Origin of the sequence: Candidatus Izemoplasma sp., assembly GCA_036172455.1 — a bacterium.
In the GTDB taxonomy this organism is placed as follows: domain Bacteria; phylum Bacillota_I; class Bacilli_A; order Izemoplasmatales; family Izemoplasmataceae; genus JAIPGF01.
On sequence record JAXKVY010000003.1, the window covers coordinates 57,672 to 114,706 of the forward strand.

Sequence of the window (57,035 nt, forward strand, 5' to 3'; positions counted from 1 at the left end):
TAATGTCATTCCTTTTTTAGCTGGCATTTTTAACAGAACTAAAAATAAAAAGGGTAGTAATATGGGTAATAAGGAAACAAATAAGTTCATAGTAACCTCCTTGAGTCATGTGCTCATAAAGATTTTACAATATGATGGATTTTATTTCTAACGAAATGTTAGTTTTTTTTATCTAGTAGGGTAGTTTTTAAGTTTGTTAGTTGTTGTTTTAAAGTGTCATCAATTGCTTCTTTATTATCTGTATCAGTAAACGCAAAGACATGTGTCTTTGCATCAAACAGTTTACCAAGAATCCTTGCTATATAATAAATTCCTTCATGCATATAAGGTTTATCACTTCCTTGTGATACCATAAATATAATATGATCAAGTGTTGTTAATTGGTTGTTGTTCATAAACTTTTGATTATAATAAACTTGTAATCGATTTATCACTTGCATAGTTTGATCTGTTAAGGTTCCAAAATATATCGGGCTAGAAATAATGAGCACATCACTATTGTCCAGTGTGTGATAAAAAGATGTGACATCATCTTTAAACTTGCATCTAGGCGTATGCGTACATAATTTACAATCATCACATGAGTTTACCTGCATATCGTATGCATCAAACTGTGATAGTGATGTATGTCCCTCTAATAAGATATTTGTCCCCATCATCGTTTTACCTTTTTTATGGGGTGACCCATTTAAAATAGTAATCATAATAAACCTCATTTCTTATTATCTACTTGTCATTATAGTATGGATAGCGATAAAAATCTAGCATTGTCTTATTATTATAATATGATAAAATATAGATAAACCATTAGCAACTAACAGGGAGAGAAAAATATGAACTTAAAGCGCTTTTTAATTTTATTTGGGGGATTAATCATTTTCATTACCATTGCATTAACAACGTCGTTTGCGACTGAGAAAATTGACGGCAAACGGCATTGGTATAGTTCAACATATCAATTTGTCGATGGGCATATGTTATATCGAGATGTTACCAATACAACTTGCCTTCAAGGTGATGAAACTGTGACCCATTCTCTTTTATATAGAGATGAAGATACCATCTATCTAACTGATGAATTGTACACAGAAGAACCATGTCTATCAACCTATTATATTAAAGATGGAGACAAGATGATTACCATTGCCTTAGCTCAAGAGCGCCAGGTGTTATCTACGAGCAGTTTAAATAATCATAACTTTAAAGTAGATGTAGAGATGGCGTATAACTTTACACCATTGAATCATCATGTCGATAGTTTCCGGCCTTTTACGGTTGAGGATATTGGAATAGAACTTGGAGAAAAATATGAACCAGGTGATCAGTATTTTGCTACTATTTCAACACACATTATGTATCGTCCGTTTTATAATGATACACCAGACACGTCAGAGTTCATTGAATCATTACGTGTATCATTTAGTAATGGAGAAACGCGAACATTCTTATTGTATGAAGATTATATTGAAGATGAAAAAACGGGCACTATTGCTTATTTTACTGAACGTTTTATGAAATAAATTTTAGCCCGTATATCACGGGCTTTTTAATACAAGAAGGTGACTGAGATGTTAAAAAGAAATGTTATCGAAACACTAACAATCATAGGATTTTTCAGCATAATCTCTATTTTTACAACAATGATTACTAACGATCTTATCCATGTCATAATGATATGGAATATTTGGCTTAGTGCACTTGTATATCTATTAGCTACTTATGCCAATAGTACGGTGATACAAAAGATTGCTATGCCAGTATTTATCATCTATGCATTAGCGTGGCTTTTTATGTTTCCAAACACCTTTTATGTCATCACAGATATATTACATCTCACACCCTATGATTTTTATGTATCTACTGGGTACTGGACTTATACATTTGTGACAGATATGTCCATGTATGTGGCATTAGGGCATCTATTTATGACATCTCTGATTGGCATCTATTTTGGATACCAGTCACTTGTTTTAATGCATCGAGCACTTGTACTAAGAGATTTCAAGGTATCGCGTATTATCTTTTTTGCTACAGTATCATTTTTATCGAGTATTGGGATTGTAATTGGTCGCTTCCTCAGATTTAATTCGTGGGATATTCTCTTACCGTGGCATATCATACAACGCGTGTGGTCCGAGTGGTCAGACTTCTATACACAGTTTGTTATACTGTTCTTTATGGTGCATTTATGTATTATTTTTAGTTTTGAGTACCTATCACATAAACGAAGTGATTTCTAATGCGCATCTTTTTTGCAATTACATTTGATGAACATATTAAAAATCAGATTAAGAACCGATTTGATCATATAAAAAAAGATATTGAACAGGCAAATATCACTACCCCTAGCAACTACCATATTACATTAAAATATATTGGTGAGAGCAATCAAGGTGAGATTGATAAAATGAGTGAGGTTATTCAAGCAAGCCTAAAAACAGTAAACTCTTTTGATTTAAAACTCACTCATTTTGATACCTTTAGACAAAGAACCAAAAACATTATCTATCTTGGCGTTCACTATAATAAGGCATTATATCAATTATATCAAACACTTGAAGAAAACTTGAACAGATTAGGATATCAAAAAGAAACTAGACCTTTTACACCACATGTAACCTTAGCAAAGAAAGCTAGGATTAAAAGAACACTACCATCTATTGCATCCTTAAGATTCAAAGTCACTTCTGTGTCATTAATGTTAAGTCACAGAGTAGATGGTGAATTAACCTATACTCCACTAAAACAATTTTCATTAAAAACCACCAAAGATTAGCGGATCTTTGGTGTTTTAAATAACTGGATATTATCAAACTGAACATTGCGATCTCCCTGTTCAATCTCTTTAACTAAATGGACGACTAAGTCATTCAGCGGTGTTGGAATATTATATTGTTTGCCATAATCAGTAATAATGCCATTGATATATAAAATCTCTGTTTCTCTACCGCGTTTTAAATCCCGTAACATACCTGAACGAATGTTTTTATGTTTACGCATTGCTATGGGTAATATCGATAAACTGAGTTGTTGTTTAAACCAGTTGGTATAATACATAAGTTTTGTAATGTCATGCCCTTGTAAGGGTTCAATCTTAATGTCAGCTTTCATGGCAACATCAATACATTCATTCATAATATCTAAAGCGACTTTACGAGATGTCCGGTTTTTGGCGATTGTACCGAATGTCTGACCTGTAATCACGCTTAGGCCACTAAACGCTGCATTAATAATGAGTTTAGCATATCTAGCACCAATAAAATTATCCTCGATTGTGACATCACCCATGGTACTAAGATAAGTGACAATGTGATCAAATAAGGCTTGATTCACATTACCATATTTACCAACACTAAATGTTAGGGCTTCTCTTGAAGGCTTCGACGTTAATTCACTAATCCCCTTACCATGGAAAGTAGCACCCCAACTCATCGTTGCGCCAGCTACACGATCTTTACCAATAATTTTTGCAATTTTGGGCTCAGGAATCCCATTTTGCATTGTGCATAAAATACCAGTTGGGGCAAGGTAATCGTTTAAAAACGTCACAATGTCGGCATTATATTTTTGTTTGGTCATGAGGAAAATAATATCATACGTTTTAGTCATTTGATCAGGTGTTAATGCGGTAACGGGCTGTGTAAACTCAGTCGTTCCGATAATCTTTGCTCCAGCATCATTGAGAGCTTTAACGTGCGCTTGATTACGGTTAATCAAGTCTATATCATAACCTGCTTTTGTCATATAGGCACCTAGGATAGTTCCCATTGCTCCAGCACCATAAATTGCTACATTCATCATATCACCTCTTGTCATAGTATATCATAGTTCTTAAGAGATAAACATTGAAAAAAAATTGTATCTCAAGGGTGAACACGGTATAATAAAAATAGGATGTGAGAACATGAGTCTGTTAACTTACACAGTTGGACCCGTTGATACGCTATGGCCAATGATCTTTATTTTATTAATAACAATTATCCTATTACAATTTAAAGCAGTGATTCGCCATTCCATATTGAAGACAATTATCCCCTATTTTCTATTAGCTATGATGATTGTTTTAGAGTTGCGAACCTTTGGTAATATGGTAATTGGTTTTTACTATAGCGAAATGTCTGGGTTAGCCTATTTACCCCTACATCTTTGTTCAACTAGTGCATTGTTAGTTATCATATATTTAAGTACACAGAAAGAACTCTTTTTAGATATTCTCATCATTCAAGGGATTGTTGGTGCTATTGTGACCTTTATTTTTCCATCAACCACAGCCCCACCGACATCATTTGAATATTGGCGCTTTTTCTTTTCCCATACATTATTATATATCACACCTGTTTACTATATCATTATTGAGAACAAACGGATTAATAAACGTACGCTAGTCATAGCCTTTATAAGTGTGCATCTGATTGCGGCTGTTGCGGTTAGTTTAAATCTAACGATTGGTACGAATTATATGTATTTATCTCCAGATAATAGCCACAATTTGTTTGCCTTTATTCCAATTCATCAAGTATTTCCTGCATTAGCTGATTGGCCTGGGGTCATTCTATTTGGTGAGATATTAACTTTTCCAGTGTATTTTAGTGTATATTATATCATTAAATGGGGACAAAAACATTTAGATGAAGGAGGAGAATATGTCAAAATTAGAGAACAATTTTAACGCGTTAAAGAAAATGGTAAGAAGACCTATCCAAATCACCTTAGTGTTTATTTTAGTGTGTACCTCTGGGATCATAATCTTCTTTCAAACTGGCGCAGAAATCTTTTTTGCTGTAATGATTGTGATACTTGCCATTAACCTAATCCCTAAAATGCGTGAGCACCGTAAAATATTACATATTGAACAAAGTTATTTACAACATCCAAAAGATGCCATCGGATCGATTAGTGATATGGTTAATAAACTCACTAAAGAATATAAATCCACTCAACATGGGTCTGAAGAAGGTGGCGTTGATCATTCTAAATTACGCCGATTAAAGAAAAAAATAACCTTACTTGAAGAAATTAAATCGCATATTAAACGTCAGTCTTAGAACTGGCGTTTTTTAATAGGGTTTTAAAAAAACGTATTTAGGTGTAAACTATAGATAGGGAGGCATCTTATGGAAGCATTACGTTATGAAACGTTACAAAATGGTGTTTTGCGATGTCAAGTGTGTCCTCATTATTGTGTTATTCCAAAGGGATCATCAGGCATATGCAAAATTCGGTATAATAATAATGGGAAACTTTTAGTAAGGAATTATGGCAGAGTAATCACAACGCACATTGATCCTATTGAAAAGAAACCAATATATCATTACCTAAAAGGAACGAAAACATATTCATTTGCCTGCATGGGCTGTAATATGCGGTGTCCATGGTGTCAAAATTATCAAATTTCTCAGATTACAGATGCGACTCAATTTGATAAAGGAATTGCGTATCAGCCGATGGACCATATCAAGATGGTGAAAAAGTATGCGTTGCCATCCATTGCATATACCTATACGGAACCTACAATGTATATTGAGTATGCGTTAGACGTTATGAGATTAGCTCATGAACACGACATTAAAAATATCTGGGTCAGTAATGGATTTATCTCTGAAGAATCTCGAGAGAAACTAATTCCATTCGTCGATGCGGCCAATATAGACTATAAAGGTGATGAGTCTGTCTATCGAGAGTTTTCCTTGGGGCATGAAGACCATATATTATCAACTATGAAGGCCTTTAAGGATGCTGGTATACATCTTGAAGTAACAACGCTTTTAATTCCTGGCATTAATACAAGTCATGAGATGATTAACCATATGATTGATCAGTTGATTAAATATACAGGAAAAGAGACAATTTGGCATATATCGCGTTTCTATCCAGCATATAAGGAACAAGACCGTGATATAACACCTTATGAGATTTTAGAGTACGCCAAAGAAACTGCTCTAGACAAAGGATTAAAGCATGTTTATTTAGGAAATATTTAGGAGGTTATAAGATGAGCATTTTAGCAGGATATGTAGTTCCCCATCCGCCCATCATTGTCGATGACGTTGGCTCGGAAGACACAAGCGCTGCGAAAAAGACCATTGAGGCTTATCATCAAGTTGCAAAAGATATTCAAAGATTAAAGCCAGACACCATAATTGTGTCATCACCACATGGTAAACTTTATAGAGACTATTTCCATGTCTCATCAGGGATTGGAACACGTGGTGATTTTGGTCAGTTTGGGGCTAAGGATGTATCTTTTGCGGTATCTTATGATACAAAATTAGTGAAGGAAATATCGGATCAAGCACACCATAACAATTTACCGGTTGGTACATTGGGCGGCCATGAAACAGGATTGGATCATGGTGTCATGGTGCCGCTATATTTTATAAATCAATATTATCAAGATTATCAACTGATTCGGATATCTCCTAGTGGTTTTGATTTATTGGAACATTATAAGATTGGTAAATTCATTCAAAGCATTGTCGCTAATGATAAAAAAGTTGTTTGGGTAGCAAGTGGCGATTTATCACACAAGTTAAAAGAGTCTGGTCCGTATGGTTTTATTGAAGAAGGACCAAAGCTTGATCATCACATTACAGACGTTTTAAAAACGGCGCAGTTCAATGCCTTTTTTGATATTCCAAAATCAATCAGAGAAAAGGGCGCAGAGTGTGGTTTGTCATCATTTGTGATGATGGCAGGCGCCCTTGATAGACGGGATATAGATCATACATTTTTATCATATGAAGGACCATTTGGTGTAGGCTACGCAGTGAGTATGTATCATGTCTTAGGGATTGATCAATCAAAACAATATGATAAGATATATCAAACTAAAGCTTCTAAAACAATCACAGAACAAAAAACAAAAGAAGACCCTTATATACAACTCGCAAGAGCGTCTTTAGAATATTTCACTAAGTATAAGAAACGCTTGATTCTACCAACACACTTACCAAAAGAATTGCTAGAGACAAAAGCCAGTGTTTTTGTGACAATCTTTAAACATGGTGAATTACGCGGTTGTGTAGGGAAAACATCTCCGACATACGAGTCTGTCGCAGAAGAAATTATCGATAGTGCGATTAGTGCTGGTCATCATGATCATCGATTTCCACATGTTAAAGAAGACGAACTGCCTTACCTAACCTATAAAGTAGATGTACTGAGTCCACCAGAAACAATTGATTCCATCGATCAGTTAGACGTTAAAACCTATGGCGTTATTGTTAAGCATGGTTACCGTTCAGGGTTATTATTACCCAATTTAGATGGTATTGATACCGCTGAAAAACAGGTTAGTATTGCTAAACAAAAGGCCGGTATTAATCCAAATGAACCCGTGGATTTAGAACGATTTAAAGTTGTTAGACACGAAGTATCTTAATCCTTATTTAGAAAAATCAGTATTTAAGATGAAGAAGCTCATTTCATTTAGTATTATAACGATAAGGTGATGATATGGGAAAAAAGAAAAAGAAAAAGAAAGTGCTCTGTCCGTGTTTTAAAATCACGAAACAGGATGTAAAAGAGCACATTAGAAACGGTGTTACAACGTATCAAGAATTACAAAAATTAACGATGATTGGAACGAAGTGTTCCTCTTGTAAAAAGAAAACCAAAAAGAAATTTAAAAAGTACAAAGAGAAATTAGGCGCAAATTAGCGTCTTTTTTGTTATAATAGAATAAAGGGTGGTGACACATATGAAAGAAATCGCAATTATTGATATTGGATCGAATACGGTACGGTTAGTGATTTATCAAATTTCTCAAGGCTTAAAATATGATGTATTAGTGAATCATAAAGAAGCTGTGAGACTAAGAAACTATGTCAAAGATAATAAATTAACTGAAGAAGGGATTGAAAAATTACGTCGTGTATTAAATGTCTTTACGGCAATTTTACACAAGGATAATATTTCTAAAGAACATACGACATTTTTCGCGACACAAACAATTCGTATGATTGATAACCAAGAGGATGTTGTCTCACAAATGGAACAAGAGTTTAATATCTCAATCGAAGTTTTTTCAGAAGAAAAAGAATCTTTACTTGGATACAAAGGAATGAACACATTCTTAGTTCATGAAGACGAAGGATTATATGTCGATCTTGGTGGTGGGAGTACCGAAATTGTACACTTTAAAGATGATGAAGCCCTTGATTATCATTGCTTTGACTTTGGAAGTGTTGTTCTCCGTAGTATTATTGAACATCCAATACCGACAGAAGATGAGATTAGTTACTTAAAGTCATATTTATACGCAAAGTTTGAACAAGTCCCATGGTTACGGGCAATCAAAACACCACTCGTTGTCGTTGGAGGGAGTTCACGTAACTTAGTGAGAATTGATCGGTTTATAACTAAACGCGATGAAGAAACCCATGGTTATCGCTTAGGATTACGTGAAATTAAGCGAATTCGTAAAATATTAATGTTACTAAACTTAGAAGAGATTCAAAATATAAAAGGATTCACAAAGTCACGATCTGATATCATTATTCCATCAATACTAGTCTTTGAAATGCTTTATGAATATATTAAGGCAGACTATTATGTCTGTAGTAGAACAGCCTTAAGAGAGGGTGTTCTAGTCGACATGATGGAGGAAATGTCATGGATAAAACAGTGAAATATACAGGACGCGAATTAAGTTGGCTACAATTTAATGAACGTGTCCTTGAAGAAAGTATTGCCCTCTCTAACCCGTTATTAGAACAGCTACGGTTTTTAAGTATCTTTTCATCGAATTTAGATGAGTACTTTATGATCCGGGTTTCAGGTATGAAAGGACAAGTTGATTTAGGACTTACAACCCCAGACAAAAAGACTGGCTTTTTAGCTAAGGAATATTTAAATAGGATGTTAAAAAAGTGCCATCAGTTGGTGATGGAACAATATCAAATCTATTCTAATAAGGTTGAAGAACTCAATACCCACATTCAATTTGTCGGGTATAAAGATCTAAAAAGTAAGCATAAAGATAAAATGGATCGCTATTTCAAGAATCTCGTCTTTCCGATTTTGACACCTATTCGATTTAGTTCTTACTTACCGTTCCCATTATTGCCTAATTTAAGTGTGTATTTGATTTCTCAACTCCAAGATGATAAAGGCAATATTCACTATAGTGTTGTTACTGTACCAAAGAATGTCGAACGGTTTATCCATGTAAAAAAACAGTATTATATTCTATTAGATGACTTAATAATGCATCATATCGAACAGTTATATGAAGGATTAAAGGTATTAGAGGTTACCCCATTTAGAATCACCCGCGACTTTGATATTGAGTTTGATGATCAAACAGATGACTTTGCCAAAAGTGTCATGACTGAACTAAAGAACCGCAAACGTGGCGCTGCGGTTCGATTAGAAATTGCTGATAATGCCAGTGAAGAGATTATTCAATTTTTAAAAATGCACTTAGATTTAAAAGGCAAACAAATCTTTCAATTACCAGGGCCAATTGATCTCACATTTTTAAATGAAGTTTATGATAAAATCTCTAAAAAAATTCCAGGACTCGTTTTTAAATCACGATCCGCAATAGAGCCGAGTGTATTTAAAAACTCAACGTCAATTTTGGATGTCATCAGAAAGCGAGATGTATTATTACTTCATCCCCATCATTCTTATGAGCCTGTTATTCAAATGTTAAAAGAAGCGAGTGAAGATGAGAATGTTGTGGCAATCAAGCAAACAATCTATCGGACAAATAAGGATTCACGCATTATGAGTTATTTGGTGAGAGCTGCTGAGAGTGGTAAACAAGTCACCGTCTTATTTGAGTTGAAAGCACGTTTTGATGAAGAGAATAACTTATATTGGGGGAATGTCTTAGAACGAGCTGGTGCACATGTTATTTACGGTGTACCGCATTTAAAAACCCATTCTAAAGTGTTTTTAGTTGTTAGACGCGATCAATCACGTGTTGAACAGTTCGTTCATTTTAGTACTGGGAACTACAACGAAGATAATGCAAAGATTTATACCGATGCCTCATATTTTACATCGAAAAAATGGATAGGTGAAGATGCGGCAAAGTTTTTTAACTATATTAGTAGTTACACCAAAAAACCAACCTATAAAAAAATGATTGCTTCACCTGATTCGATTCGTGATATGCTATTTAGTTCGATTGATCAAGAGATTGCGAATAAAAAAGCTAGTAAGAAAGCACATATTATTTTTAAAATCAATGCCATCACAGATGTTAAAATGATCAACAAACTGTATCAAGCTTCACAAGCTGGTGTTCAAATAGACATGATTGTACGCGGTATCTGTTGCCTAAATCCCCAAGTGCCAGGGCTAAGTGACAATATTCGGGTAATCTCGATTGTAGGACGCTATTTAGAACATATGCGAATATATTATTTTTATCATGAAGGTAAAGATAAATTATATTTAAGCTCTGCTGATTTAATGACGAGAAACATGGAAAACAGGATTGAACTCGCATTAGATATCACGGATAGAGTAAGTAAAAGACGTCTTTTAAAACTATTACACTTACAATTATCTGATAATGTTAAGGCCCGTGAAAATATTCAAGGAACTTATGAAAAGATTGAAACATCTAAGCCGAAAGTGAATGCCCAAATGGCTCTATATGATATGTTGAAATAAAAAAACAAGCTTTCGAGCTTGTTTTTTATAGAATTATATGAACTATTAGCGCGATTAACGTAAGCCCAATACATGCTTTATGGAGTGAAAGTAACGCATAGTTCTGTGTTTGTTTCATCGTACCACCAATACTTCCGGTAATTACCACAAGTAGTGCGACGATTAGGCCTGTTATACTGAGACTTGTTGAAACGATGTTTAAGATGATGTGAGATAAGGCAAGTAAAACGGCTAACCCACCAAAGGTGTAATGATACTTTGCCAGTTCGTGAACAAAAGCTAATCTCGTGTATTTTTTCAATCCATTCATTAAAGCCAATATTGCAAAAATGATAATTAAATAGCCAATTACACGAATTAATGTTGTCATTTTATGCCTCCTTTTAATAACTTTATTATATCACATGATAAATAAAAACACAGCCTATTAAAAAAGCCACAAATAGTGACTTTTTTAAGGAGGTTATTTCAGAAAATTAAGAATATTATTAGTTAACTCATCTGGTTTGTCCACTAATGGACTATGACCAGCGTCTTTAAGGACAACTTTTTTGGCATTTGGCAATGCCTCTACGGTTTCATCAATCATATATTCTAAAACAGTAATATCTTTATTAGACCAAATTGAGAGTACGGGACAGGTAACATCCCCGATGTTGCCCTCTCCTAAGGAGACACCATTTGAGAAATTTGACATATTAAATGTCGTTAATGCCCAATCTATATCTACTAGATTACGTTGTTTTAAGGTTTCTTCTAAATAGCGTTTATTATCCTCTTCAGAGGGTTGATTAACAGTATAAATAACTTGCTTCCAAATTGCATCCATTGCGGCAACATTTTTAGTATCAAAAATACCTACCATTGGTGCAACTTGAACAGGATCTTTTGCTAAGTCTTCTTTGGTCTCATAATACTTCCCTACCATTGGCGTTCCTGCTTCATCTTTTTGAAAGATTGGATACCCACGATGAGAAGCGGACTCTATCAAGATTAACTTATTAACGTGATCAGGAACTTTTGCTGCCATACTTAAGGCAATAGCACCTCCGGTGCTCCATCCACCTAAAAAGTAGGACTTGATGGATAATAGTCTCAACAAATCAATCACATCATCTGCTAGGTCATGAAGGCTCTCAAAAGGTTTTTTATATGAAGAATCACCAAAGCCTCTTAAATCAGGTGCAATTATACGATATGAATCCTTTAATCGTTCAATTAATGGTTCAAAATGAACACTACTTGACATATTTCCATGAAGTAAAACAAGTACTTCATTACCGTCACCAGTATCAATATAATAATATTGTTCACCATTACTTAATGTAATACCTTTTTTATTCATGGTATCCTCCTATAATATTTTTGGTATTTAAGTGTCATTCATAAACCAAACTATAAGTTTTCTAACGGGTTGTGCTTGTTTGTACATTAACGGATGAACAGAATTTAGGATAATAATATATTTAACATTTAATAATTTTTTCACGAGAAATATTTTTTTAAGACAAGTGTAGATAATCTTACTCTCCATTGATTATCAATGTGTTATTGATAATTCATGTGATGTATATTTTAAGACGACTAGTCGTTTCTGTGCTCAGAGTGTGTTGTACGAGATGTTCTAAAAATGAGAACAATCCCGAGTGCCGCAAGGGCATAGCCACTACCTGTCTCTAAACTATTAAAGAGTAAGGTAAATATTGATTTAAAATCCATTACCCCCACCTCACGATTGTTGAAGCCCATACGTACCCAATACCTGCGGCAATCATACATACATGATCGCCTTTTTGTATTTTACCTTCTTTAAGGCCTAAATACAGGGATAGTATTTGATCGATTTGACCGATATGACCATAGTTTTCTAAATATATCGTTTGGTCTTTTGATAATTTGAGTTCATTTAACATTGCCTCATGACCTGAACGTTTAATGTGCAAGATATCTAGATAATCAATATCTTTGCGTTCTAATCCTGACTTACGAAGTGATTCATCAATACAGGTGAACCAATTCTTAAATGATACGTCATTTAATCGGGCTTTCATTTGCTTAGGTTTCATCAATGTTAAAGATTGATAAGCTTGTTCAACATTATCTTTAGTGATTGGATTCGCAGACCCGCCAATTTTGACACCAGCAGTTCTTGCAAGGGTACCATCTGCGACGATGTGTGATCCTAAAAGAAGGTTTTTACCAACACCTTTTCGAAGGAGTAATGCACCGCCACCAGCTGATAAGTTATACATCATCGACATCGTTTTATCCTCATAATTGACAAAGTCACCATTACGATAACCACCAACAATCATAATCGTATTAATATCCTCATCTGCGATGAGCATATCTTTTGCCATTTTCAACGCTGAACAGGTTGTTGAACAGCGATTTTGGACATCGATTCCCCAGGCATTATCCGCGCCAATTTTACCTTGTACATATAATGCAGATGTTGTAAGTGGGTATTCCTTCCACTCTTCAGTCACACTAATAATCACATCAATTTCTAAAGGGTCAATCCCTGCATCATCAATACAATCTTTAGCGGCTAGATATGACATTTCCTGTGCGCCTTCATCAGGTCCTGCAATCAGTTTTTGTTTAATTCCTAGTTTATTAATAACGGCATCTTCTGTCCAAACACCTTTCGTGGCATCGGCGATTTCTTTGGCTGTCATTATCCCTTTTGGTAAGTATATCCCTATACCTATTATTCCTACACTGTTGTTGGACATTATAATCACCTCGTTTAAAGTCTCATACCACCATTGGCACTTAATGTATGTCCAGTGACATAACTTGCATCGTCACTTGCTAAGAAGAGGGCTACTTTAGCGATTTCTTCTGGTTGTCCTAAACGTTTTAACATCGTCATTTTAGCAAATTTATCTAATAAATCTTGTGGGACAGTTTTTAAGATATCTGTCATAATATAACCAGGCGCAATCGCATTAACTCTAACCGGAACACCTTTGCGTGCAAACTCTTTTGCCCACGTTTTAGTTAATCCAATTAATCCAGCTTTAGTTGCGCTATAGTTTGCTTGGCCAATATTACCATACTCTCCAACAACACTACTAATATTAATGATTGATCCCCCGTCATGTTGTGCCATATATGGTCCAATATGACGGACTAAGTTAAAGACACCTTTTAAGTTAACATCAATGACTAAATTCCATTGTTCATCCGTCATTTTCCGTGTCATTGCATCACGTGTAATGCCTGCGTTATTGACTAAAATATCAATTTTGCCATAATCTTTAAGAATGGTATCGAAAAATGTTTTGCATGCATCAGTATCCGTTACGTTCAGTTCATACCCTTTAACATTCTTATGCTCATAAGGTAGTGCTTTCATATCGACAGCAATGACCTGTGCTCCTTCATTGGCAAATAACTTTGCCATTTCCATACCTAATCCTTGTGCGCCACCAGTAACAATAGCAACTTTATCTTGTAATCTCATAATGACTCCTTTACTCTTTTTAAAATAACTGCAGTACCCATTCCGCCACCTATACATAATGATGCAAGGCCATAAGTACTTTTACGTTTTAACATTTCATGAATTAAAGTTGTTGTGATACGATTTCCACTTGCCCCAACAGGGTGACCTAATGCAATGGCACCACCATTTACATTTGTGCGATCCATAATATCATCAACACTCATGTTGTATATTTCAGATAACTCTTTGACAACACCAATACTTTGTGAAGCAAACGCTTCGTTTAATTCAAGTAATTCCATTTGCTCTAAGGTTAAGTCAGCATGTTCAAGTGCTTGTTTAACAGCAGGAACTGGTCCCATACCCATAATCTTAGGATCTACGCCACCTTGTCCAATACCAACCACTTCAACGAGTGGTGTTAAATTGTACTGTTTTACAGCTTCTTCACTAGCTACTAACATGAAACTTGCGCCATCATTAATGCCTGATGCGTTACCAGCAGTCACTGTACCATCTTTTTTAAATACAGCACGTAACGTACCAAGTTTTTCTAATGTTGTTCTACGGTTTGGATACTCATCTGTATCAAATACAAAACTATCACGACGGGTTTTAACTTCTAAAGGAACAATCTCATCTTTAAATTTCCCTTCATCAACTGCTTTAATTGCTTTTTGTTGTGAGTTAATAGAAAACGCATCTTGTTCTTCACGAGTTATATTGTATTTCTCTGCAATATTCTCAGCTGTAACACCCATATGAATATTATCAAACGCATCCATTAACGCATCATCAATCATATGATCTTTTACTTTGAAACCACCCATTTTAATACCAGTACGTGACTTTTCAGGTACAATATATGGTGCTCTACTCATTGACTCAGTACCACCAACAACAACCATATTATGAAGTCCTGCTTGTATACTTGTAAAAGCATTCATGATTGTTTTCATCCCACTACCACATACCATATTCAGTCCATAAGCCGGAACACTCTTCGGAATGCCTGCATTAATTGATACCTGACGTGCAACACCCTGACCTTGTCCAGCTGGTAAAATATTACCAACAATCACTTCGTCAATATCTCCAGCAGGCACTTTGGTTTCGTCTAAAATCGCTTTCACTACAGTGCTACCTAACTCTGCAGGATGTACTGTACTTAATGAACCAAGAAAACTACCAATTGCTGTTCTCTTAGCTGAAACAATAAAAACTTTACTCATCATAATCCTCCTAATAAATTCTCGTTTAGCCTTTTATTACTTGCTTTTTAACGAATCATTTTGTATAATTATAGTGTATAATTTCATAAACATGAATGACTATTCAGTTTATGAATTTATATTCAGTATTATAGCATAAAGCGTTTTCATTGTCAACGCATAACGCAGAAGGAGAGTCATTATGGAACATGAAGTCAAAATACCAAAGACACGAAACGGAAGAGCAACATTTCAATTAATAATAGATACGACAATTGATTTGTTTTATAAGAAAGGATACTTTCAAACGAAAATAACGGATATAACTAACGCAGCTGGCATTGCTGCCGGCACTTTTTATCTCTATTTTCCCAATAAATTTGTCCTATATAAATATATCTTGATGGAATTTCAACATGAAATCAGACGTCAAATCTCAATTCAAGTATCCAATGTAGAAGGTCGATTTGAAAAAGAAAAAGTCGGCATCAAAACATTTATTCAGTTTGCCTTGGATAACCCCCATGCATATAATATAATTTGGGAATCACTTTATGTCGACAAACAACTATTTATCAATTATTATGATGGATTTGCTAAAAGATATGAAAAAGGATTAAAAGACTCAATTAAAAAAGGCGAAATGTATGATGTTGATACTGAACTTGTTTCATATATATTAATGGGAGTAGCTAACTTTGTTGGACTGAAGGTTTTATTGAACCTAGGAGAGGACAAAGGATCTGTAGATGAGGTTGTTGACCAAGTTATGAATATTATTCAGACTGGTATTTTTAAACAGGGCGATAAGTCATGAAATATAATGTCATATTGTTTGATGCAGATGGGACATTATTTGACTTTCACAAGGCAGAAGAAATTGCCTTTCAAAAAGCAATAGAAAATATTAATACTGCTATATCATTTACAGATTTATTTAATACATATTTAGAAGAAAATCATAAAATTTGGCGTGAATTAGAAAGAGGGCAAATCACACAAGAAAAATTGAAAATCGAGCGTTTTGAGCGCTTTATCGATAAATCAGGTATCTCTGCAGATGCTCAAACACTAGCTAATACCTTTATGTCAACCCTATCAGAGACTTCTATTTTATATGAAGATGCGTTGAATATTGTCAAACAAATAAGTCATCAAAATACGGTCGCAATTATCACCAATGGACTGAAAGAAGTACAAGGCAAACGGGTCCGCAATTCCGTGCTTAAATCCTATGTCAAGACAACCGTTATTTCAGATGAGTTAGGGATCCAAAAACCAGATCCTAGAATCATTGACCATACACTTGATTTGCTCGGTCACAAGACGAAGAATGATGTTGTAATTATAGGAGATAGTTTGACCTCGGATATCCAAGGTGGAATTAATGCTGGCATCGACACAATCTGGTATAATCCAACTAATAAAGAGAATCATCAAAATATTTCACCTACATATACAATAAAAACCCTTTCACAACTACTTAGCACTTTAAAGTAGTTGACAAAGATTTGATCTTCCGTTATACTAGACTAAATTGTTGAGTAGAAGTGAGTAAAGTTATTTGAACTTCATAGAGAGTCAGTGGTTGGTGAAAACTGATAAGTAATGATAACTTGAATGGGTCTACAAGAGGGTATCAGAATCAAGTATGATATCACGGGAGCTCCCGTTATAGAGCTAGGATATGATAGTATCTGAACAAGGACTTTTTTGTAAAGTTAAATTTGAGGTGGCACCACGTTAGTTAATAACGTCCTCTACACGGTTATTTGTGTAGAGGACTTTTTTTATATTTAGGAGGTATTACAATGGGACCATGAAGAGATCGTCAAAACGAATTTAAAAAGGTATATTTATATAACTATTGGACAGAACTTAATATAAGGAGTAGAAATAATGAAAACACAATTTGGACGATTTGGAGGACAGTTTGTTCCTGAACCAGTCATTAATGCATTAAATCAAGTAGAGGCAGCTTTTTTAGAAGCGAAAGAGGATCCTAAATTTATTGAAGAATATAAATATTATTTAAAACAATATGTTGGACGTCCATCACCCATTTACTATGCAGAGAATTTAAGCATGAAGTATGGTGGTGCAAAGATTTATCTAAAACGTGAAGATTTAAATCATACCGGAGCACATAAAATTAACAATACGATTGGACAAATTTTATTAGCTAAGCGTATGGGTAAAACTAAAATTATAGCTGAAACAGGTGCTGGTCAACATGGCGTTGCCACAGCCACTGCCGCCGCAATGTTTGGCATGGAATGTGAGATATTCCAAGGCGAAATCGATACCCAACGACAGCGCTTAAATGTTTTTCGTATGGAGATGCTGGGTGCTAAAGTAACACCTGTAACAAGAGGAACAAAAACATTGGCGGATGCAGTAGATAAAGCGATAGAAACGTGGGTAGGACGTATTGATGATACGTTTTACTTATTAGGAAGTGCTGTTGGTCCACATCCTTACCCTGAGATGGTGAAATTCTTCCAGAAAGTTATTGGTGAAGAAGCTAAAAAACAATTGCTTGATGTCGAGAATACTTTACCTGATTACTGTATAGCATGTGTTGGTGGAGGCTCTAATGCGATTGGATTATTCACAGACTTTTTACAACATGATGAGGTCTCATTAATTGGTGTAGAAGCAGCTGGGAAAGGATTAGATACTAAAGAGCATGCTGCTACACTTACCCTAGGTAAAGAAACAGTGATTCACGGAATGAAGACTAAATCAGTCTTAGATGAAGAGGGTAATATTAGCCCTGTTTATTCAATTAGTGCAGGATTAGATTATCCTGGTGTTGGCCCAGAGCATGCTTATTTACAAGATATAAAACGCGCAACTTATGAATCAGTCACAGATGAAGAGGCAGTCAATGCATTTTTAGAATTGTCTCGTCTTGAAGGGATTATACCCGCTATTGAATCAAGTCATGCGGTTGCGTACGCAACGAAGTTTGCTAAAACATTATCGAAAGATCAGATTATACTTGTTAACTTAAGTGGTCGCGGTGATAAAGACGTTGAAGCAATTGAAGACTTTTTAAATAAAAGACAAGTAAACTAATATAAACCTAATAGCGTTTCTGTGAATGATTAATTTATATTAGTCTCTCTCCTATTCTTTTATATTTGCGAATCAAATAAAATCATTTACTGAAACATTTAGATTAAAAAGGACTTTCACTTTACATAGAAAGTCTTTTTTGATGTGAAAAATGCATTTTTAACGCATAGAATACTAATTTATTTTATACTATGAATAGGTGATAAAAATGAAAAATAACTTTGAGTTAGGTATTACAACATTTGCTGAAATTATGGAGAATCCTGAGACAGGTGAAACTATTTCATATGATGAACGTATTCGCCAGGTTGTAGATGAAATTGTATTTGCTGATGAGTTAGGATTATCTTACTTTGGTGTTGGTGAGCATCATCGTAAAGATTTTGCCTCAAGTGCACCGCATATTATCTTAGCTGCAGCAGCTAGTAAAACCCAAAATATCACATTAGGAAGTGCTGTAACAGTACTTAGTAGTGATGATCCTGTAAGAGTATTTCAAAATTTTGCTACTATCAATGCAATCAGTCATGGACGTGCTGAGATTCTAGCAGGTAGAGGCTCTTTCACAGAATCATTTCCATTATTTGGTTATGACTTAAATGATTATGATGACTTATATAAAGAAAAACTAAATCTTCTTATAAATATTCGTGATAATGAAATTGTTGATCACGATGGACAGTTGCGTCCTAGTATTGATCTATTAGGCGTATATCCAAGACCAAGTGAGCCACTAACTATCGCCCTTGCATCAGGTGGTTCTCGAGGTAGTGTTATTCGCGCGGCTAGATTGGGATTACCTTTGTTCCTTGCGATTATTGGTGGTGAACCACTACGGTTTAAACCACTTGTTGAATTATACGATAGAGTTTATGAAGCAGAAGGACATGACCCAGCTAAACGATTTGTATCCATTCATTCTCATGGGTATATCACAGATGATAAAGAAAAAGCATTTGAAGAGTATTATCCTTCTATTGAACCTATGATGTCTCGCATTGGTAAAGAAAGGGGCTGGGGACCATATAGTAGACGGGTATACAATCATGCCTTAAGTATGGAGGGTGCACTCTATGTTGGTGACCCACAGTATGTGGCAGAAAAAATCAACTATCTTAGAGACAATATGAATATTAATCGATTTGCCTTACATGTACCAGTAGGATATATGGATCACGAGAAGGTATTAAAAACAATTGAGTTATTAGCTAAAGAAGTAAAACCTAAATTACAATAACAAAAAGAATCAAGGACAGTGATGTTCTTGATTCTTTTTATTACAATTCTTTTACTTTATTATAGTTTACATTGTCAACTGATGAGGTTTCTTTAGCTACAACTTTAACAATGAATTTTTCAAACATATTCATATCATCAAATTTAAATGCGCCTCCGACATGCTCAAGCTGTAATGTTTTGGCAATGTCATCTGAAAAATTTTGATGAATCACTTCATCTAATCCATCAGGATTCATGCCCGATAAGAAGACAATAGATTGTTTGTTTTTAAGGTCATCTATATATCTCTCAATCCATTGTTTAATTTTCTTATTAATTCGACCGGCGTACACAGGCGAACCAATATAGATAACATCATAGTCGATTGGTTTCAAATTTTCACATTCTCTTATATGGTGCAAATCTCCTTTGCGATTGTTGTGAATTATTTGTGCACATTGTTTGGTTGTACCATGCTTACTAGCATAGATAATTAATGTCTTCATTTACTCCACCTCCAATGCATCTGAAATTGCGAGTTTGATTACATGTGAAGATGTCGTTGCGCCACTAATCGCATCAACATCAATTCTTTGTTCGGTGATTATGTCATCGATGATTTCTTCTGCATCTTGTCCTCTTGTTGTAATGTGTTCTAACAGATTGATGTCTATAATCAATCCATCTTTAATAGTAACTTCAACGTGGGCACCTAGTTGATCTTCTTGATAATAATACGATCCATCATAGGTACCATCTTCTAATGATGAAATTGTTTTATCAGTTATTGGAAGTGCTCGTATTTCTCGCATATTTAATGATAGAGTAATCGTTATGATAACACCAAATATAACAATCAATGATATGAATATAAGACTTCCTCTTAAGATGATTTTTTTCATAATTTACCGCCTGTTAAAAGCCGAATTTCTGATTCTATTTGGTTTAAATAATACATTGAATTTAGATGCGTGCGTTTATGAATGATAAAAAGCAGTTTACCGTGCATCGATGATGAGAGTAATTCGAACGTATCATCCAGATTTGTTTGAAATAGTGATTGGTCACATCGCGCGAGTAATTCGCGCATAAAGATGGCAGGTTTAGGAACTAAATCCTTAGCAACCTCTTTGGGGACATCACCTAACCGATTGATAAAAATAAGCTTAAATAAGTTAGGATGAGTGTTCATATAGTTGAAATATGCCTTGGCATAATCAATTAAAACCGCTAGATTATCTTGTTTTAAATTAACTGTCTTGATAATATCATCATGACAACTTTGAAGGTAATCTACCGCTGTATAGGTGAGTAAGGAATCAATGTCTTTAAAATAGTTGTAGATTGTTGCATAGCTGAATCCAGCAATATCTGCAACTTTCCTTGCACTGACACTCTCTATCCCTTCTTGCTCAATAATTGTTTTTGCTGCATCTATAAAATACTGTTTGTTTCGTTGTTTTCGTTGTGTTTTCATAACCCCTCCTTTAACAATGTTCATAAAATTAACACTGTTAATATATCATGTTTTATCAATGTTGTCAAGGCCATAAAAAAAAGAGCCTAAAAATTGGCTCTTTGAATGTCGCTTAAACATCATTTAAACTATTTGACAACTGTGAATATGCTACAGTATCAAATAGAGCTCTTATTACAATCATTAAAAGGATTAAAATAGCAACAACAATCCACATCCATACTGGATGATAATACACTAACATAATGGCTAATCCAATATCAATGGCTAGACCAAATATCATCTTTTTCTGAAAAGGATACCCTCGAACTAAAAAAGGATATGCCTTTACTAACCCAGCAACAACAACCACAAATAAGATTGGATAAAACGAAATATCAAACACGATCAAAAATATACTTGTCAAGATTCCTGGTACTAAGAAAGGTAAAATAGTAAGTTTACTGAAAATGGCTTGTTTTAAATAGTTTGTATCAATTGTCATCCATATCACCTGTACTTATTATACTCAAAGACGGTAAGAGAGTCACGCTTAATACGCTCAAATGTTGAAAAGATAGATGATAATGATATACTATTGGTAGAGGGTATTATGGATGATCAATACGAAAGTGATGTAGAAAAAGGTAAAATCCAGAAAGATAAGCAGGCGTTTAATAAAAGTCGAGAAAAAGGAAAACAACTACTGAATAACTATATACACGTCGATTTTGATGAGGACGTATATGAAGAATACTTAGATTAAATTCATCTAAAACAAACACACAAACACAATATAAAGAACATCGCAATCGGTTAAAAGTGATTAAAGACGATATTAATTAGAGGTGAGAAATATGACGAAAAAATATTTGCTTACAGGTAGAGTGCAAGGTGTTGGGATGCGCTTTTTCGTACGACAAACAGCCAGAAGACTAGGCGTGAAAGGAAGCGTGAAGAACCTTTCTAATGGAAAGGTTGAATGTATTGCCCAGGCTGATCAGAAAACACTCAATCAGTTTGAAGAAACACTTAGATCACAGTCTCCTGGAGAGATATATGATTTTGAAAGTGAAGACATAAAAGAGGAGACAACATACCGTAAATTTAAAGTACGATTTTAGACAGTAGATATACTGTCTTTTTTTATGAAAATAAATATAACTGACCATCTTAAAATTAAAATGTCTGCCCATTTAAAAGTGACAGATTACATGTTATAATGAACTCACATAAAAAGGAGTGATTATCATGAGTAAAGATCGTTATCAATTAAATAAAGAACTAGCGCAGATGCTAAAGGGTGGCGTCATCATGGATGTTACCAATAAGGAACAAGCGAAAATTGCTGAAGAAGCAGGGGCTTGTGCTGTCATGGCATTAGAGCGTATTCCGGCAGATATTAGAGCTGCAGGTGGGGTTTCAAGAATGAGCGACCCTAAATTGATTAAAGAAATTCAAGAAGCTGTTAGTATTCCAGTTATGGCAAAAGTACGTATCGGTCATTTTATGGAAGCACACATTCTAGAAGCATTAGAGATTGATTATATTGATGAATCGGAAGTATTATCACCAGCAGATCCTGTTTACCATATTGATAAAACTGAGTTTGAAGTACCATTTGTCTGCGGTGCGAAAAACCTAGGTGAAGCATTGCGTCGTATTGAAGAAGGTGCATCGATGATTCGTACAAAAGGTGAACCTGGAACTGGCGATGTTATTCAAGCAGTCACACATATGCGTTTAATTCAAAAGGAAATGCGCATTGTACAGTCACTACGTCAAGATGAATTGTATGAAAAAGCGAAAGAGTTACGCGTTGCATATCCAACATTACAGTATGTTTATGACCACGGTAAATTACCAGTTGTAAACTTTGCAGCAGGTGGTGTTGCTACACCAGCTGATGCAGCATTAATGATGCAACTTGGGGCTGAGGGAGTATTTGTCGGATCGGGTATCTTTAAATCAGGTGATCCTGAAAAACGTGCACGCGCAATTGTTAAAGCAGTAACAAACTATAATGATCCAAAAATGTTAGCAGAACTATCTGAGGATTTAGGTGAAGCAATGGTCGGCATTAATGAAGATGAAATCAACTTAATGATGGCCAAACGTGGAGAATAATTTATGCACATCGGTATTTTAGCCCTTCAAGGAGCATTCATTGAACACGCACAAAAACTGAAAGATTTGGGAGTAGACTCATTTGAAATTCGTAAATTAGATGGACTTAAACAACCAATGGATGGACTAATCATTCCAGGTGGTGAGAGTACAACAATGTATAAGTTGCTTGTTGAGTTAAATATGGTTGACACCATTAAGCAACTCATTCAAAATGGATTACCTGTTTTTGGAACATGTGCAGGATTAATTTTACTGGCAAATGATGTTGAAAATTATAAGCAATCTTTCTTACAAACAATGAACATTACAGCACGGAAAAATGCGTATGGTAGACAATTAGGTAGTTTCCGCAGCACAGGTCAATTTGATCAAGCGGATAATATCCCATTTGTATTCATACGGGCGCCATATATTACCCAAGTCGGACCAGAAGTTGAAGTGCTCAGTAACCTAGATGACCACATTATTGCGGCAAGACAAGGAAATCAATTAGTGACCGCATTTCATCCAGAACTTACCTCAGACCATATTATTCATCAGTATTTTGTGAATATGTGTGAAGATTACAAAAAAGGTATTAAAAAAGCGGAGTGATCCGCTTTTTTTATATAGATTTGTAGTAAGTGTTTAATACATTATAAGACTCATTTAGAGTATACTTCAATTCCGTTAATGAGGTCTTTGATATCTTTTTTTGCTCTGTTTTGATTTCATTTTTTAACGCTTTTATACAATCAACCAGCCGTTGAGTAAATAGTGGTTTAGCGGAACGTTTAATACGGGAAAGAAGTTTTTCAACACCTTTATGTGTAGGTGATTGTATTAGTAGCGCTAACTGATCCAAGTAATTGTCATAGTCATTTAAGAATTGTTCTAACATCGTCTGTTTCATGTGTTGGCTTGAATACGCATTATTAAATTTGGCCTGATTGAAAATTCGAGTAGATACTTTTTTATTTATTTCTTTCTCAGTGTTTTGTGTATTTAGAAGACGTTGTAGACTAGAAAAGTCTATCGGCTTATGAATAATATGGTCAAAATAATCACTAAGGGATGTATAGTCTATTTCTGTAGATGCCGTCATTAAAATATATTGAATATTATCTGGAAATACCTTTTGTAATAAATGATATGTCTCTAGACCGTTTAAATCTGGCATATGGTAATCTATAAGTACAACGTGTATATCCTGTAATTGTGTGATTTTTGAAGCCTCAATGCCAGATGCTAATGATAATACAGTATAGCCTATTTTTGTGAGTTCTCGTGTTATTGTTTTACGCGAAGCTTTATTATCATCAATAACTAAAACATCTCCACTAGACGGTTTTTCTTTAGGTCCACTTGTGTTCTTTAGAGAGTACGTATTGTATAAATATTGCGATGTAAATGGATAGGCAATGGTATTATAGAATGTAATCGCATTGTTTGAATGATAAATCCAATTATCTTCTGAATAAATTAGTGTAACAGGCACGTTTGATGATAACGAACTTGAAAAACGTGAGATATGGTTAGAAAACACACTTGGATCATTAACATAGATAAATATCTGGTTGTATTTATTTGAGTCTACTGTGCTTAAATCATCTTCAAAGGTCATACAATCGACGTGAGTGAACACGGTGGTGAATAGTTTGTGAAGGGATAGATCGACATTTGACGTTGTAAAAAGGCAAAGAACATGTTCATTAATCGGATCTAAATGAATGGGTTCCTTAATATATAACGTAAGGTTGTAGGAGTAAGCAATGTGATAAGGAGTAGATAATATATCTAAATGACCTTGGAACTTCTCAAGTAATTTCTTTGCGATAACAAAAGGTAAATGATCGCGATGATTATCTTCTGAATAAAACGCATCAAGTATGTCCTGAGGAGCATCAAACTGGATCCTTGGGCGTTCACTTTCTAACGTGAACTGTACTTCAATATAAGGTTCTTTAATTTCGATTATAGATGTTTTAAGCGAAATAGATTGTGAGTCACTGAATAATCCAATATGCTGAAGTAGGTGTGTCATCATTTGGTGGAGTTTTTGTGTATCAGACTGAAAAATGTACTGGATATCATAATCAAAGTCAAGATTGATCATCTTAGAAAGTTTAGCCTGTTGTTCGCGAATAACACTGACACAGAGTTGTTCTAAATTTAATGGGTGTTTTTCAAACGCACCACTTTGGATATTTATTTCAAATGACCCAACTGTATGATCAATGGTGTGTGCTATATCAGAGACTTTTTGTTGAATGTCGTGCGGAAACTTTTTATTTTTATAATTTGATTCATTGTCTAAAACCATTGATAAACTATTTAGTTTACTCTTAAGTTCTTGATGCGTATACTTTAAAAGATTAGTGTAAAATTGTTGAGTGTTTGATGCCAGTTCTTTTGCATCTTTTATTTCATGTAACATTTGATTACGACTAAATAAGTTGCCAAACAAATTAGGAAGAATGTCTAATATATTTGGGTAGTCTTCCCATGAACGTTGTTGAATCACTGAATCAAATCCGATAAATCCATAACATGATTCATCAATGAATATCGGCATCGTAAATAACGACTTGATATCTTGCTTTGAAAGGATGTCGTATAGTGCTGATTCATGGTCTAAACTCTCTACGTCACTGATGATGATATTTTTATGTTGAGTATGGTTAAGTACCCAGTCTTCTAAATAGTCTGTTATCGGTACATTTTGTAGTTGGTCTATTTCCGGTACTACACCAACATTACACCATTCATAGGTGTTAACCATTATATTTTGTTCAAACTCATATTTAAATATGTATACACGATCGGCTTGAATAACACTTCCAATCTGCTTTAATGCTTGATTAATAATTGTATCATAGTCATTATGAAGGACACTGATAAAGGAACTCGCAATATCTATAATTTTTGACTGGATATCATATGTGATGTTCAAGGTCTCCTTCATAGCCTTTTCATTAGTGACATCGCGATTAATAGAAATTACACCTTGGGGATTATCAAATTGGTCATAAACGGGAACGCGTGTACTATCAAACGTTTTTGTACCAAAGTCTGTCTCAACTTCAATCGTACGTTTAACAGCCGCATGTTTTTGATAGACTTCCTGATCAAGTTTCTCAATATCTTGTATACTTTGAGGGGAATATACATCTTTTACATTTTCACCGATAATTGAATCGAAGCGATCTTTATATAACTGATTAATATCATTTGTTACAAACTGAAACACACCATCGACTGTTTTATAAGCTACGTATTCAGGGATGGCATCAAATATTTTATTAAAAATAGTAATATGTTCTTCGATAACCCGAGCTTCTTTTAAAGCTGAGAAAAGATCAAACAAGGCAATATTTGTTTTGTCGTTAAACCGTCCTATAATACATACTTGGTAGGATTCGCTATATGTATACAGGTGAAGCGAGAATGAATGATGGTTGGTATATGTGAAAGTTTTGCCATTTTGAATGGCTTTTTTAATATAGGGAATATACTGTTTGGGTGATAGTGCCTCATAGGTATGGGTGGTCTCATTAAAAACATCAACAGTAATTAATCCATCTGTTACCTTGATTAAGGGTATGATGATATTTAAAGATTCTTTCATAGTACCACTACTCAACCAATGACTTCATTTGATTTCTAAGAATAGTTGTTAACAAAGTCAATGTTTTTTCATCTTCATCATCAAATACGTCGAATGCTTTTTGCATGGTTTCATTATGTACTTTTGTATAATGAGCCAACACATCGCTACCACGTTTTGTTAACTCAACATACACACAACGACGATCGTTCGGGTCTGTTGCCCTGAAAATCAATTGTTTCTTTTCGAGGGCTTTAAGTGCTATACTCACCGCTGAACGTGTTGTATCCATTCGCATAGCTATCTGACTTGACAGGTTATTGTTCTCTTGTTTTAAGTCATCAATGACATACAGAATCCGCGCTTCATTTAATGACACATTCTCTTTGGTTAATATGTGTAATGCATTTTCTTCATAGTGCTTTAAGTCATTTAGAATGTCTTCAATAAACTCAAAATAAAAATCATATTTTTCTTCCATAGTGCCCTCCATAAAATAGTTTAACTACTTAATAATTATACCTTATAGATAAATATAAGTCAAAAAAATAAGGACTGGCGTCCTTAATTTTTTTCGAGTTTATTTCGCATGTATTCAAGGCCGAAAATGAGTACTCCGCCAAAAATGAAATAGATAATACTGAAGTTGCTGATGCGGAGAGGGTCCATCAAAGGATCAATGGTCATTGGACCAACAACAACTGCGAAGAGTGATCCAATCATTAATCCGACAATTGTATGAATGGTTTGAGAACGGTAATGTATTAAAGCATAATTAACTAATCGTATCGTTATTAATATCCCTAATAACACCCCAATACCAAAGAAAATTAATATCGGTAAGACAGTAAAATTGAAGCGTAGAAATTGATCAATACTAGAGATAATTAACTGATATAATCCGAGGATTAACAATACAGTTGATCCTGAAATACCGGGTAGTATCATAGCACTTATCGCAATCATGCCAGCAAATAAGATGTATAGATATTGTATATTCGAAGTGAGTTCTAAGTTAACTGAAGACCCTGATTGTACAAAAGGATTAAAGTAACTAATCAACACAACGACTAAGATACCGATAAGTGAAAATATAACATGAACATAATTATTTTTGAGCACAACTTTTTCTTGTTTAATGATTAAAGGTATTGCCGCAAGAATTAAACCGAGGAATAGTGATGAAATTTGATAGATATGACTCTCGAAAATAGAAGCGATAAATAGCACACTTAATATTATGCCTACACCCCAACCAACTGCTAATTTACTAATAAACTTTATGGCTTTAAGACGTTCTTGTTTGTTGCCATGAATGAGATCATCAACGGATTGAATTAATTGATCATAGAATCCCATAATAAAAGCAATTGTTCCTCCAGAAACACCTGGAATACTATCGGCAAGTGCCATAAAAAATCCTCTTGTAAAATTAAGTAAAATCATCATATTCATCCTTTTTAGTCTTTTTCTTTAACATTGCTTGAAAACTTACTTCAGTAACCTCTTTTCGAATATCAGAAAACGGTATGATTAATCCTGTTAAACAGATGAATAAGTGGGTAAAACTCATACTACCATAAATTGTAAAAGGCATCATTACAGAACGATATTCAACTGAGCCTATAATAAAACTAGACGCTTCAACTGTTTCTGCCTTAAGATAACGAATACCAGCCTCAGTTGTATATATATGGATGAGGTCTTTTTCATAATCGATCAACTCTGGGAAGAAGCGTTTAGGCTCATATAAATCAACATAAGCAATATGCTTATTAGTTGAGTCAATGACACTCACGTGATCAAACTCCTCAACAGTTACAAAATAACCATATCCATTGGCGCTTAAAGGTATCCAATTTTGTTTGCCTTTAACGGTTTTTGTAAACCGGTCATTTCTTGTTTGAACTGTAAAAATTGTTTCGTTAGACACCTCTTTATAATTTGCGCTATACATCGTTTCAATTGATGGTGAATAAGAGACAACCTGAGTGGTTTTTTCAAATTGAAGTGTTGTATCATTATATAAAACATATTTTTCAGCTGTTTCATAGAACAATGTATTATTTATAGTAGTTAATCCTTCAAAGTTAAGACTATCTAAGTCTAGGCTCTCAAGAAAATTGAATGTGTTATTTCCGTACTGATAGATATCTACTGAGTTAGCGTCTGTCTCCATAAAATAGTGAAGATTATCGTCTTTGATAAATACATTTTGATCTAAGGTAGCACTGGTAATATTGCTGATATTTGTTATGGTATTACGCGTTTTATTGAATTGCCATATTCCAATATTTCCAAACATGATAATCTCGTCATCTACACTATAAAAAATTTGACTGTTAACAGTGTCATTATTCACAAATACAGAGGCTATACTATCGTCTTTATAATAAAAACTTTCTAGTTCACCTGTAGACTTATTCAAACTATAAAAATGATCCTTATTGGCAATCCTACCATCATAGAAAAGAATATACTCATCGGTCTCATAAAAATGGCTAATATTATCTAAAACAATATCCTCATAATCAAATACCCATTCCTTACTTACACTAAATTCTTGGTTATTAATTATAGTTGGACTATAATCTTCATATCGAAAATAAGGAACATTATCATTTAGGTTAATAGTATCTTTGAGCTGTGAGAACGGATAATTTAAAAAAACAAACTGCGCGATTATAATGCCACCAATAATCCAAATAACAGCAAAAGTACCATAAGAGGCAATAGAAAACTGTAGTTTTATCTTTTCAAAGAAGTTGGCTATATTATCTTGATAATAATAAGTCATATAATTAAGTAATAATACAATAGTTACACTTAGAATAATCTGTAATACAGCATGTTGAAAACGGAATACTGTAAGAAGTACAAAAAAAAGCCCTAAAGTTCTTAAGAATAAAATCACATTATTTCTTGTGGTTTCCAACAATTCGTCATATTTATGAAAAGCATTTTCATTAATGAAACGGATATAACCAACAGCCAGTAAAGCAAAGATAAGAGCCAAGACAACATATGTTTTAGCAATGTATCCTTGTAAAAACAAAGCGTATAATACAATGAAAGTTAACAGTCCATCTACAATGGAATCCGAAGGGAAATCATTAATATCAGCTTCTAAACGTCGTTGATAATTAAAATATATTGATGACGTAAATGAAAAGACGAGTATAACAACCGTAGCTAGATTTATCATAGTTTCACATCCTCCTAATATGATAATTGTACTATACTTGGGTATCATATGCAATCTTATGTAGGTATTTCGAATGCAAACTATACTGTTTTGTTGTATAATTTAAATATAACCTGAAAGGAGTAGTTCAATGAATAAAAAATGTCTAATTAAATTCGAACATGATGATTACAAAGATTTAATGCACTACGTGGTTTACGATGGAGATGTCGTTGTATTGTCAAGAGAAGGATCTGAGAAGGTACGCTATATTAAAAAACATGGATTTTTATTTATTTCCTTCAATATTGATTCAGAGAAGTTTGAAAAACTTGATGTAAAGGTAATTACAGACAAGGAATATGTTAAAAAGGTATATGATTACATGATTGAAACGAACAATGCTTATTTTAAAAGTGGCACAGATGGTTTGTGCGCAATTAAAATTCTTAAAAATCAAAAATAACATGCTTTGCCATGTTATTTTTTTAAATGGAATTGTTTATAAATACGACTTATGGTATAATAATTCTCGTTGGATTTAAACTTTGGAGGGGTTATAATGCCTAATTATCGAATCTTGTTAGATAGTACAACATATCTACCGAAAGATGTCTTAGAAGCACATAATATTAGAGTCGTATCATTAATGGTAACGAGTGATGATGGTCAATCATTTAAAGAAGTTGATATATCTCGTGAATATATAATTGATAAAAGAAAGCAAGGTGCTAGTTTCAAAACTAGTCAACCAGCACCAGGCGCTTTTTTGAAAGCGTATAATGATTTGTTAGAACAAGGTGTAGACACAATCTTTTTTATAGGAATCTCGAAAAATTTAAGTGGGACATATCAAGCAGCTTTACTTGCTCGAGACATGTTAGATGATCCTAATCGAGTTATTTGTTTTGATACACTTCAAGCAGCTTATGGAAATGAAATGCTAACGTATCATCTGATTGATTTAATTAAGCAAGATTTGACTGCTGTTGAAATAAAAGATAGGATGGAAGTTGCTATTGAGTCAGCAGAACTATTATTTACGGTTGAAAATCTATTTTCATTAGTAAAAGGTGGGCGCTTAACAGTAGCAAAAGCTTTAATTGGTAGTGTTTTAAGGGTAAAACCTATTATTAAGACAATTGAGGGTAGGTTAAAACTTTACCAAAGTAAAAGAACATATAAGAAAGTATATGACATCATGATAAATGATATCAAATCATCATATGACCCGAATAAAACATTGCATATTACAATAACGCACACATATTCTAAAACCCGTGCAGAAGCTTTAAAAGATGTTATTTCTAAAGAATTTCCTGAAGCAAAGATACGCATGACAGATTTGCTTGGCCCAGTACTAACGATACATGTTGGAAATAAAGGGTTTGGGATTTCATGGTTTTTAAGTTAGTAGTACATAATAAATAAATCACTATGCCTTGGCATAGTGATTTTTATATTCATCAACTTGCTTCCTAAGTGCTAGAAATGGCTTCATATTAAGTTTTGGTTGTTTAAGTATGTTGGTATCCTTTATGATCATTACCGCATCATACTCACCTATTAAGGAGTCAAGAAGTAAAAAATAAGCGTGAACATACCGGTTATCTTGATGATCATAACCTGCTATATAAATATCTAAATAAATGCCATTTTCATCCTGTTTAGATTGAAAAAAGATATCCTCATAACCTAATTTTAAACCACTGAGTTCTACATGATGTTGATTGGTGTGTTCTCGTTGTCTTAAAGCAACTATTTCCCATTTAGGAAGACCCTTAAATGCATCCTTAAGTTTAAATGCATCCTTAAATGCATCAGCCATTCCATCCGCAGAAATGATAAATTGCCGATAATGTTTATTAAGTATCTCACTAATTTCAAAGACGAGATCTGGATGTACCTTTTTCAATTCATCATCTATTAAAGGTACATAAGTTTCAGCTTTTTCTTCAATATTCTTATAAACATCTTCATGTATAGTCATAAACCATTGCCAAAAATCTTGGTACTTACTCATGTCATCACCTAATAATAGTATAGCACATTTAACATGACATTGAATGACAAAATAATATTGACATGTAATGGCATGTATGTTGATATTAGAGGTGGCACTGTTTTTTACTCGTTTAATCACGCAAACCAAAGCTTAAGCTTAACTTAACTAACGATTAAAATTGAACAAATTAAACTGTGGTTTGAGTCATCACAAATACTTGCACTGATTGATGCGGTATAATCAAAAAGAGACAAATCCACAGGGTTAATATATTATGTCACTCAGTAAGAGTGCTATAAACAAAAATAGGAAAGGAGACATAATTAAACCACAAATACGATCGTTTAATTATACGTGATCACATGAAACCATACTATACACTTAAAGACATTATGGAAATCACAAGATTATCAGAACGGACAATTAGAAGATACTTAAAACAAGGGAAACTAAATGGTGATAAAATAGGAAAAGAATGGCGTTTTCAAGAAGAAGACGTCAAACAACTTTTTGATAATATTGACTTTTCATCACAAATTAGCTCCTTAGCTAACAAAAGGTAAAACGATTTATTGAAGGAAATTATGAAAAGAAGGAGGCCCACCGTATGTTAAGCATGTTTGATATTGAAAACCTCTCAAAGTCACAAATTGAGAGTACCAAAATGATGTTGATGCGCATCAGCAACCAACATAATAATATTGATATGAAGTTTAATACAAAAAATGATAAAACACGAATCACATTAATAGGCAACATTGAATACATTGATGAATGCATCTCAGAATTAAAAAAATTATGGCTTAAAAGGTCTTATCTAAGGCCTTTTTTTATTTTTTTAAAAAACGATAAAAAAATTTTAACGAAACTATTGACAAATCGTAAAAACAGCATTAAAATATAATTGACGATAAAAAATATTTAACGTTAATAAAAGGAGGTGACATCATGTTAGTATATACATCTTATGACTTTGAAAGAGATACAAACGAGTACAAAACTAAAAGAGAAATTTCAAAAAATAAGTAAAGCCCTGTCATGTATGATATACTATATATGAGGTGGCATTATGGAAAACAAACTACGTATTATTAAAACAGATGAAGAACTAAAGATTTTTACAGATCCTTATCGCATGAAAATTATTGAAACATTCAGAGAAAGTGATTCCCCAATGACTGTTAAACAGGTGGCAGACAGTTTAGGAGAAGTCCCAGCTAAAGTACATTATCATGTAAAAAAGTTACTGAAAATTGAGTTAATAGAGCTTGATCACATTGAAATCATTAATGGTATCAATGCAAAGTACTATAGAATGCCTTATAATGAGTTTCGAGTTGAGTTACCTTCAGGGACACAATTGAATAAACGGAGGCAGTTGAACTACATCTCAAAAATGATTTCAGAGATTCTAGAAGAATTCAAAGATGATGTATATGCAAGACAAGATCACCTAATTAATAACGAAACTAACACAGAAGATGAGGGTACACTTCATCAAAATTCGCTCTATCTCAATGAGAAAGAATTAGTGAAATTCACTAAAGAGTATACTGAGTTGGTTGAGAAATATAGGGAAAATCAAGAGAAAAAGGAAGGCCTTAATCACTATAATACGATTATGGGGATCATTAAGAAAACTAAAAAATAGCGCTAAAATTAGCGCTATTTTTTTATATGGGTGAGATCTAGTATTGTTATAATCTAGAAATGAAACACCATTTGAAATGGATTCAGTAGTGATTGATACATGTCATGTGAATTTCAAATGGAATAAATCGATAAAATATTTCGTTATGTTAAAAATAATTTTATGTATGCACACATTGATTATGTTGGTCAATCTCTCTTATAAATAAATACCAAATGCTAAAGCAATTAGTCCCCATACAAGCACAAAGATTTGAACGTTTCTTTCACCTTTAAATAGTTTCTTTAAAACTTCAAATTTTTTCATGTGCCATATAATTGGGGGTTTAAAAATACCAATATAGAAACACAGTATCCCATAGATAATTAAAACATTTTTTAAAATTTCCATATGATCCTCCTATAAATTTGCTCGGTTAGTATATAATTTCATTAATAACCAAAGTAATCCTAAATTATACATAACACCAATTACGAATGTGATTAACGCGCTCCCCTCTTCTGACGGAACAAGTTCTAATTCGATGATACGTGCTGCCCAGTATCCAGGGGCAATACCCAGTAAGTTTTGTATCCAACCAGTTACAAAAAAAGCTATAACAGGTAATATGATTATTAAGCCTGACATTTTCATAATGACGAATCCTTCTACTTTATTCTCAGAAAAACTATTGTCAATAAGGGCAATGCCAGGAGCTTGAATGGCCCCAGTTATAGAGATTAACGTAATGATACCAAAGGAGCTTTTTGATAAAAATCCAGTCCCATATATAATGGCGTATGTGGCAATTAATCCAAAAACAAAACTGATGAGTAATTTGACAAATACATAGGCTTTCACATCGATTGGCGTTACTTTTAAGCTTGTTAATACTTGATCATCTTTATCATCGAGTAAGGTAAAAGCTGTTATGGCTCCAAAAATAAATCCAGTAAGAATGATAAAAATCATACTTGTGATGTTAGACCACGGACTATTGGGTGCGGAATCTTCTATATTGAACCAGATAATGACCAGCAATCCCTAAAATAATCGGATATATAGCAAAGAAAAGATACATTGGATCACGCTTTATATTTCTTAATTCTGCAAATAAAATCGTTTTAAACATAATTACACCCCACTTTGTCTTACGGCATAGTCTTGGAACTTCGGTAAGGTATGAAATTGATATAGTAAAATAGCTCCGAAAAACATATAAGCTAAGCTGAAGAAGTATTGATAGTTATACTCTGCCCCTTTAAATCCACCACTGATCAAAAACTCTGCGGCTTGGATAGGGTTAACTAATAATATATATTCCCATCCATCCCACGTCAAGACATTAAATAAATATAATAAAGTAGGCACCATTAATGTGAATGAGAGTGCCATAATTGTCATTAACATTGTTGTAAAATCTTTTTGATAATAGGATAAACTTAGTCCAGCTATGGTAAAGAAATTCGTAGTAAATAATATGCCCATAAATAATAATAGTAAGTTGATTTCAACATTTTTAATGAAATAGAAGACAATGATAATTAATGTAGATGAAAATAAGTTATGTATTGTGTTTGCGAATACTTTTGATAAGACTAATTCACTGTTAGTTATAGGGGTAACAAGTAATGTAGATATTGTAGATTCCGATTTTTCAAAATAGTTTACACTACCGATATACATAATACTCATCAACGAGGCATCGATTAACAATACAAAAGGTAATAAACTACCTAACAAAGACTCATCGATAAAGTATAAAACAGCCCCCCGATATAATAGCAACAAGGATACTTATAGAAAATACGTTATACCGATTCAACCGGGATAATTCTCCTTTGATTAAAATACATAATCTATTTAGCTTCATCTAAGGTCTCTCCTGTCAATTTGATAAAGATGTCTTCTAATGTTGTTTCACCGGTATGAATTGTCTCGATATTCTTCTCTTTTAATAGTTTTATAAATGTCTTATTCTTCCCGATATCTTCTAGTGGGAACCCTTTTGTGTGTGTCTTATTATTTTCGTTGTATTCAAGTGTGACTTCGCGTTTACCGTATTTAATTTTTAAATTTCTTGGCGAATCAATTTCTTTAATTTCGCCATGCACGATAAATGCAACACGATCACATAGTTGTTCAATATCAGACATGATGTGGCTTGTAATGAAAACTGTTCCACCATCATTCTTAAATTCTCTTATCATATCTTTTAAAATCATTGCGTTAGTTGGATCAAGACCATTTGTAGGTTCATCTAGAAATAACATCTTGGGATCATTCAGCATAGCACGTATAATATTTAATCGAATTTTCATTCCCTTAGAGTATTCCCCAACCATTTTATCGCGATCTTTCCATAATCCAACACGCTTCATTAACGCTTCGGTATCACTGTTATTTTTATACAATTTCTTGAAAAACTCAATATTCTCAAGTGCAGTCATTTTTGAAAAATGAATAGGCATTTCAAAACTTACCCCGATATCTTAATAAAAATCATTCTTGTATTCGGTGATTAACTTTCCGTTGTAAAAAATATCACCACGAAAATCATCTAAAACTTTAATCATAATCTTCTGAGTAGTACTCTTTCCAGCTCCACTTGGATCCAAAAAACCAAATATCTCTCCTTGTTTGATTGAGAAACTGATACCATTTATGACGTCTTCAGTTTGCTTAGGATAGTGGTAATAAAGATCTTTCACTTCGAACATTGTTTTCATTTTGTTTCGATTCCTTTCTTGAATATATTGATGAGTGTATTGATGTCTTCTTGAATAGTTTCAAACGTGTAATTGTCATCGTAAAATATCTGTGTTGTTGTTTGTGTAATAAGATTACTGAAAATCTTAGCTAATTGATAGGCATCAAAATCAGATCGAATCCGGCCTTGTGCCATATCCTTTTCTATATAGTTTTTATAATATGAAATACCAAGTTGTAAATTAGGTCCATTATTTCATCAAATAAGGCATCTCGCTTAGCGAATAAGAAGCGCGTAATTTTAAGGTATTTGGGATGTGCCGTAGCAAAAGCAATCCCCTGTTTATATAGTATAGCAACAAGTTCAATAAAAGGTAGATTGTCTTTGTTCATCATCTCATCGGCCATGAATGAGAGTTTATCTTTCGCAATAATTGTAAATAAAAACTTGTACAAATCTTTCTTTCCTTCAAAATATTGATAAAAACTGCCTCGGGGGATATGGGCATCTTTAATGATTTTAGATATCATTGCACTCTCGTAATCGCGCTGAGAGAATTCATTAATAGCCGCCTCAATGATACGGTTTTGTTTATCATTAGGCAGATTGTGAAATGTTTGATTTGGCATGTTGTCATCTCCAATGTGACAACCTTGTCATATTATATTTTTTAGTACCATCTTAATGTATTGTCAAGTCTATAAATAATTATTGCATCAAGGCATTGACAGTGATAGACTATTTAAGAAGTAGAATGGAGGCATATACATGTATATAGGAGAGTTGATTTCTATTGGAACCGCTCTATGTTGGACAATTACAGTTGTCTCTTTTGAGTTTGCCGGAAAGCGTGTCGGATCATTATCAGTAAATTTTATCAGGTTAATTATGGGTTTCGTTTTTTTAGGCTTTATCTTACTTGCCTTTGGAGATGGGTTTATCCCGCTAAGTATGAGCAACACAGCATGGTCTTGGTTGTTTCTTAGTGGTATCATTGGCTTATTTATTGGTGATATGTTTTTATTTCAAGCATTTGTTGATGTCGGTGGTAGAATATCATTATTAATAATGAGTATGGTACCTGTCATATCGACAATCTTGGGATATTTCTTTTTTGAAGAAGTTCTCAGTGTTCTAGAATTTATAGGTATGGCAATTACATTATCAGCAATTGCCATTGCGATTCTACTTAAAAAACCAAAACGAGAACGTTTTCATCCGCATATGGTGCGCGGAATTATGTTTGCCTTTATTGGAGCTATTGCTCAAGCAATTGGCTTAGTATTTAGTAAAATTGGCATGGGTGAGGGCAGTGCTTTTGCGGCTACACAAATACGTATTATAGCGGCAACCATCGGATTTTTACTGGTTTTATCTTGGCGCAAAACTTGGCCAGATGTTGGACGGGCAACAAGAAATACATCAGCAATGGTATTTTTAGCAATAGGAGCTTTGTTTGGACCAGTTTTAGGTGTTTCTTCGTCATTATGGGCATTGCAATACACAGAAATGGGAATTGCAACTACCATTGCTCAAACAAATGTGATCATGATTATTCCGTTTTCGATTATGTTTTTCAAAGAAGAGGTTTCATATAAGGAAGTTTTAGCAAGTGTGGTCGCCTTTATGGGTGTTGCCTTATTATTCATATAGTAACGATAATATAAAAAGAAAAGTATTACCAAAATTTTGGTAATACTTTTTTATCTTATGATGTGTAATCCGCTGGACTCCCCCAAATGAGTTCTACTAATTCTGGCATATCAATGAAAGGATTACGATTTCCTTGATATTGATAAATAACTTGATTACGCCACAACTCATCTTCACTAACAGGGTCTTCTATATGCCACCTTAGCAAATCATCAATATCTCCATACAGAGGTAGTTTAGAACTTTTTGCGGCATCTGGATCATTTACGACTTCTAAATCAACCATATCACCTTCTTCGCCTTCGTACCTAACAGCCATGTAGAAGATCATACGTGCGACGTCTCCTTTAACTTCGTCACGGGGTTCAAACTCCCAGTCGTTGCACGTATAGTTTCCATAACCAACTGCCTCAACGTTCGTATCGTCACCATCGTTACAATCTTCAAACATGCGATTGTTTTTAGTGGAGTTCATTGTTCTTTCAGCAGCAACCAAATGGTGCCCATCAGTATGTGCGCCCATATCTAAGACAGTGCTAGTGCCTTCTTTAATCTCAAAATCACCACGAGATTTGGACCAGATATGTTCTCGATTCCAATCGACAGTATCCTCTTCGCCTTCAATTGTTAGGATACATAATGCATCGGTTGCCATACCTTGTTGGCAATCTTTGTGGATTGAGAGACCGGTATAAAACAAGAGGACATGATCGGGATTATTAGGATCTTCATCTGCAGCTCTTAAAATATCCCACACATCTGTCTCGTCATCAGTATAAGGGTATTCTTGGTGGTTCGTTATAATATCGTTTAATGCTGATTTGAGGTCATCGCCAGATAATCCTTCTATGCCATCATAGTAACCTTCAGGAATATAGGTTGATGTATCTATGATTGGTGGAGTAGAATGATCTTCTGTATTGAAAAAATCAACTAAGTTAATATTTAAAAACTGATCAGATCCGAAGAATATAGCGATTAAAACAATAATAATAGATGTAAGTGTACGTGCTTTTTTCATATAGGCCTCCTATGTTCTTTTATATTATTGTATCATATTTTATTTTTGATTGAGGTAATATTGAAAAAAAGATTAATTCGCTTTTTACTTACCTAAATTGTTGGTATAATGATTATAAATAAAGATAGGAGGCATTTATAATGCGTTATACATATGAAACGAAGAAAGTTATTAAACGTAACCGTAGTGAAGTTCTTGATGCATTTTTGGATTATGATAATATGCATGAATGGCAACCTTCATGATGTCGTGTTGAGTTGAAAGAAGGAGCATATCGTAAAGCCGGGCATCTTGTGCAGTTAACATATCTAGCTGAAGATGAGTCAACGTTTACAATGAATGAGACTATCCTGGAAATGCACCTACCACATAAAATCATTACTCAGTATCAAATGGGGACGGTTGTCAATACACAAACAAATTACTTTGAGCATTACGGGGCAGACACCTTATGGATTGTAGAGACTATCTTTGATTTTAAAGAGGAACCGGAATATAATGAGATGGCTTTTCAGCGTAAAACGCGTAAAGGTATGACTCAATTTAAACGCTACGTCGAGGGATTATAATTACTGGAGGAGTACCCAAGGGGCTGAAGGGGCTAGCTTGGAAAGTTAGTAGGTCGGAAACGGCGCAAGGGTTCAAATCCCTTCTCCTCCGCCAATTAAAATAATCATAGGTAAAGAAAGGAAGATACAATGAAGACCATTATTAATCATTCAAAAGATCCGAGATTCAATTTAGCGTTAGAAGAATACGTCTTAAAGTATTTAGATACAGATGAAGATTTTGTCTTACTTTGGCAAAATGAAAATAGTGTTATTATAGGACGAAATCAAAATACGGTTGAAGAAATTCATGCTGACTACATCAAACAACACAATGTAAATGTTGTTCGGCGGATCACCGGGGGTGGGGCAGTATACCACGATCTAGGCAATTTAAACTTTTCATTTATTACCAAAAACTTAAAAGACAATTTGAATAACTATCGCAAGTTCACCGATCCTGTAATCAAAGCGTTAAATAGTCTAGGTGTTCCAGCAGCGTTTGCTGGCAGAAATGACATTGTTGTCGAAGGTATGAAAGTTAGTGGTAATGCACAGAGTTATTATAAAAATAAGATGCTACATCATGGGACAATCTTATTTGATGTGAATCTTAAGATGATAGCCGATGTTCTAAATGTGAAAAAAGCGAAAATTGAATCTAAAGGGATTAAATCAAATAGAGCACGAGTAACAAACATAAAACCGTACCTTAAAAAACAAGTGACTGTTGAAGAGTTCGAAGAGCAATTACTGAAATATCTATTAGATACAACAGACATTAGTAAATATGTTTATGAGTTATCTCAAGATGACCTAAAGAAAATATATACACTCATGGAAGAAAAATATGCAACATGGGAATGGAACTATGGAGCATCTCCAGAGTTTTCGATGGAAAAAGTCAGACGATACAAAGGTGGAGTACTTGAGTTTAAATTCAATGTTAAGGATGGAACGATTACAAACTTGAAAATATATGGTGACTTTCTAGGCTCAAAAGATTTAACTGAACTTGAAGATGCATTAATTGGAACTAACTATGAAGAAGAAAATGTTAGAAAAGTCTTAGCGCCTATGAATGTGTCTGAATATTTCTTTAATATAACATTAGATGATGTGGTAGACTGTTTATTTTATTGATTAAAGACCTTCGGGTCTTTTTTTATGGTTTAAAAACCACTTTAATATAAATAAAATTAATTAATAAATCAATAAAATTAACTATTACATTAAAAAAATTAAAATTTATTTCAAAATTTCCTTGATAAAAATAAATATACTTGATATTATTAAATTGTAATTAAGAAATATCAACATAGATATTAAAAATATTAACTATAAAATATAAAATAATAAAAGGTGTGAAACAGATGTTTAATCAATTAGAACAAATTTGTCAACACAATGAGTATCAAGAAAAAGTCCAACAAACAGAATCATATTTTAATAATACTCGAAAAGCTCAAAAATAAAACAATTATTTAAATCTTCATATTTTGTAACTGCGTAAAATAGATTACTAAGCGAGTGTAGGAATGGGTCTTATAGTAAAAAAAAGAGGAATCATAATGTATTATGAATTAGAATTAATACATCAACATGATGTTTACACAGAAAAAGTTGATCAAGCAGAACGATATATGAAGCAACGAGATAATCAATTACAACATTAAAAGTATATTACGAAGTATATGTAATGAATGTATAACATAAAAAAGAGGGAGGGTATCATGTATAAAATTGATTTATCATATATTGTATCAATGGAAGAACATAAAAAGTGGGTTAAAGAAACTACCACTTACAAAACTGACAGATCAAAATACAAGAAACAAAAAAGATAGCTTATAGTTTATTGTTGGCAATCTTTTTTAATGTAATAATGTTAAACGGTATTAATTCGTGTTATAATATTTAGTGAATATTTATGATTTTGGTTAATAACATTAAGGAGATTTTATGCAAGAATTTGAATGTATCGCAACAACCTCTTTTGGTTTGGAAGCTGTATGTAAACGAGAACTTATAGACTTAGGATATAAAATTAAAAAGACTGAAAATGGCAAGATCACATTTTTAACTGATAAAGCAGGCATCGCAAGAGCTAACATGTGGTTAAGAAGTGCGGATCGTGTGCTTTTGAAAATGGATGAATTTAAAGTTTTAACATTTGCCCAGTTATTTGATAAAATTAATCAAATTGATTGGCATAAGGTAATTGATAAAGATGGTAAATTTACTGTATTAGCAAAAAGTGTGAAGTCAAAATTGTTTAGTTTATCAGATGTTCAATCAATTACTAAAAAAGCAATAGTTGAAGAGATGAAAACACATTATAATACCCAGTGGTTCGATGAAAAAGGTGCTTTATTTACTGTATTAGTATCTATTCTAAAAGATAAGGCAACAGTGACTATTGATACAAGTGGAGATGGCTTACATAAGCGTGGATATCGTGTTCAATCGGTTAAAGCACCACTCAAAGAGACGCTCGCAGCCTCCTTGGTATTATTAAGTTTTTGGCAAAAAGATCGTGTACTTTATGATCCCTTTTGTGGTTCAGGAACAATTCCGATAGAAGCGGCAATGATTGGACTAAATATCGCGCCGGGACTAAATCGTGATTTCGCCTCTAAACATTGGAGTTGGATGGGCAAATCATTATGGAAAGAGATTTCGAGAGAAGCTTTTAAAGCAATTGACCAAGATACTAAACTAGAGATATATGCATCCGATCTAAATGAAGAAAGTTTGAAAGCTGCACAAGATAATGCATTTGAAGCTGGAGTTGATGAACATATAATTTTTAAACGCGGTGATGCAAGAAAGCAGGCCTATAATAAACCATATGGTATTATCATTACAAATCCACCTTATGGTGAGAGATTATTAAGTGAACAATCCATCAATAGCTTATATAAGGATATAGGTAAGCTCTACAAAAGTTTAGATACGTTTTCTATTTACCTCATTACCAGCAGTAAAGAATTTGAAACGCTTTACGGAAAGACATCAAATAAACGCCGTAAACTGTATAACGGAAATATCGAAACGTGGTTCTATCAATATTATGGGCCACGTCCACAAAACGGGTAGGTGAGTATATGCATCAAAATCAAAACAATATAGGACTAGCCTTTTTCCTTAATCTTAGCTTTACCATTGTTGAGGTAATTGGTGGACTCTATACGGGTAGTATTGCTATTTTGAGTGATGCAATACACGATTTAGGAGATTCGTTATCTTTAGGGATTGCTTATTTTCTAGAGAAAATTTCTCATAAGAAGCCAGATGACATCTATACGTATGGGTATGACCGTTTCTCGTTACTAGGTGCATTAATTACGAGTTTCGTACTAATTGGTGGTTCGATATTTATCATTAGTGAGACCATACCACGATTATTCAATCCAGTTCAAGTTGATGCACAAGGGATGCTACTATTTGCAGTGTTAGGAATTGTGTTTAATGGTATTGCGTTTTTCAAAACACACCAAGGGCACTCTCTAAATGAGAAAACTGTATCCCTTCATCTCTTAGAAGATATGCTTGGATGGGTTGCGATCCTTATTGGAAGTATAGTGCTACTTTTTGTTGATTTTTACGTGTTAGATGCTATTTTAAGTTTAGGTATAGTGGTTATAATTTTGGTATATGTTTATAATAGTACTAAGCAACTATTTAACATTTTCATGCAAAAAGTCCCAGATGAGATTGATTTTGATGACATCATGAAGCAAATTAATAAGATTGATCATATAATTAAAGCTCATCATGGTCATGTTTGGACACTAGATGGGATTAGACACATGATGAGTATTCATATTGTTTTAGATACGAAGTTGACGATTGATAAAATTATTTCAATCAAAAAAATGGTTAAAGAAAAAATACAAGAATTTAACATAGAACATGTCACAATAGAGTGTGAATTCATAGAAGGAGAAGGTGATGGATATGTCGAGTCAAAAACGTCTATATAAAAATGGGGAAGAAGCTGTTATAGCTGGGGTTTGCCAAGGCATTGCTGAGTACATCGATGTAGATGTGACAATCGTACGGTTATTAACAGTTTTCATTGCGATTTTTACATCAGGTGTTCCCGTTGTGTTAATCTATATTATTATGGCAATCGTGTTACCAGAGAAAAAAGAATTAGGGTATACTAACGCTAAACCTAAAAAACGCCAAGATGCGTTTAAGAAAGACAATGAGTTTGATTTAAATGAGGATGATTTCACGATTGATGAGAAGGATTACTACGAATAAAAGAGTGTTTTAGAAGAAAAATAGCGTTATCTAAGTTAAAATATTTACAAATTAAGAAAGGATGAAAAGAACTATGAAAAAACTACTACTACTTGTCACTACAATTACATTTATTACCTTGTTGAGTGCTTGTGGACGTGATGATGTTTTACGTGTAGGAATGGATTTGCAATATCCCCCATTCGAGACAGTTGATGTGAATAATGACCCAGAAGGAATTAGTGTCGATATTGCACGCGCATTTGGAGACTATTTGGGACGTGAAGTTGAGATTGTTAATACAGATTTTGGATCAATAATTCCTGCGTTGAACTCAGGAGAAATTGATATTGCAATTGCGTCTATGAGTATTACTGAAGAGCGTGAACAAAGTGTTGATTTTACTGATCCATACTTTTATTTTAAAATCATTAGTTTATTAAATGCTGATTTTGCTTCCGCTAATAATTTAACTTCTGATTCAACAGTTGAAGAAGTATTGGCTATTGAAGATGTGAAGTATGTTGGGCTAGCAACTCAGGTTTCTACAACTATTCCGGAATCTTACGGAAAAGATGTCACTGAGGCTGCTGATTTAGGAACTGCAATTGAGCAAGTTGCGCAAGGGACAGCGGATATTCTATTAATGAGTGCTAACCCAGTTGTTAATGGTTATAATGCTAATCCTAATGAGACAATGATTTTGTGGGATGCATTTGTATCAAGCCCAATTGGAATGGCTGTTGCTGAAGGTAATAGTGATTTATTAGAACAAGCAAATGCATTTATTGATACATTTAATGAACAAGGTGGTTTATATGACCAGCTAGAAGAAGATTGGAATCCTGACATTGAAGAATCACTAGGTCGTTACGGTTTAGAATTCTATATCAATGAGTAATTTTGCATCAACATTAAAAAACGTTAATAAAAAGATGATGAATAGTAACATTATGAAAATCATAATTAAGATTGCAAGGAGTAAGGTGTTTGCCTATTTCCTTGCAATCTTAACGGTTATTGCGTTTATGGTATTTGTTGTTGTTAGACAAACGAGCAAATTTTCATTTGCTTCTTTTGACATATATATTAATATGATCATCACAGGTGTGTGGAACACGGTTTTCTTATCACTCATCACCCTTGTTGGTAGTATGGTGTTAGGCTTTATTTTCTACTTACTAAGCATATCGAAAATAAAGTATTTTAATGCTTTAATCGATGTTTTGACTGAGATTATTTACGGTACACCATTATTGGTTTTTATGGTTGTTATGGCATTCTTAATAGGTCCGGCGTTTGCTGCTTATACGCGTTTCTTGATGGGGACACTGGCTTTAATTTTCTATATGACTCCGTACATGAAAAATGTCTATAAATCTGCCATTTCAAGTATTTCTGATGAGCAATATATGGCAATGGATCTATTTGGATTTACATCATACCAAAAATACCGATATATTATTATTCCACAAGTTGTTCGTATCTTAATGCCACCATTAATGAATAACTTTTCGATGATTATTAAAGGAAGTGCCTTAATCTATGTCTTGAGTTGGCCTGAAATATTTTACTCAATACGTGTTATACAATCCCGTACATTTGCGTTTGTGGAGGGTTATATACTTATGTGGGGTCTTTATTTAATCATCACCATACCACTCTCTCAACTTACTAAAGTTATCGAAAGGAAATGGTCGCTATGAAAATAGATATTCAACATGTTAGTCATACCTATGATGTTGAAGTATTAGAAGATGTTAATATTACCTTAGAAGACTATACATCAATAGGAATCATTGGTGTCAGTGGAAGTGGTAAATCAACATTGATTAGAATGATGGCAGGTCTTGAAGCACCAACGAGTGGAAACATTGAAATTGATGAAATAGATGTTAGAGATCCAGAATACCGGCAACATGTTGGATTTGTATTTCAAAATCATAATTTGTTTCCCCATTTAACGCTTAAACGAAATATTACATTAATTTTGGAAAAAACACGAAATATGTCGCCACAAGAGGCAAGTGATGCGGCAGATAAATATTTAGATATATTGCATTTGCATGATCAAAAAGAGAAAAAACCAGCAAAAGTGTCGGGAGGTCAAGCACAACGGGCATCAATTGCCCGAGCGTTAAGCATTGATCCAGAAATAATATTTTTAGATGAACCGACAAGTAGCTTAGATCCAATCTTAACTGATGAAGTTTTAAATGCCGTTGAAGAATTGCGCGGATTAGGGAAGCAGTTTATCTTTGTGACACATGTTATGAGCTTTGTTAAAGATTTTGCTGACTATGTGATTTTCATGGATAAAGGTAAAATAGTAGAACATGGAAAGCCAAATATTTTGGATGATCCTAACACAGAAGAATTTAAAAGTTTTATGAGTAAAGTTAGATAGGAATATCTAACTTTTTTAATGAAATGACTCCGAATTATGTTATAATACTATCGTGACTAATGTCACAAATCTATTAGGCAAACTACATTAAGAAGGAGTAAGGATGAAAACACAACTAGGCGTATACGCGCTTATTAAAACACGTGCTGATGATAAACGAATCAAAGTTTATCGCGACAGGGCATTATTTAACGTGTTTTACACGGCGCAAACTACTACACAGAACGATGAGTATTTTATTATTCAAAAAACCAAGCAAGACATTGGATATGTTCACTTGAAAGAAACAAAAGCATTACGTTTTATTGTTAATGAACTAATATTGCTGAGTAAAGATACAATAATTGAAAGTATCAGTGCAATCTTAGATTATTTATTTGCGGTGCGAAAGGCAGATGTCGTTTCAGTACAAATACGTGATGGTAATAAGGAACTAGATAATCTGCTTAGACGTTTAGGTTTTTATAATAGAGCTGTGCATATTCGTAAAACTAGAAACAGTGACAATAAAACATTGATTAAGGAAATGATTATAGAAAAAGAACACTTTAAAGTTTAGATATAGACCTAATCACTTGACATTTATAAAGATTATGATAGACTTATTGTGTTATTTATATTATGTCGAGACCAGTGAATGAATTTTATCGATTTTATTTATCGCTATCATTTCATTTTTATTTATGTTATAATATATAACAGTCTCAACAAAAGAAGAGAAACAGGAGTGAAAACATGAATATAAAAAAACGTGTTGAATCGGGTAAAAAGGTTCGAGCAAAAAAATCAGTGCCAGGAGTTATTTATGGTAGCGGAATTGATAGTGTCGCTATCCAAGCAGAATATCAAGATGTTATGAAAACATTTAATCAGTATGGACGAAATATGACATTCACAATCGACTTAGATGGTGATGATCATATTGTTTATATTAAAGATATTCAAACAGATTACATGAATACAAATCAAATTACTCATTTCGATTTACAAAAAGTATCAAGTACAGATACGATTACATCTTACGTACCACTTAACTTAATTGGTCGTGATGATAGAGCTAAAATCGGATTAGTACTAACAATCAACTTAGATGAAGTTGAAGTTGAGTACAACGTTGGTAAAGGTGTTTCAAGTATTGATGTAGACTTATCAGGTTTACAAGAAAACGAAAGTGTTCACGTATCTGACATCGAAGTTCCAGAAGGAATTACAATGTTATCGGATCCTGATGAAGTTGTTGCTAGTTTAACTTATGTAACAATGGAAGAAATTGAAGAACCTACTGCTGAAGAAGACGAAGTTCTTGAAGTAGAAGCAATTAAACAAGGACCAGCAGAAGACGAAGATTCATTCGAAGAGGAAGAATAATCATTAAAAAGCCTTGCAAAAATGCAAGACTTTTTTTGTTAGGGAGTGTTCATTAACTCCCTATAAATAAATAATAGGAGCGGGGGGGCTCCTATTATTTAGGTGTGTTATAAGGGTTGTGGTCTTTACAAAAATGTAAAGTAAAAAGGGGGTTAAGTGTTACTGTTAAAACTTTAGCATATTTATAGGTCATAAGTCAATACATCATAACCAAATATAAGTTAAAAAGACTAATAGTTAATAAACTTAATTAAAATATATACAGTTTAATTTTTAGATTTCTTATGATATTATGGTATAAAGATAGTAGGAGAGGATTTAATGAAATTTGTTTCATGGAATGTTAATGGTCTAAGAGCCGCGATGAAAAAAGGATTTATGGATTTCTTTAAGGATATAGATGCAGATTTTTTTGCCATTCAAGAAACCAAAATGCAAGAAAACCAAAAATCATGGGAAATTGACGGATATCATGAGTATTGGAATGATGCTGATCGGAAAGGATATAGTGGTACTTTAATTTATGCTAAACACAAACCAATCAGCGTGCAATATGGTTTAGATAATGGTGCATATAATGACGAAGGACGTATAATTACACTTGAGTATGATAACTTTTATCTTGTGAACACTTATGTTCCTAATGCTAAACGTAAATTAGAACGTTTAGATTACAGACAAGACTATGAAGATGCTGTTAGAGCATATTACCAAAAACTAGATCAAGAAAAACCTGTTATCTTATGTGGTGATCTAAATGTGGCACATAAAGAAATTGATTTAAAGAATCATAAGACAAATAAAAAGAATGCTGGTTTTACGATTGAAGAAAGAACGAAGTTTGGTGAGTTATTAGATGCAGGATTTGTTGATACATTTCGCTATTTGCATCCAGAAACTGTGAAATACTCATGGTGGTCGTATATGTTCAATGCACGACAAAATAACGCAGGGTGGCGTATCGATTACTTTGTCGTGTCTGAACGGTTAATAAGTGCAATTGAAAAAGCTGAAATATTAAATGAAATCTATGGGAGTGATCATTGTCCTGTAACATTGGAATTATCTATTTAGGTATGGCATAAAAACTGAGGGTGGTAAAATGAGAACGCGTGTTTATTTACGTGAAAAAGATCAGTTCAAGACTGCAAAGATTCATGACATTTTAGATGTACCTGAAGAAGATATCACTGAAAAGTGGCAGAAAACGCTCGATTTATTGGTGAAAATCGCTAAGGTAAAAGCAGGCTTAATAATGAAAATCACACCAGAGAATATGAAAGTTTTTTTGAAGAGTCAGAATAAAGAAAATCCATATCATGAAGATGGTAAAGATCATTTAGGGCAAGGCCTTTATTGTGAAACTGTCATAGGAGACAATCGTCAATTACATATTGACAATGCATTAAAGGATAAGAATTGGAAAGACAATCCAGATGTAAAACTTGATATGATATCCTATTATGGTCTTCCAATTAGATACCCTGATGGATCATATTTTGGCACAATTTGTATTTTGGATAATACAAAGATTACTATGGACGATTATGTGGCTGAATGGATTCTATTGTCACGGGATATCATTGAAAAAGATTTGGTGATTATGACACAATATCAAACTTTGAAACATCAAGTGAATCATGACTTTTTAACAGAATTATCGAATCGCAAGAGACTATATGAGTTTTTAAATATTGTTGAAAGGGATTGTAAAAGAGACTTGTATCATTATGGTATCGCAATGATTGATATTAGACACTTTAAGCAAATTAATGATCAATACGGTCATGATACCGGCGATAAAGTTTTAAAAAGAGTCGCTCAAGTGATGCAAAAAAGAGTAAGACAGAATGATTTATTGGCACGTTTTGGGGGAGATGAGTTCGTTCTTGTGGCTAAAGACATAATCGAGACGAACTTTTCTAAGTTATTGGATAGTTTAGAGAAAACGATTCAAAAAGATAGTGTATTAATGGACTATAACATATCAATATCGATTGGATATGCTATGAGTTATGATCTCGATTGTGATTATGCAAATCTTTTGGCAAAAGCCGATGAACGGATGTATAAAAATAGAGAGTGAATTTTTACAGGTGTCTTTAAAAAGGCACCTTTTTGTATTGAAAAAAAAGGGTAAGTGTATTAGACTAGAGAGTGAGTTTGAAAAAGGAGTCGAATCATGGTAAAAACATTTAGAGCAAGCATTTATTTTAAATTATACATCGTCTTTTTACGTATCGGATTGTTTACTATTGGTGGTGGCTATGCAATGTTACCGATGTTAAGGAAAGAAGTCGTTAATAAATACGGTTGGGCAACGGATGAAGAAATGCTCGACTATTTCGCGATTGGTCAAAGCACACCAGGTATTATTGCCATCAATACAGCAACATTTATTGGTTATAAGAAAGCCGGTATCTTTGGTGCCTTTGCCGCAACACTAGGCATGGTCACCCCGTCATGGGTAATCATTATTTCAATCGCTAAGTTTTTTGAAGCTTTTAGCAGTAACCCATTTGTTGAATCAGCATTTGCTGGGGTCAGAGTGGTTGTTGTAGTTCTTATCTTAAACGCCGTGATCAAAATGGGTAAAAAATCTATCACAAATTGGATTACAGCATTAATAGGTATTTTGGCATTCTCATTGGTTATGTTTTTGAGTATTTCACCAGTATACATCGTTATAGGATCAGGTATTATTGGTGTATTACTATATACATTTAAAATTGGAGGTGTCGAATAATGGCCCTCTTAAGATTGTTTTTAATATTTTTTAAAGTCGGATTATTTACAGTTGGTGGCGGTCTAGCAGCTATTCCTTTATTACAAGCGGAAGTGTTAGAACGTGGATGGCTTACACAAACACAGTTTACTGATATGATTGCTGTTAGTGAATCTACCCCAGGTCCTATTGGCGTAAATATTAGTACTTATGTTGGTTACTCACAATTTGGTATTATCGGTAGTATTATTGCAACATTTGGTATTGTTTTGCCAAGTATGATGATTATTATGCTAATTGCAAAATATGTGTTGCATTATCGTGATAGTCATTTAGTTAGTGGCATTTTTACAGGATTAAGACCGGCTGTTACCGGATTAATTTTAGCCGCAGCAGGGAGTATCGCGATGGTGACACTGATTGATATTGATGCATTTAAAGCATCACGTAATATTTTAGATTTGATATCAATAAAAGCTTGGATTTTATTTTTTATCTTCTTATTTGCCACAAATAAATGGAAACACCACCCAATATTTTACATTATTATCGCAGGTGTTATTGGAATCTTTATTTTCTAATTGTAAAAAATGTGTTAAACTATAAATAAGAATGTTTGAGGAGGAAAAATATGTATTGGAAATTCCCATTAGGAAAATGGTTCGCCCCACGTAAAGATGGGCTTTACATTGTGAAAATGCAAGGAAGAGTCAAATACATCGGTATAGCCTTTAAGAATCAAACAGGACGAAATATTAAACAAGACGTGAAGTATCATTTTAATCATGAAAACACGGATGCAGACTTTATGTATACCTTCCGTCAGTTATGTAGTGTTAAAACGATTCCGATGGACAGTTACGAAGCTGCAGAAGTTGAACAACAACGTTTAAAAGAGACGTATCAGAAACATTTAGTTAAATAAGAAAGAAACACAGCTGCATATTTGCAACTGTGTTTTTAAGAGGTGAGCGACATGTTGCTGAGTTTAGCCCTTATTTTTACACTCGGTTTAATTTTAGCAGAAGGTTTTAAAAAACTGCATTTACCACATTTTATTGGTATGATCGTTACAGGTGCAATCTTAGGGCCCTATGCATTTGACCTGATTGATGACAGTATTTTAAATATTTCAAGTGAACTGAGACAAATCGCTTTAATCGTTATATTAGTGCGGGCAGGACTGAATCTTGATCTTCAAGATTTAAAGAAAATTGGCAGGCCTGCTATTTTACTATCTTTTATACCTGCTACACTCGAAATTATTGCCATTATGATATGGGGTCCATTATTATTTGGACTTACCTATCTTGAGGCGGCCTTTTTAGCAACGATTCTTGCTGCGGTATCACCTGCCGTAATCGTTCCTAAAATGATTCACTTAATGGAGATGGGCTATGGAAAAGCAAAACGGATTCCTCATATGATCATGGCTAGTGCTAGTGTTGATGATATCTATGTTATTGTTTTATTTAGTATCGTTGTTAAGATGTATCAAACAGGACATGTCGGATTAACGAATATCTTTCAAATACCACTTGCCATCCTCTTCGGTATTCTCATCGGAGTAGTTTCGGGTGTCATGCTATCAAAACTTTTTGCGATATTACGAGTCCGTGATACGATTAAGGTGTTACTTGTATTGGCCTGTGCGTTTTTCATTATTACACTTGAAAATGTCTTGCAAGGTACCATCTCAATGAGTGGGCTTTTAGCTGTAATGGTTCTTGGGATAACCTTTTTAAATCAATCTAAAGAACGGGCTCTTCGATTGCAAATTAAATTATCAAAAGTATGGGTCTTCGCAGAACTTGTTCTATTTGTGCTTGTTGGTGCAGCGGTTAATTTATCTTTAGCGTTTTCTGCAGGATTGCTTGCCATTGTGTTACTTGTGTTTAGTTTGATGTCACGACTTCTTGGTGTTGGAATTGCCCTAACCCACACCGACTTGAATTATGAAGAACGATTATTTAGTGGTATTGCCTTTTTGCCAAAAGCGACAGTTCAGGCTGCCATCGGCGCAATTCCTTTATCTTTAGGCGTTCCCAATGGTGATCTTATTTTAGCGATTGCGGTATTGAGTATAATCATCACAGCGCCTCTTGGTGCGTTGGGTATTGATATAACGAAAGATAGTCTCTTACAAAAAAAGAACATCTAAACGATTACCGTTTAGATGTTTTTAATGTTACGCTATAATAAACCGTTTGTTCGTTAATTCTTCACTCTTAAGCCAAAGTTTTTTAGCGTCAACTTCATTATAAGCTTTTTTTCGAGGCTTCACTTTGACAGGGTCGCCTTTGATTTCTAATAAACCAGAAGGCCCGTAATAGTCTCCACTTTCAGCGTTAGGATCTAATAATGCTCGTAAAGTAGGGAGTGCGCCACGATCCGCAGATTGACTAAATAGGTTGAACAGTTTTGAGAAGAAACCATGAACATCTCGGGTTAGTTTTGTTTTGGCACCACCTGGATGTGCGGCTAATACTTTAATATCTATTCCCTGGTTACGTAATCGCCGGTCTAACTCAAATGTAAAGAGTAGATTTGATAATTTTGATCGTCCATAACTTTTGTATTTATTATAAGAACCTTCTTTTTCAAATAAGTAGTTATCAAAATTCATCTTGCCAAATTTATGTGCCATAGAACTCACGTTAACAATACGACTATTATCAGTATCGTTAAGCGCATCAAATAATAGGTTGGTTAATAAAAAGTGACCTAAATGATTGATGCCATTTTGATACTCAAATCCATCATCCGTTTTTCGATAAGGTGTAAACATTACACCAGCGTTATTAACAAGTCCATTTAATGCGTTGTATTTGTCCTTGTATAGTTTCGCAAAATTATGGATAGAATCCATATTTGCTAAGTCTAATAAAATAATATTAATTGATCCGTCAGGATAGTCCTCTAAAATACTTTTTTTTGCGTCTTCTGCACGTTCTTTATTACGGGAAGCCATGATTACTGTCGCATCTAATGATACTAAAGCTTTGACCGTTTCATAGCCAATACCTGAGTTTCCTCCAGTAACAATATAGATTTGTCCTTTAAGTGAATCAATTGTTGATAATGTCCATTTCTTTGCCATATGTATACACCTCTTTTAATAATTATAACAAAAAATTGAAATATATTTACTTATTTACTTAAAAATATAATATTTAGTATAATGAAAGTGGTGATACTATGACAAATATAAGCAATAAACAGAATTCAACAATAAGATGTCGGTTATTCAATATGGATGATTTTAACGCCTTACAAGCGATTTACAGTAATGAAGATGTTTGTAAGTACTTACCTGTAAAAGGGGTTGTACTGGATGATAAAATTTATACGATTCTCACGCGATATGCAGATACGTTGTTGTATCCAAATGAGGGAATTGTATATGCCGTTACATTGCATGGGATCATCATTGGTTATACCGGCCTGAAATATGTAAAAGCGTATGAGCAGTATGAAATATATTATGGATTACATCCAGATTACTGGGGTAAAGGATATGCGACACAAGCGGCCTTACTGATGAAAAAAGAGGCCATAAAAAAAGGATACACCGAAGTGGTTGCTTTTGCACATATTGAAAATAAGGCGAGCCAACGGATATTAGAAAAGATTGGTTATCATAAAGTTGAGCAAATTTCCTTGTGGAAGCTACCATTATATCGCTATTATATGGCTTTGTAAAATAATTTTGCAAAAAATATTTTTGAAAACGGTTTCTATATGATATTATGGTAATGTAGAGTTTTTTTAGGAGTGAGAAAAAAATGGCAAAAAAATTAAAAGGGAATCTACTGTATGGCCAATCAGGAGGACCTACAAGCGTTATTAATGCATCAGCTTATGGGGTTATCACTGAGGCGATGAAACATGAAGATATTATTGAAGATGTCTATGTCATGAAACATGGTATCAAGGGGGCTTTAACTGAAGATTTTTTTCATATGGGATCACAAGACACAGATCACATTGAACTGTTAAAACATACCCCAGGATCGGCCTTTGGATCTGTTAGATACAAAATGAAGGCATTTAGAGAAGATGAAACAGACTATATTCGCTTATTGTATATCTTTAAAAAGTATAACATTCGGTATTTCTTATTTAATGGTGGCAATGACTCAATGGACACCTGTTATAAGATTGCTGACTACATGAAACATGTTGACTATGATGTTAGAGTCATTGGTATACCAAAAACGATTGATAATGATTTACCATTTACAGATCATACCCCTGGCTTCGGTAGTGCTGCTAAATATGTTGCAAATACGATTCAAGAGGTTAGTTATGATATGTTAGCTTATCCGAAAGGAAAAGTAACCATCGTTGAAATTATGGGTCGTCACGCTGGGTGGTTAACCGCATCAGCAAGCCTTGCATCACTTAGTGGATTTGGCCCTGATTTAATTTATTTACCAGAGGTACCATTCTCGATTGAGAAATTCAAACAAGATGTACGACGTGTCTATGGTGAAAAACAACAATGTCTCATCGCAGTGAGTGAAGGGCTATCAAATGAAGAGGGTATTTTAATTGGTAGTAGTAGCGGTTTGAAAGATGCCTTCGGTCACTTTCAACTAGGTGGCGTATCCTCAAAGCTATCCAATATCTTAAATAGTGAATTAAGAATTAAATCACGTACCATAGAACTCGGGACTACACAACGAGCTGGGTCACATATTCAAAGTCTTACTGATGTTGAAGAAGCTATTGGTGTTGGTAAGAAAGCTGTAGAATATGCTCTTAAAGGGAAACATGGCATCATGGTTACAATAGAGCGTGTCAATAGTGATCCCTATGAAATCAAATACAGTGAACATCAACTCAGTGATATTGCCAATATTGAACGAACCATTCCACCAACAATGATTAATGAAGATGGCAACGGCATTACTGAGGAGTATATCAAATATGCCTTACCTCTAATTTCTGGTGAAAATCCACCAAAATATAAGGATGGGCTACAACAATTTGCTAAAATGAGAATTGAGACTGACTAAAAAAAGTCCGCTTGCAGACCTGCAAGTGGACTTATTCTTTTTTAAGTAAATCTTCATACTTAGGATTATCAATCATCTTTCGAGCGGCATATGAACATAGTGGCACAATGGTTAAATCTTTTTCGCGTGCCATATCAATAACCTTGTTTAATAGTTTACCCGCGATACCTTGTCCTCTTAGTTCAGGTGACACAAATGTGTGATTAATGATGATAACACTTGGTTCGGAATATTTAAATGTAATCTCTGCGATAGCTTCTTGTTCATTATCGCCAATGTAGAATCTGTTACCTCCTGTTTTAATGTCCATAGAATTACCTCCTACTTATAGTATACTAAAAAAACCCATTTTCACAAACACTTTGTTTATGATATAATTGAAAAAGAATATGTCGAAGGAGTATTAATATGAGTGGAGTCTTAGTAAACGTCTTTGCTATTATATTTGGTGGTAGTATTGGACTAATCCTTAATCGGGGATTAAATGAACGTGTTAAAAAAGTTATTATGCAAGGAGTAGGGTTAAGTGTTATCATTATTGGTATTGCTGGTGCGTTAACTATTAAAAGTCCTATTTTAATGGTGGTGAGCCTTGTTGTAGGAGGACTGATTGGTTCATTGATTCAAATTGAGAGTCGATTGGATCGATTAGGTAAACGGATTGAACGCACATTTAAAAATGACAATAATGGATTTGCAAAAGGGTTTGTGTGGGCAACGCTCATTTATTGTGTCGGTGCTATGGCCATTGTTGGTAGTTTAGAAGCTGGGTTAAATGGTGATAATACAACCCTTTATATTAAAGCTATTCTTGATGGTGTGACAGCAATTATCTTTGCGGCGACACTAGGCTTTGGGGTTATTTTTTCAAGTATATCAGTCTTCATTTATCAAGGGGCTATTGTATTATTAGGGTATCAAATAGAACCCTATTTAACGGAACACTTAATTAATGAAGTAAGTGCTATTGGAAGTGTTTTAATTATGGCTATTGGTATTAATATTTTAGAGATTAAACATATCCATGTGGGAGATCTATTACCGGCGATTATAATCCCCGCCATCTATTTTTTGGCTCTCAATGTCTATGCGTTTGTGATAGGAGTGTTATAGGTCATCATGAAAGAGAAGAAACTATCTAGCAAAAAGGTTTATGACTGTTTTTTTATGACAGTATATGAAGATGAAGTGTTGCTCGAAAATGGCAAACAAACAAAGCGTATCTACATTACCCATGAAGGCGCTGCGGCCGTACTCCCAATTACGAAAGATGGACAGTTAGTCTTGATAAAACAATATCGCTATCCGATACATCAAGAAATAATTGAAGTACCCGCAGGTAAAAAAGATGACCCAGATGAGTCGGGACAAACATGTGTCAAACGGGAACTAGAAGAAGAAACAGGCTATCAATCCACCTCACTTGAATATATTGGCACCACACATAACTGTGTCGGATATTCCAATGAGGCGATTGAACTCTTTATTGCACGAGATTGTTATCCTGTTGAGAATCCTTTAAAGGGTGATGACGATGAACAAATAGAAGTGATGGTCGTATCACCACAGAAAGCTAAGATGTTATTAGAAAAGGGCACAATCACAGATGCCAAAACACTCGTTCTTTTACAACATTATTTTCACAAGGAAAGGATAGAATGAAAGATTATATAAGCTATATAAGAGAGTTGGTTGGGAACCATAAAATCATTATGAATGCGGCTGCTTGTATTATTACAAATGAGGA

General features: G+C 33.9%; 71 protein-coding genes, 1 tRNA gene, 1 pseudogene and 1 other annotated feature (2 of these 74 cut by a window edge). Of the genes and pseudogenes, 45 read left to right on the forward strand and 28 right to left on the reverse strand.

The window, feature by feature from the left end; all coding sequences use genetic code 11:
* Both UMR38_05580 and UMR38_05585 read right to left on the reverse strand, forming a co-directional pair.
* Positions 1-90, reverse strand: partial view of an L-lactate permease gene (locus UMR38_05580; protein MEC9485327.1) — the 5' portion only. It extends 1,479 nt beyond the left edge of the window; the window shows 90 of its 1,569 coding nt (coding positions 1-90); it begins with the start codon at positions 88-90; its stop codon lies beyond the left edge, outside the window.
* Positions 91-158: 68 nt separating this feature from the next.
* A complete protein-coding gene (locus UMR38_05585) occupies positions 159-704 on the reverse strand; it encodes a flavodoxin family protein (protein ID MEC9485328.1) in 546 nt (181 codons plus the stop codon).
* 129 nt (positions 705-833) lie between these two features.
* On the opposite strand from UMR38_05585, the gene UMR38_05590 reads away from it, so the two are divergent.
* From UMR38_05590 to thpR, 3 genes are read left to right on the forward strand one after another with little or no spacing between them, the layout of a single operon-like run.
* Positions 834-1,520, forward strand: a complete 687-nt coding sequence (locus UMR38_05590) for a hypothetical protein (GenBank protein ID MEC9485329.1) — start codon at positions 834-836, stop codon at positions 1,518-1,520.
* 48 nt (positions 1,521-1,568) lie between these two features.
* A complete protein-coding gene (locus UMR38_05595) occupies positions 1,569-2,240 on the forward strand; it encodes a DUF1361 domain-containing protein (protein ID MEC9485330.1) in 672 nt (223 codons plus the stop codon).
* Entirely contained in the window at positions 2,240-2,776 is a 537-nt protein-coding gene (gene thpR, locus UMR38_05600) for an RNA 2',3'-cyclic phosphodiesterase (protein ID MEC9485331.1), read from the forward strand. The genes UMR38_05595 and thpR overlap by 1 nt, the downstream gene beginning before the upstream one ends.
* Here the strand turns inward: thpR and UMR38_05605 are convergent.
* Positions 2,773-3,798: a ketopantoate reductase family protein gene (locus tag UMR38_05605; GenBank protein ID MEC9485332.1), complete on the reverse strand. Its 1,026-nt coding sequence runs from the start codon at positions 3,796-3,798 to the stop codon at positions 2,773-2,775. The two genes, thpR and UMR38_05605, sit on opposite strands and share 4 nt — an antisense overlap.
* Before the next feature lie 106 nt (positions 3,799-3,904).
* Here UMR38_05605 and UMR38_05610 point away from each other — a divergent pair, with 106 nt between their 5' ends.
* From UMR38_05610 to ppk1, 7 genes are all read left to right on the forward strand, one after another.
* Positions 3,905-4,669 carry a TIGR02206 family membrane protein gene (locus UMR38_05610; GenBank protein ID MEC9485333.1) on the forward strand — a complete coding sequence of 255 codons (765 nt, stop codon included), beginning with the start codon at positions 3,905-3,907 and terminating at the stop codon, positions 4,667-4,669.
* Positions 4,644-5,045, forward strand: a complete 402-nt coding sequence (locus tag UMR38_05615; GenBank protein ID MEC9485334.1) for a hypothetical protein — start codon at positions 4,644-4,646, stop codon at positions 5,043-5,045. The genes UMR38_05610 and UMR38_05615 overlap by 26 nt, the downstream gene beginning before the upstream one ends.
* 69 nt (positions 5,046-5,114) lie before the next feature.
* Positions 5,115-5,981: an AmmeMemoRadiSam system radical SAM enzyme gene (amrS, locus tag UMR38_05620; GenBank protein ID MEC9485335.1), complete on the forward strand. Its 867-nt coding sequence runs from the start codon at positions 5,115-5,117 to the stop codon at positions 5,979-5,981.
* Between the two features lie 11 nt (positions 5,982-5,992).
* A complete protein-coding gene (gene amrA / locus UMR38_05625; protein ID MEC9485336.1) occupies positions 5,993-7,381 on the forward strand; it encodes an AmmeMemoRadiSam system protein A in 1,389 nt (462 codons plus the stop codon).
* Between the two features lie 74 nt (positions 7,382-7,455).
* Entirely contained in the window at positions 7,456-7,659 is a 204-nt protein-coding gene (locus UMR38_05630) for a (2Fe-2S)-binding protein (GenBank protein MEC9485337.1), read from the forward strand.
* A gap of 40 nt (positions 7,660-7,699) precedes the next feature.
* Complete coding sequence (locus UMR38_05635; protein ID MEC9485338.1) at positions 7,700-8,629, forward strand: hypothetical protein; 930 nt, start codon at positions 7,700-7,702, stop codon at positions 8,627-8,629.
* Positions 8,614-10,629, forward strand: a complete 2,016-nt coding sequence (gene ppk1, locus UMR38_05640; protein MEC9485339.1) for a polyphosphate kinase 1 — start codon at positions 8,614-8,616, stop codon at positions 10,627-10,629. The genes UMR38_05635 and ppk1 overlap by 16 nt, the downstream gene beginning before the upstream one ends.
* A 25-nt stretch (positions 10,630-10,654) precedes the next feature.
* On the opposite strand, the gene UMR38_05645 is transcribed toward ppk1, so the two are convergent.
* The 6 genes from UMR38_05645 to UMR38_05670 form a co-directional block, all read right to left on the reverse strand.
* A complete protein-coding gene (locus tag UMR38_05645) occupies positions 10,655-10,999 on the reverse strand; it encodes a hypothetical protein (protein MEC9485340.1) in 345 nt (114 codons plus the stop codon).
* Positions 11,000-11,092: 93 nt separating this feature from the next.
* The gene (locus UMR38_05650) at positions 11,093-11,974 is read right to left on the reverse strand and encodes an alpha/beta hydrolase (GenBank protein MEC9485341.1); all 882 of its coding nucleotides are present in this window, start codon (positions 11,972-11,974) and stop codon (positions 11,093-11,095) included.
* 239 nt (positions 11,975-12,213) lie between these two features.
* Complete coding sequence (locus UMR38_05655; protein ID MEC9485342.1) at positions 12,214-12,348, reverse strand: hypothetical protein; 135 nt, start codon at positions 12,346-12,348, stop codon at positions 12,214-12,216.
* A complete protein-coding gene (locus UMR38_05660; protein ID MEC9485343.1) occupies positions 12,348-13,367 on the reverse strand; it encodes a 3-oxoacyl-ACP synthase in 1,020 nt (339 codons plus the stop codon). The genes UMR38_05655 and UMR38_05660 overlap by 1 nt, the downstream gene beginning before the upstream one ends.
* Before the next feature lie 14 nt (positions 13,368-13,381).
* Positions 13,382-14,101, reverse strand: coding sequence for a beta-ketoacyl-ACP reductase (locus UMR38_05665; GenBank protein MEC9485344.1), 720 nt, complete (start codon positions 14,099-14,101; stop codon positions 13,382-13,384).
* On the reverse strand, positions 14,098-15,315 hold the full coding sequence (locus UMR38_05670) for an acetyl-CoA C-acetyltransferase (GenBank protein ID MEC9485345.1): 1,218 nt from the start codon (positions 15,313-15,315) through the stop codon (positions 14,098-14,100). The genes UMR38_05665 and UMR38_05670 overlap by 4 nt, the downstream gene beginning before the upstream one ends.
* 181 nt (positions 15,316-15,496) lie before the next feature.
* On the opposite strand from UMR38_05670, the gene UMR38_05675 reads away from it, so the two are divergent.
* The 4 genes from UMR38_05675 (at position 15,497) to UMR38_05690 (ending at position 19,612) form a co-directional block, all read left to right on the forward strand.
* The gene (locus UMR38_05675; GenBank protein MEC9485346.1) at positions 15,497-16,111 is read left to right on the forward strand and encodes a TetR/AcrR family transcriptional regulator; all 615 of its coding nucleotides are present in this window, start codon (positions 15,497-15,499) and stop codon (positions 16,109-16,111) included.
* The gene (locus UMR38_05680) at positions 16,108-16,794 is read left to right on the forward strand and encodes a YjjG family noncanonical pyrimidine nucleotidase (protein MEC9485347.1); all 687 of its coding nucleotides are present in this window, start codon (positions 16,108-16,110) and stop codon (positions 16,792-16,794) included. The genes UMR38_05675 and UMR38_05680 overlap by 4 nt, the downstream gene beginning before the upstream one ends.
* Before the next feature lie 31 nt (positions 16,795-16,825).
* Positions 16,826-17,058: a binding site (T-box leader), on the forward strand.
* Positions 17,059-17,193: 135 nt separating this feature from the next.
* Positions 17,194-18,375, forward strand: coding sequence for a tryptophan synthase subunit beta (gene trpB, locus UMR38_05685; GenBank protein ID MEC9485348.1), 1,182 nt, complete (start codon positions 17,194-17,196; stop codon positions 18,373-18,375).
* Positions 18,376-18,583: 208 nt separating this feature from the next.
* Positions 18,584-19,612 (forward strand): Atu2307/SP_0267 family LLM class monooxygenase, encoded by a 1,029-nt coding sequence (locus UMR38_05690; GenBank protein MEC9485349.1) that lies wholly within the window; start codon positions 18,584-18,586, stop codon positions 19,610-19,612.
* Positions 19,613-19,652: 40 nt separating this feature from the next.
* On the opposite strand, the gene UMR38_05695 is transcribed toward UMR38_05690, so the two are convergent.
* The 4 genes from UMR38_05695 to UMR38_05710 form a co-directional block, all read right to left on the reverse strand.
* Positions 19,653-20,099, reverse strand: a complete 447-nt coding sequence (locus UMR38_05695) for a flavodoxin domain-containing protein (GenBank protein MEC9485350.1) — start codon at positions 20,097-20,099, stop codon at positions 19,653-19,655.
* A complete protein-coding gene (locus UMR38_05700; GenBank protein MEC9485351.1) occupies positions 20,100-20,495 on the reverse strand; it encodes an FMN-binding protein in 396 nt (131 codons plus the stop codon).
* Positions 20,492-21,070, reverse strand: coding sequence for a TetR/AcrR family transcriptional regulator (locus UMR38_05705; protein ID MEC9485352.1), 579 nt, complete (start codon positions 21,068-21,070; stop codon positions 20,492-20,494). The genes UMR38_05700 and UMR38_05705 overlap by 4 nt, the downstream gene beginning before the upstream one ends.
* A 112-nt stretch (positions 21,071-21,182) precedes the next feature.
* Positions 21,183-21,554, reverse strand: coding sequence for a hypothetical protein (locus UMR38_05710; GenBank protein ID MEC9485353.1), 372 nt, complete (start codon positions 21,552-21,554; stop codon positions 21,183-21,185).
* Between the two features lie 108 nt (positions 21,555-21,662).
* On the opposite strand from UMR38_05710, the gene UMR38_05715 reads away from it, so the two are divergent.
* From UMR38_05715 to pdxT, 4 genes are all read left to right on the forward strand, one after another.
* A complete protein-coding gene (locus UMR38_05715; protein MEC9485354.1) occupies positions 21,663-21,815 on the forward strand; it encodes a hypothetical protein in 153 nt (50 codons plus the stop codon).
* Positions 21,816-21,906: 91 nt separating this feature from the next.
* Complete coding sequence (locus tag UMR38_05720; GenBank protein ID MEC9485355.1) at positions 21,907-22,173, forward strand: acylphosphatase; 267 nt, start codon at positions 21,907-21,909, stop codon at positions 22,171-22,173.
* A gap of 127 nt (positions 22,174-22,300) precedes the next feature.
* The gene (gene pdxS / locus UMR38_05725) at positions 22,301-23,176 is read left to right on the forward strand and encodes a pyridoxal 5'-phosphate synthase lyase subunit PdxS (GenBank protein ID MEC9485356.1); all 876 of its coding nucleotides are present in this window, start codon (positions 22,301-22,303) and stop codon (positions 23,174-23,176) included.
* Positions 23,177-23,179: 3 nt separating this feature from the next.
* Positions 23,180-23,773: a pyridoxal 5'-phosphate synthase glutaminase subunit PdxT gene (gene pdxT / locus UMR38_05730; GenBank protein MEC9485357.1), complete on the forward strand. Its 594-nt coding sequence runs from the start codon at positions 23,180-23,182 to the stop codon at positions 23,771-23,773.
* 10 nt (positions 23,774-23,783) lie between these two features.
* Here the strand turns inward: pdxT and UMR38_05735 are convergent, their stop codons facing one another.
* The 4 genes from UMR38_05735 to UMR38_05750 all read right to left on the reverse strand — a co-directional run bounded on the left by UMR38_05735 (position 23,784) and on the right by UMR38_05750 (position 29,970).
* Complete coding sequence (locus UMR38_05735; GenBank protein MEC9485358.1) at positions 23,784-26,786, reverse strand: response regulator; 3,003 nt, start codon at positions 26,784-26,786, stop codon at positions 23,784-23,786.
* A gap of 7 nt (positions 26,787-26,793) precedes the next feature.
* On the reverse strand, positions 26,794-27,246 hold the full coding sequence (locus UMR38_05740; GenBank protein MEC9485359.1) for a MarR family transcriptional regulator: 453 nt from the start codon (positions 27,244-27,246) through the stop codon (positions 26,794-26,796).
* Between the two features lie 83 nt (positions 27,247-27,329).
* The gene (locus tag UMR38_05745) at positions 27,330-28,178 is read right to left on the reverse strand and encodes a DUF368 domain-containing protein (GenBank protein ID MEC9485360.1); all 849 of its coding nucleotides are present in this window, start codon (positions 28,176-28,178) and stop codon (positions 27,330-27,332) included.
* A gap of 19 nt (positions 28,179-28,197) precedes the next feature.
* A complete protein-coding gene (locus tag UMR38_05750) occupies positions 28,198-29,970 on the reverse strand; it encodes a hypothetical protein (GenBank protein ID MEC9485361.1) in 1,773 nt (590 codons plus the stop codon).
* Positions 29,971-30,100: 130 nt separating this feature from the next.
* Here UMR38_05750 and UMR38_05755 point away from each other — a divergent pair, with 130 nt between their 5' ends.
* Together UMR38_05755 and UMR38_05760 are read left to right on the forward strand one after the other, a co-directional pair.
* Positions 30,101-30,415, forward strand: coding sequence for a hypothetical protein (locus UMR38_05755; GenBank protein ID MEC9485362.1), 315 nt, complete (start codon positions 30,101-30,103; stop codon positions 30,413-30,415).
* A 96-nt stretch (positions 30,416-30,511) separates the two neighbouring features.
* On the forward strand, positions 30,512-31,363 hold the full coding sequence (locus tag UMR38_05760; GenBank protein ID MEC9485363.1) for a DegV family protein: 852 nt from the start codon (positions 30,512-30,514) through the stop codon (positions 31,361-31,363).
* Between the two features lie 21 nt (positions 31,364-31,384).
* Here the strand turns inward: UMR38_05760 and UMR38_05765 are convergent, their stop codons facing one another.
* Entirely contained in the window at positions 31,385-31,972 is a 588-nt protein-coding gene (locus UMR38_05765) for a hypothetical protein (GenBank protein MEC9485364.1), read from the reverse strand.
* A gap of 344 nt (positions 31,973-32,316) precedes the next feature.
* Between UMR38_05765 and UMR38_05770 the strand changes: the two genes are divergently transcribed.
* Entirely contained in the window at positions 32,317-32,517 is a 201-nt protein-coding gene (locus UMR38_05770) for a helix-turn-helix domain-containing protein (GenBank protein MEC9485365.1), read from the forward strand.
* Positions 32,518-33,023: 506 nt separating this feature from the next.
* Positions 33,024-33,605, forward strand: coding sequence for a helix-turn-helix domain-containing protein (locus tag UMR38_05775; GenBank protein MEC9485366.1), 582 nt, complete (start codon positions 33,024-33,026; stop codon positions 33,603-33,605).
* A 198-nt stretch (positions 33,606-33,803) separates the two neighbouring features.
* On the opposite strand, the gene UMR38_05780 is transcribed toward UMR38_05775, so the two are convergent.
* From UMR38_05780 to UMR38_05810, 7 genes and pseudogenes are all read right to left on the reverse strand, one after another.
* The gene (locus tag UMR38_05780) at positions 33,804-33,995 is read right to left on the reverse strand and encodes a hypothetical protein (protein MEC9485367.1); all 192 of its coding nucleotides are present in this window, start codon (positions 33,993-33,995) and stop codon (positions 33,804-33,806) included.
* A 9-nt stretch (positions 33,996-34,004) separates the two neighbouring features.
* On the reverse strand, positions 34,005-34,556 hold the full coding sequence (locus UMR38_05785) for a hypothetical protein (GenBank protein ID MEC9485368.1): 552 nt from the start codon (positions 34,554-34,556) through the stop codon (positions 34,005-34,007).
* A gap of 22 nt (positions 34,557-34,578) precedes the next feature.
* A complete protein-coding gene (locus UMR38_05790; GenBank protein ID MEC9485369.1) occupies positions 34,579-34,716 on the reverse strand; it encodes a hypothetical protein in 138 nt (45 codons plus the stop codon).
* A 2-nt stretch (positions 34,717-34,718) separates the two neighbouring features.
* Positions 34,719-35,327, reverse strand: coding sequence for a hypothetical protein (locus UMR38_05795; protein MEC9485370.1), 609 nt, complete (start codon positions 35,325-35,327; stop codon positions 34,719-34,721).
* A gap of 116 nt (positions 35,328-35,443) precedes the next feature.
* A pseudogene (locus tag UMR38_05800) lies at positions 35,444-36,313 on the reverse strand (ABC transporter ATP-binding protein).
* On the reverse strand, positions 36,310-36,489 hold the full coding sequence (locus tag UMR38_05805) for a hypothetical protein (protein ID MEC9485371.1): 180 nt from the start codon (positions 36,487-36,489) through the stop codon (positions 36,310-36,312). Before UMR38_05805 ends, UMR38_05800 begins: the two are co-directional and overlap by 4 nt.
* Before the next feature lie 8 nt (positions 36,490-36,497).
* A complete protein-coding gene (locus UMR38_05810) occupies positions 36,498-36,923 on the reverse strand; it encodes a TetR/AcrR family transcriptional regulator (GenBank protein ID MEC9485372.1) in 426 nt (141 codons plus the stop codon).
* 139 nt (positions 36,924-37,062) lie between these two features.
* On the opposite strand from UMR38_05810, the gene UMR38_05815 reads away from it, so the two are divergent.
* Positions 37,063-37,947, forward strand: a complete 885-nt coding sequence (locus UMR38_05815; protein MEC9485373.1) for a DMT family transporter — start codon at positions 37,063-37,065, stop codon at positions 37,945-37,947.
* A 55-nt stretch (positions 37,948-38,002) separates the two neighbouring features.
* On the opposite strand, the gene UMR38_05820 is transcribed toward UMR38_05815, so the two are convergent.
* Entirely contained in the window at positions 38,003-38,968 is a 966-nt protein-coding gene (locus tag UMR38_05820) for an endonuclease (protein ID MEC9485374.1), read from the reverse strand.
* Positions 38,969-39,225: 257 nt separating this feature from the next.
* Here UMR38_05820 and UMR38_05825 point away from each other — a divergent pair, with 257 nt between their 5' ends.
* From UMR38_05825 to UMR38_05905, 17 genes are all read left to right on the forward strand, one after another.
* Entirely contained in the window at positions 39,226-39,537 is a 312-nt protein-coding gene (locus tag UMR38_05825) for a hypothetical protein (protein ID MEC9485375.1), read from the forward strand.
* Positions 39,538-39,542: 5 nt separating this feature from the next.
* A tRNA-Ser gene (locus UMR38_05830) sits at positions 39,543-39,631 on the forward strand.
* A gap of 35 nt (positions 39,632-39,666) precedes the next feature.
* Positions 39,667-40,659 (forward strand): lipoate--protein ligase, encoded by a 993-nt coding sequence (locus UMR38_05835; GenBank protein MEC9485376.1) that lies wholly within the window; start codon positions 39,667-39,669, stop codon positions 40,657-40,659.
* A gap of 819 nt (positions 40,660-41,478) precedes the next feature.
* Positions 41,479-42,615, forward strand: a complete 1,137-nt coding sequence (locus UMR38_05840; protein ID MEC9485377.1) for a class I SAM-dependent RNA methyltransferase — start codon at positions 41,479-41,481, stop codon at positions 42,613-42,615.
* A gap of 8 nt (positions 42,616-42,623) precedes the next feature.
* Complete coding sequence (locus UMR38_05845; GenBank protein ID MEC9485378.1) at positions 42,624-43,502, forward strand: cation diffusion facilitator family transporter; 879 nt, start codon at positions 42,624-42,626, stop codon at positions 43,500-43,502.
* Positions 43,477-43,788 (forward strand): PspC domain-containing protein, encoded by a 312-nt coding sequence (locus UMR38_05850; GenBank protein ID MEC9485379.1) that lies wholly within the window; start codon positions 43,477-43,479, stop codon positions 43,786-43,788. The genes UMR38_05845 and UMR38_05850 overlap by 26 nt, the downstream gene beginning before the upstream one ends.
* Positions 43,789-43,861: 73 nt before the next feature.
* Complete coding sequence (locus UMR38_05855; GenBank protein ID MEC9485380.1) at positions 43,862-44,668, forward strand: transporter substrate-binding domain-containing protein; 807 nt, start codon at positions 43,862-43,864, stop codon at positions 44,666-44,668.
* Entirely contained in the window at positions 44,661-45,473 is an 813-nt protein-coding gene (locus UMR38_05860; protein ID MEC9485381.1) for an ABC transporter permease subunit, read from the forward strand. The genes UMR38_05855 and UMR38_05860 overlap by 8 nt, the downstream gene beginning before the upstream one ends.
* The gene (locus UMR38_05865; protein MEC9485382.1) at positions 45,470-46,174 is read left to right on the forward strand and encodes an ATP-binding cassette domain-containing protein; all 705 of its coding nucleotides are present in this window, start codon (positions 45,470-45,472) and stop codon (positions 46,172-46,174) included. Before UMR38_05860 ends, UMR38_05865 begins: the two co-directional genes overlap by 4 nt.
* 103 nt (positions 46,175-46,277) lie before the next feature.
* A complete protein-coding gene (locus UMR38_05870) occupies positions 46,278-46,733 on the forward strand; it encodes a hypothetical protein (protein MEC9485383.1) in 456 nt (151 codons plus the stop codon).
* Positions 46,734-46,909: 176 nt separating this feature from the next.
* Complete coding sequence (locus UMR38_05875) at positions 46,910-47,542, forward strand: 50S ribosomal protein L25 (GenBank protein MEC9485384.1); 633 nt, start codon at positions 46,910-46,912, stop codon at positions 47,540-47,542.
* Positions 47,543-47,863: 321 nt separating this feature from the next.
* Positions 47,864-48,616, forward strand: a complete 753-nt coding sequence (locus tag UMR38_05880; GenBank protein ID MEC9485385.1) for an exodeoxyribonuclease III — start codon at positions 47,864-47,866, stop codon at positions 48,614-48,616.
* A gap of 28 nt (positions 48,617-48,644) precedes the next feature.
* Positions 48,645-49,628, forward strand: coding sequence for a GGDEF domain-containing protein (locus UMR38_05885; protein MEC9485386.1), 984 nt, complete (start codon positions 48,645-48,647; stop codon positions 49,626-49,628).
* Positions 49,629-49,724: 96 nt separating this feature from the next.
* Positions 49,725-50,288 carry a chromate transporter gene (locus tag UMR38_05890; GenBank protein MEC9485387.1) on the forward strand — a complete coding sequence of 188 codons (564 nt, stop codon included), beginning with the start codon at positions 49,725-49,727 and terminating at the stop codon, positions 50,286-50,288.
* Positions 50,288-50,848: a chromate transporter gene (locus UMR38_05895; GenBank protein MEC9485388.1), complete on the forward strand. Its 561-nt coding sequence runs from the start codon at positions 50,288-50,290 to the stop codon at positions 50,846-50,848. Before UMR38_05890 ends, UMR38_05895 begins: the two co-directional genes overlap by 1 nt.
* 50 nt (positions 50,849-50,898) lie before the next feature.
* The gene (locus tag UMR38_05900) at positions 50,899-51,192 is read left to right on the forward strand and encodes a hypothetical protein (protein ID MEC9485389.1); all 294 of its coding nucleotides are present in this window, start codon (positions 50,899-50,901) and stop codon (positions 51,190-51,192) included.
* A gap of 51 nt (positions 51,193-51,243) precedes the next feature.
* Entirely contained in the window at positions 51,244-52,428 is a 1,185-nt protein-coding gene (locus UMR38_05905) for a cation:proton antiporter (GenBank protein ID MEC9485390.1), read from the forward strand.
* 27 nt (positions 52,429-52,455) lie between these two features.
* Here UMR38_05905 and UMR38_05910 read toward each other — a convergent pair whose 3' ends face one another.
* On the reverse strand, positions 52,456-53,367 hold the full coding sequence (locus UMR38_05910; GenBank protein MEC9485391.1) for an oxidoreductase: 912 nt from the start codon (positions 53,365-53,367) through the stop codon (positions 52,456-52,458).
* 98 nt (positions 53,368-53,465) lie between these two features.
* On the opposite strand from UMR38_05910, the gene UMR38_05915 reads away from it, so the two are divergent.
* Together UMR38_05915 and UMR38_05920 are read left to right on the forward strand one after the other, a co-directional pair.
* Positions 53,466-53,969 (forward strand): GNAT family N-acetyltransferase, encoded by a 504-nt coding sequence (locus UMR38_05915; protein MEC9485392.1) that lies wholly within the window; start codon positions 53,466-53,468, stop codon positions 53,967-53,969.
* Positions 53,970-54,052: 83 nt separating this feature from the next.
* Positions 54,053-55,288 carry a 6-phosphofructokinase gene (locus UMR38_05920; GenBank protein MEC9485393.1) on the forward strand — a complete coding sequence of 412 codons (1,236 nt, stop codon included), beginning with the start codon at positions 54,053-54,055 and terminating at the stop codon, positions 55,286-55,288.
* A gap of 31 nt (positions 55,289-55,319) precedes the next feature.
* Here the strand turns inward: UMR38_05920 and UMR38_05925 are convergent, their stop codons facing one another.
* On the reverse strand, positions 55,320-55,598 hold the full coding sequence (locus tag UMR38_05925; GenBank protein MEC9485394.1) for a GNAT family N-acetyltransferase: 279 nt from the start codon (positions 55,596-55,598) through the stop codon (positions 55,320-55,322).
* Between the two features lie 98 nt (positions 55,599-55,696).
* Between UMR38_05925 and UMR38_05930 the strand changes: the two genes are divergently transcribed.
* The 3 genes in view from UMR38_05930 to UMR38_05940 are tightly spaced (at most 6 nt apart) and all read left to right on the forward strand, a layout consistent with a single transcriptional unit that may run on beyond the window.
* Entirely contained in the window at positions 55,697-56,401 is a 705-nt protein-coding gene (locus tag UMR38_05930) for a DUF554 domain-containing protein (GenBank protein ID MEC9485395.1), read from the forward strand.
* 6 nt (positions 56,402-56,407) lie between these two features.
* A complete protein-coding gene (locus UMR38_05935) occupies positions 56,408-56,950 on the forward strand; it encodes an NUDIX hydrolase (GenBank protein ID MEC9485396.1) in 543 nt (180 codons plus the stop codon).
* Positions 56,947-57,035, forward strand: partial view of an NUDIX domain-containing protein gene (locus UMR38_05940; GenBank protein ID MEC9485397.1) — the 5' portion only. It continues 367 nt past the right edge of the window; the window shows 89 of its 456 coding nt (coding positions 1-89); it begins with the start codon at positions 56,947-56,949; its stop codon lies beyond the right edge, outside the window. Before UMR38_05935 ends, UMR38_05940 begins: the two co-directional genes overlap by 4 nt.

Coding starts and splice junctions, on each gene's coding strand:
- UMR38_05635 (MEC9485338.1), top strand. CDS start 7,700: ATGAAAGAAATCGCAATTATTGATATTGGATCGAATACGGTACGGTTA.
- UMR38_05860 (MEC9485381.1), top strand. CDS start 44,661: ATGAGTAATTTTGCATCAACATTAAAAAACGTTAATAAAAAGATGATG.
- UMR38_05885 (MEC9485386.1), top strand. CDS start 48,645: ATGAGAACGCGTGTTTATTTACGTGAAAAAGATCAGTTCAAGACTGCA.
- UMR38_05670 (MEC9485345.1), bottom strand. CDS start 15,315: ATGAGTAAAGTTTTTATTGTTTCAGCTAAGAGAACAGCAATTGGTAGT.
- UMR38_05680 (MEC9485347.1), top strand. CDS start 16,108: ATGAAATATAATGTCATATTGTTTGATGCAGATGGGACATTATTTGAC.
- UMR38_05865 (MEC9485382.1), top strand. CDS start 45,470: ATGAAAATAGATATTCAACATGTTAGTCATACCTATGATGTTGAAGTA.
- UMR38_05645 (MEC9485340.1), bottom strand. CDS start 10,999: ATGACAACATTAATTCGTGTAATTGGCTATTTAATTATCATTTTTGCA.
- UMR38_05840 (MEC9485377.1), top strand. CDS start 41,479: ATGCAAGAATTTGAATGTATCGCAACAACCTCTTTTGGTTTGGAAGCT.
- UMR38_05820 (MEC9485374.1), bottom strand. CDS start 38,968: ATGAAAAAAGCACGTACACTTACATCTATTATTATTGTTTTAATCGCT.
- UMR38_05925 (MEC9485394.1), bottom strand. CDS start 55,598: ATGGACATTAAAACAGGAGGTAACAGATTCTACATTGGCGATAATGAA.
- UMR38_05835 (MEC9485376.1), top strand. CDS start 39,667: ATGAAGACCATTATTAATCATTCAAAAGATCCGAGATTCAATTTAGCG.
- UMR38_05905 (MEC9485390.1), top strand. CDS start 51,244: ATGTTGCTGAGTTTAGCCCTTATTTTTACACTCGGTTTAATTTTAGCA.
- UMR38_05875 (MEC9485384.1), top strand. CDS start 46,910: ATGAATATAAAAAAACGTGTTGAATCGGGTAAAAAGGTTCGAGCAAAA.
- UMR38_05700 (MEC9485351.1), bottom strand. CDS start 20,495: ATGAAAAAAATCATCTTAAGAGGAAGTCTTATATTCATATCATTGATT.
- UMR38_05735 (MEC9485358.1), bottom strand. CDS start 26,786: ATGAAAGAATCTTTAAATATCATCATACCCTTAATCAAGGTAACAGAT.
- UMR38_05660 (MEC9485343.1), bottom strand. CDS start 13,367: ATGTCCAACAACAGTGTAGGAATAATAGGTATAGGGATATACTTACCA.
- amrA (MEC9485336.1), top strand. CDS start 5,993: ATGAGCATTTTAGCAGGATATGTAGTTCCCCATCCGCCCATCATTGTC.
- UMR38_05605 (MEC9485332.1), bottom strand. CDS start 3,798: ATGAATGTAGCAATTTATGGTGCTGGAGCAATGGGAACTATCCTAGGT.
- UMR38_05585 (MEC9485328.1), bottom strand. CDS start 704: ATGATTACTATTTTAAATGGGTCACCCCATAAAAAAGGTAAAACGATG.
- UMR38_05595 (MEC9485330.1), top strand. CDS start 1,569: ATGTTAAAAAGAAATGTTATCGAAACACTAACAATCATAGGATTTTTC.
- UMR38_05755 (MEC9485362.1), top strand. CDS start 30,101: ATGAATAAAAAATGTCTAATTAAATTCGAACATGATGATTACAAAGAT.
- ppk1 (MEC9485339.1), top strand. CDS start 8,614: ATGGATAAAACAGTGAAATATACAGGACGCGAATTAAGTTGGCTACAA.
- UMR38_05740 (MEC9485359.1), bottom strand. CDS start 27,246: ATGGAAGAAAAATATGATTTTTATTTTGAGTTTATTGAAGACATTCTA.
- UMR38_05920 (MEC9485393.1), top strand. CDS start 54,053: ATGGCAAAAAAATTAAAAGGGAATCTACTGTATGGCCAATCAGGAGGA.
- UMR38_05715 (MEC9485354.1), top strand. CDS start 21,663: ATGGATGATCAATACGAAAGTGATGTAGAAAAAGGTAAAATCCAGAAA.
- UMR38_05775 (MEC9485366.1), top strand. CDS start 33,024: ATGGAAAACAAACTACGTATTATTAAAACAGATGAAGAACTAAAGATT.
- UMR38_05785 (MEC9485368.1), bottom strand. CDS start 34,556: ATGATTTTTATCATTCTTACTGGATTTATTTTTGGAGCCATAACAGCT.
- UMR38_05930 (MEC9485395.1), top strand. CDS start 55,697: ATGAGTGGAGTCTTAGTAAACGTCTTTGCTATTATATTTGGTGGTAGT.
- UMR38_05675 (MEC9485346.1), top strand. CDS start 15,497: ATGGAACATGAAGTCAAAATACCAAAGACACGAAACGGAAGAGCAACA.
- UMR38_05710 (MEC9485353.1), bottom strand. CDS start 21,554: ATGACAATTGATACAAACTATTTAAAACAAGCCATTTTCAGTAAACTT.
- amrS (MEC9485335.1), top strand. CDS start 5,115: ATGGAAGCATTACGTTATGAAACGTTACAAAATGGTGTTTTGCGATGT.
- UMR38_05630 (MEC9485337.1), top strand. CDS start 7,456: ATGGGAAAAAAGAAAAAGAAAAAGAAAGTGCTCTGTCCGTGTTTTAAA.
- pdxT (MEC9485357.1), top strand. CDS start 23,180: ATGCACATCGGTATTTTAGCCCTTCAAGGAGCATTCATTGAACACGCA.
- UMR38_05850 (MEC9485379.1), top strand. CDS start 43,477: ATGTCGAGTCAAAAACGTCTATATAAAAATGGGGAAGAAGCTGTTATA.
- UMR38_05900 (MEC9485389.1), top strand. CDS start 50,899: ATGTATTGGAAATTCCCATTAGGAAAATGGTTCGCCCCACGTAAAGAT.
- trpB (MEC9485348.1), top strand. CDS start 17,194: ATGAAAACACAATTTGGACGATTTGGAGGACAGTTTGTTCCTGAACCA.
- UMR38_05935 (MEC9485396.1), top strand. CDS start 56,408: ATGAAAGAGAAGAAACTATCTAGCAAAAAGGTTTATGACTGTTTTTTT.
- UMR38_05745 (MEC9485360.1), bottom strand. CDS start 28,178: ATGGCACTTGCCGATAGTATTCCAGGTGTTTCTGGAGGAACAATTGCT.
- UMR38_05695 (MEC9485350.1), bottom strand. CDS start 20,099: ATGAAGACATTAATTATCTATGCTAGTAAGCATGGTACAACCAAACAA.
- UMR38_05615 (MEC9485334.1), top strand. CDS start 4,644: ATGTCAAAATTAGAGAACAATTTTAACGCGTTAAAGAAAATGGTAAGA.
- UMR38_05655 (MEC9485342.1), bottom strand. CDS start 12,348: ATGGATTTTAAATCAATATTTACCTTACTCTTTAATAGTTTAGAGACA.
- UMR38_05880 (MEC9485385.1), top strand. CDS start 47,864: ATGAAATTTGTTTCATGGAATGTTAATGGTCTAAGAGCCGCGATGAAA.
- UMR38_05750 (MEC9485361.1), bottom strand. CDS start 29,970: ATGATAAATCTAGCTACGGTTGTTATACTCGTCTTTTCATTTACGTCA.
- UMR38_05705 (MEC9485352.1), bottom strand. CDS start 21,070: ATGAAAACACAACGAAAACAACGAAACAAACAGTATTTTATAGATGCA.
- UMR38_05845 (MEC9485378.1), top strand. CDS start 42,624: ATGCATCAAAATCAAAACAATATAGGACTAGCCTTTTTCCTTAATCTT.
- UMR38_05915 (MEC9485392.1), top strand. CDS start 53,466: ATGACAAATATAAGCAATAAACAGAATTCAACAATAAGATGTCGGTTA.
- UMR38_05650 (MEC9485341.1), bottom strand. CDS start 11,974: ATGAATAAAAAAGGTATTACATTAAGTAATGGTGAACAATATTATTAT.
- UMR38_05810 (MEC9485372.1), bottom strand. CDS start 36,923: ATGCCAAATCAAACATTTCACAATCTGCCTAATGATAAACAAAACCGT.
- UMR38_05760 (MEC9485363.1), top strand. CDS start 30,512: ATGCCTAATTATCGAATCTTGTTAGATAGTACAACATATCTACCGAAA.
- UMR38_05805 (MEC9485371.1), bottom strand. CDS start 36,489: ATGGCACAAGGCCGGATTCGATCTGATTTTGATGCCTATCAATTAGCT.
- UMR38_05815 (MEC9485373.1), top strand. CDS start 37,063: ATGTATATAGGAGAGTTGATTTCTATTGGAACCGCTCTATGTTGGACA.
- UMR38_05770 (MEC9485365.1), top strand. CDS start 32,317: ATGAAACCATACTATACACTTAAAGACATTATGGAAATCACAAGATTA.
- thpR (MEC9485331.1), top strand. CDS start 2,240: ATGCGCATCTTTTTTGCAATTACATTTGATGAACATATTAAAAATCAG.
- UMR38_05665 (MEC9485344.1), bottom strand. CDS start 14,101: ATGAGATTACAAGATAAAGTTGCTATTGTTACTGGTGGCGCACAAGGA.
- UMR38_05765 (MEC9485364.1), bottom strand. CDS start 31,972: ATGAGTAAGTACCAAGATTTTTGGCAATGGTTTATGACTATACATGAA.
- UMR38_05590 (MEC9485329.1), top strand. CDS start 834: ATGAACTTAAAGCGCTTTTTAATTTTATTTGGGGGATTAATCATTTTC.
- UMR38_05790 (MEC9485369.1), bottom strand. CDS start 34,716: ATGTTTAAAACGATTTTATTTGCAGAATTAAGAAATATAAAGCGTGAT.
- UMR38_05720 (MEC9485355.1), top strand. CDS start 21,907: ATGACGAAAAAATATTTGCTTACAGGTAGAGTGCAAGGTGTTGGGATG.
- UMR38_05610 (MEC9485333.1), top strand. CDS start 3,905: ATGAGTCTGTTAACTTACACAGTTGGACCCGTTGATACGCTATGGCCA.
- UMR38_05910 (MEC9485391.1), bottom strand. CDS start 53,367: ATGGCAAAGAAATGGACATTATCAACAATTGATTCACTTAAAGGACAA.
- pdxS (MEC9485356.1), top strand. CDS start 22,301: ATGAGTAAAGATCGTTATCAATTAAATAAAGAACTAGCGCAGATGCTA.
- UMR38_05870 (MEC9485383.1), top strand. CDS start 46,278: ATGAAAACACAACTAGGCGTATACGCGCTTATTAAAACACGTGCTGAT.
- UMR38_05780 (MEC9485367.1), bottom strand. CDS start 33,995: ATGGAAATTTTAAAAAATGTTTTAATTATCTATGGGATACTGTGTTTC.
- UMR38_05855 (MEC9485380.1), top strand. CDS start 43,862: ATGAAAAAACTACTACTACTTGTCACTACAATTACATTTATTACCTTG.
- UMR38_05690 (MEC9485349.1), top strand. CDS start 18,584: ATGAAAAATAACTTTGAGTTAGGTATTACAACATTTGCTGAAATTATG.
- UMR38_05890 (MEC9485387.1), top strand. CDS start 49,725: ATGGTAAAAACATTTAGAGCAAGCATTTATTTTAAATTATACATCGTC.
- UMR38_05895 (MEC9485388.1), top strand. CDS start 50,288: ATGGCCCTCTTAAGATTGTTTTTAATATTTTTTAAAGTCGGATTATTT.